Source organism: Isoptericola sp. GX10416, from assembly GCF_056590155.1.
Genome location: NZ_JBWPVO010000003.1, coordinates 115344 through 171756, shown reverse-complemented (window position 1 = coordinate 171756; position 56413 = coordinate 115344). Strand labels below are relative to the sequence as shown.

Annotated in this window: 52 protein-coding genes and 1 riboswitch (2 of these 53 only partly in view); of the genes, 30 read left to right on the top strand and 22 right to left on the bottom strand. The window is 73.6% G+C overall.

The window, feature by feature from the left end:
- Positions 1-1020, bottom strand: the 5' portion of a protein-coding gene (locus ACWAT2_RS06530; protein WP_402372379.1) for a class I SAM-dependent methyltransferase. 255 nt of this gene lie to the left of the window's left edge; the window shows 1020 of its 1275 coding nt (coding positions 1-1020); its start codon is at positions 1018-1020; its stop codon lies off the left edge, out of view.
- 194 nt (positions 1021-1214) lie between these two features.
- On the opposite strand from ACWAT2_RS06530, the gene groES reads away from it, so the two are divergent.
- Positions 1215-1511, top strand: coding sequence for a co-chaperone GroES (gene groES, locus ACWAT2_RS06525; protein ID WP_106267193.1), 297 nt, complete (start codon positions 1215-1217; stop codon positions 1509-1511).
- A gap of 86 nt (positions 1512-1597) precedes the next feature.
- Here groES and ACWAT2_RS06520 read toward each other — a convergent pair whose 3' ends face one another.
- Entirely contained in the window at positions 1598-1888 is a 291-nt protein-coding gene (locus ACWAT2_RS06520) for a WhiB family transcriptional regulator (RefSeq protein ID WP_402372377.1), read from the bottom strand.
- Positions 1889-2089: 201 nt separating this feature from the next.
- On the opposite strand from ACWAT2_RS06520, the gene ACWAT2_RS06515 reads away from it, so the two are divergent.
- Together ACWAT2_RS06515 and guaB are read left to right on the top strand one after the other, a co-directional pair.
- On the top strand, positions 2090-3202 hold the full coding sequence (locus ACWAT2_RS06515; protein WP_402372375.1) for a MerR family transcriptional regulator: 1113 nt from the start codon (positions 2090-2092) through the stop codon (positions 3200-3202).
- 83 nt (positions 3203-3285) lie between these two features.
- Entirely contained in the window at positions 3286-4806 is a 1521-nt protein-coding gene (gene guaB, locus ACWAT2_RS06510) for an IMP dehydrogenase (RefSeq protein ID WP_402372373.1), read from the top strand.
- A 6-nt stretch (positions 4807-4812) separates the two neighbouring features.
- Here the strand turns inward: guaB and ACWAT2_RS06505 are convergent, their stop codons facing one another.
- A complete protein-coding gene (locus ACWAT2_RS06505) occupies positions 4813-5535 on the bottom strand; it encodes an exonuclease domain-containing protein (protein WP_402372371.1) in 723 nt (240 codons plus the stop codon).
- 105 nt (positions 5536-5640) lie between these two features.
- Here ACWAT2_RS06505 and ACWAT2_RS06500 point away from each other — a divergent pair, with 105 nt between their 5' ends.
- The 3 genes from ACWAT2_RS06500 (at position 5641) to ACWAT2_RS06490 (ending at position 8900) form a co-directional block, all read left to right on the top strand.
- Positions 5641-6765 carry a GuaB3 family IMP dehydrogenase-related protein gene (locus ACWAT2_RS06500; protein ID WP_402372369.1) on the top strand — a complete coding sequence of 375 codons (1125 nt, stop codon included), beginning with the start codon at positions 5641-5643 and terminating at the stop codon, positions 6763-6765.
- Positions 6762-7208, top strand: a complete 447-nt coding sequence (locus ACWAT2_RS06495; RefSeq protein WP_402372366.1) for a GNAT family acetyltransferase — start codon at positions 6762-6764, stop codon at positions 7206-7208. Before ACWAT2_RS06500 ends, ACWAT2_RS06495 begins: the two co-directional genes overlap by 4 nt.
- Positions 7209-7277: 69 nt before the next feature.
- Entirely contained in the window at positions 7278-8900 is a 1623-nt protein-coding gene (locus ACWAT2_RS06490; protein WP_402372363.1) for a succinic semialdehyde dehydrogenase, read from the top strand.
- On the opposite strand, the gene ACWAT2_RS06485 is transcribed toward ACWAT2_RS06490, so the two are convergent.
- Positions 8901-9842, bottom strand: coding sequence for a DUF4031 domain-containing protein (locus ACWAT2_RS06485; RefSeq protein ID WP_402372361.1), 942 nt, complete (start codon positions 9840-9842; stop codon positions 8901-8903).
- On the bottom strand, positions 9839-10549 hold the full coding sequence (locus tag ACWAT2_RS06480) for a FadR/GntR family transcriptional regulator (protein WP_402372359.1): 711 nt from the start codon (positions 10547-10549) through the stop codon (positions 9839-9841). The genes ACWAT2_RS06485 and ACWAT2_RS06480 overlap by 4 nt, the downstream gene beginning before the upstream one ends.
- Before the next feature lie 115 nt (positions 10550-10664).
- On the opposite strand from ACWAT2_RS06480, the gene ACWAT2_RS06475 reads away from it, so the two are divergent.
- Complete coding sequence (locus tag ACWAT2_RS06475; protein WP_402372357.1) at positions 10665-11255, top strand: gluconokinase; 591 nt, start codon at positions 10665-10667, stop codon at positions 11253-11255.
- A complete protein-coding gene (locus ACWAT2_RS06470; protein ID WP_402372355.1) occupies positions 11252-12634 on the top strand; it encodes a GntP family permease in 1383 nt (460 codons plus the stop codon). The genes ACWAT2_RS06475 and ACWAT2_RS06470 overlap by 4 nt, the downstream gene beginning before the upstream one ends.
- Positions 12635-12699: 65 nt before the next feature.
- Here the strand turns inward: ACWAT2_RS06470 and ACWAT2_RS06465 are convergent, their stop codons facing one another.
- The 3 genes from ACWAT2_RS06465 to ACWAT2_RS06455 form a co-directional block, all read right to left on the bottom strand.
- Complete coding sequence (locus tag ACWAT2_RS06465) at positions 12700-13980, bottom strand: acetate/propionate family kinase (protein WP_402372353.1); 1281 nt, start codon at positions 13978-13980, stop codon at positions 12700-12702.
- The gene (gene pta, locus ACWAT2_RS06460; protein WP_402372350.1) at positions 13977-16103 is read right to left on the bottom strand and encodes a phosphate acetyltransferase; all 2127 of its coding nucleotides are present in this window, start codon (positions 16101-16103) and stop codon (positions 13977-13979) included. Before pta ends, ACWAT2_RS06465 begins: the two co-directional genes overlap by 4 nt.
- Before the next feature lie 103 nt (positions 16104-16206).
- Positions 16207-18702 carry a phosphoketolase family protein gene (locus ACWAT2_RS06455; RefSeq protein ID WP_402372348.1) on the bottom strand — a complete coding sequence of 832 codons (2496 nt, stop codon included), beginning with the start codon at positions 18700-18702 and terminating at the stop codon, positions 16207-16209.
- Between the two features lie 157 nt (positions 18703-18859).
- Here ACWAT2_RS06455 and ACWAT2_RS06450 point away from each other — a divergent pair, with 157 nt between their 5' ends.
- Complete coding sequence (locus ACWAT2_RS06450) at positions 18860-19768, top strand: SURF1 family protein (RefSeq protein ID WP_402372347.1); 909 nt, start codon at positions 18860-18862, stop codon at positions 19766-19768.
- Between the two features lie 60 nt (positions 19769-19828).
- Here ACWAT2_RS06450 and thiE read toward each other — a convergent pair whose 3' ends face one another.
- Positions 19829-20515: a thiamine phosphate synthase gene (thiE, locus tag ACWAT2_RS06445; RefSeq protein WP_402372345.1), complete on the bottom strand. Its 687-nt coding sequence runs from the start codon at positions 20513-20515 to the stop codon at positions 19829-19831.
- 30 nt (positions 20516-20545) lie between these two features.
- Positions 20546-20649: riboswitch (TPP riboswitch) on the top strand.
- On the opposite strand from thiE, the gene thiO reads away from it, so the two are divergent.
- The 3 genes from thiO to ACWAT2_RS06430 all read left to right on the top strand — a co-directional run bounded on the left by thiO (position 20638) and on the right by ACWAT2_RS06430 (position 22845).
- Positions 20638-21813: a glycine oxidase ThiO gene (gene thiO, locus ACWAT2_RS06440; RefSeq protein ID WP_402372343.1), complete on the top strand. Its 1176-nt coding sequence runs from the start codon at positions 20638-20640 to the stop codon at positions 21811-21813. It overlaps the preceding riboswitch by 12 nt.
- Before the next feature lies 1 nt (position 21814).
- Positions 21815-22054 (top strand): sulfur carrier protein ThiS, encoded by a 240-nt coding sequence (thiS, locus tag ACWAT2_RS06435; RefSeq protein WP_402372341.1) that lies wholly within the window; start codon positions 21815-21817, stop codon positions 22052-22054.
- Positions 22051-22845 carry a thiazole synthase gene (locus ACWAT2_RS06430; RefSeq protein ID WP_402372339.1) on the top strand — a complete coding sequence of 265 codons (795 nt, stop codon included), beginning with the start codon at positions 22051-22053 and terminating at the stop codon, positions 22843-22845. Before thiS ends, ACWAT2_RS06430 begins: the two co-directional genes overlap by 4 nt.
- Positions 22846-22924: 79 nt before the next feature.
- Here ACWAT2_RS06430 and ACWAT2_RS06425 read toward each other — a convergent pair whose 3' ends face one another.
- Genes ACWAT2_RS06425 through ACWAT2_RS06415 form a run of 3 tightly spaced genes read right to left on the bottom strand, consistent with a single transcriptional unit; the run spans position 22925 to position 27750 of the window.
- Positions 22925-24163 carry a ThiF family adenylyltransferase gene (locus ACWAT2_RS06425; protein ID WP_402372337.1) on the bottom strand — a complete coding sequence of 413 codons (1239 nt, stop codon included), beginning with the start codon at positions 24161-24163 and terminating at the stop codon, positions 22925-22927.
- 9 nt (positions 24164-24172) lie between these two features.
- A complete protein-coding gene (locus ACWAT2_RS06420; protein ID WP_402372335.1) occupies positions 24173-25957 on the bottom strand; it encodes an ABC transporter ATP-binding protein in 1785 nt (594 codons plus the stop codon).
- Positions 25954-27750, bottom strand: coding sequence for an ABC transporter ATP-binding protein (locus ACWAT2_RS06415; RefSeq protein WP_402372333.1), 1797 nt, complete (start codon positions 27748-27750; stop codon positions 25954-25956). The genes ACWAT2_RS06420 and ACWAT2_RS06415 overlap by 4 nt, the downstream gene beginning before the upstream one ends.
- A gap of 64 nt (positions 27751-27814) precedes the next feature.
- Here ACWAT2_RS06415 and ACWAT2_RS06410 point away from each other — a divergent pair, with 64 nt between their 5' ends.
- From ACWAT2_RS06410 to ACWAT2_RS06390, 5 genes are all read left to right on the top strand, one after another.
- Positions 27815-28231, top strand: coding sequence for a DUF3817 domain-containing protein (locus ACWAT2_RS06410; protein WP_402372332.1), 417 nt, complete (start codon positions 27815-27817; stop codon positions 28229-28231).
- Between the two features lie 45 nt (positions 28232-28276).
- A complete protein-coding gene (locus ACWAT2_RS06405) occupies positions 28277-28957 on the top strand; it encodes a hypothetical protein (RefSeq protein WP_402372330.1) in 681 nt (226 codons plus the stop codon).
- 23 nt (positions 28958-28980) lie between these two features.
- Positions 28981-29607, top strand: coding sequence for an OmpA family protein (locus ACWAT2_RS06400; RefSeq protein ID WP_402372328.1), 627 nt, complete (start codon positions 28981-28983; stop codon positions 29605-29607).
- Between the two features lie 49 nt (positions 29608-29656).
- Positions 29657-31246 carry a glutamine-hydrolyzing GMP synthase gene (gene guaA, locus ACWAT2_RS06395; protein ID WP_402372327.1) on the top strand — a complete coding sequence of 530 codons (1590 nt, stop codon included), beginning with the start codon at positions 29657-29659 and terminating at the stop codon, positions 31244-31246.
- 114 nt (positions 31247-31360) lie between these two features.
- Positions 31361-31957: an aromatic ring-opening dioxygenase LigA gene (locus tag ACWAT2_RS06390; RefSeq protein ID WP_402372326.1), complete on the top strand. Its 597-nt coding sequence runs from the start codon at positions 31361-31363 to the stop codon at positions 31955-31957.
- 91 nt (positions 31958-32048) lie between these two features.
- Here ACWAT2_RS06390 and ACWAT2_RS06385 read toward each other — a convergent pair whose 3' ends face one another.
- Both ACWAT2_RS06385 and ACWAT2_RS06380 read right to left on the bottom strand, forming a co-directional pair.
- Entirely contained in the window at positions 32049-32534 is a 486-nt protein-coding gene (locus tag ACWAT2_RS06385) for a hypothetical protein (protein ID WP_402372325.1), read from the bottom strand.
- On the bottom strand, positions 32531-34030 hold the full coding sequence (locus ACWAT2_RS06380; RefSeq protein ID WP_402372324.1) for a PspC domain-containing protein: 1500 nt from the start codon (positions 34028-34030) through the stop codon (positions 32531-32533). The genes ACWAT2_RS06385 and ACWAT2_RS06380 overlap by 4 nt, the downstream gene beginning before the upstream one ends.
- Positions 34031-34169: 139 nt before the next feature.
- Between ACWAT2_RS06380 and ACWAT2_RS06375 the strand changes: the two genes are divergently transcribed.
- The gene (locus ACWAT2_RS06375) at positions 34170-35486 is read left to right on the top strand and encodes an ATP-binding protein (protein ID WP_402372927.1); all 1317 of its coding nucleotides are present in this window, start codon (positions 34170-34172) and stop codon (positions 35484-35486) included.
- Positions 35483-36142, top strand: coding sequence for a LuxR C-terminal-related transcriptional regulator (locus tag ACWAT2_RS06370; protein ID WP_402372323.1), 660 nt, complete (start codon positions 35483-35485; stop codon positions 36140-36142). The genes ACWAT2_RS06375 and ACWAT2_RS06370 overlap by 4 nt, the downstream gene beginning before the upstream one ends.
- A gap of 24 nt (positions 36143-36166) precedes the next feature.
- Here the strand turns inward: ACWAT2_RS06370 and ACWAT2_RS06365 are convergent, their stop codons facing one another.
- Genes ACWAT2_RS06365 through ACWAT2_RS06350 form a run of 4 tightly spaced genes read right to left on the bottom strand, consistent with a single transcriptional unit; the run spans position 36167 to position 40812 of the window.
- A complete protein-coding gene (locus tag ACWAT2_RS06365) occupies positions 36167-36871 on the bottom strand; it encodes a sirohydrochlorin chelatase (protein WP_402372322.1) in 705 nt (234 codons plus the stop codon).
- Between the two features lie 56 nt (positions 36872-36927).
- On the bottom strand, positions 36928-38193 hold the full coding sequence (gene cobA / locus ACWAT2_RS06360) for a uroporphyrinogen-III C-methyltransferase (RefSeq protein WP_402372924.1): 1266 nt from the start codon (positions 38191-38193) through the stop codon (positions 36928-36930).
- A gap of 13 nt (positions 38194-38206) precedes the next feature.
- Positions 38207-39091: a phosphoadenylyl-sulfate reductase gene (locus ACWAT2_RS06355; protein ID WP_402372321.1), complete on the bottom strand. Its 885-nt coding sequence runs from the start codon at positions 39089-39091 to the stop codon at positions 38207-38209.
- Complete coding sequence (locus ACWAT2_RS06350; protein ID WP_402372320.1) at positions 39088-40812, bottom strand: nitrite/sulfite reductase; 1725 nt, start codon at positions 40810-40812, stop codon at positions 39088-39090. The genes ACWAT2_RS06355 and ACWAT2_RS06350 overlap by 4 nt, the downstream gene beginning before the upstream one ends.
- Positions 40813-41163: 351 nt before the next feature.
- On the opposite strand from ACWAT2_RS06350, the gene ACWAT2_RS06345 reads away from it, so the two are divergent.
- The 3 genes from ACWAT2_RS06345 to ACWAT2_RS06335 are packed head-to-tail and all read left to right on the top strand — an operon-like array spanning position 41164 to position 42549.
- Positions 41164-41535, top strand: a complete 372-nt coding sequence (locus ACWAT2_RS06345) for a hypothetical protein (protein WP_402372318.1) — start codon at positions 41164-41166, stop codon at positions 41533-41535.
- 49 nt (positions 41536-41584) lie between these two features.
- The gene (locus tag ACWAT2_RS06340; protein WP_402372921.1) at positions 41585-42061 is read left to right on the top strand and encodes a DUF456 domain-containing protein; all 477 of its coding nucleotides are present in this window, start codon (positions 41585-41587) and stop codon (positions 42059-42061) included.
- Positions 42058-42549: a GNAT family N-acetyltransferase gene (locus tag ACWAT2_RS06335; protein ID WP_480048651.1), complete on the top strand. Its 492-nt coding sequence runs from the start codon at positions 42058-42060 to the stop codon at positions 42547-42549. Before ACWAT2_RS06340 ends, ACWAT2_RS06335 begins: the two co-directional genes overlap by 4 nt.
- A gap of 16 nt (positions 42550-42565) precedes the next feature.
- On the opposite strand, the gene ACWAT2_RS06330 is transcribed toward ACWAT2_RS06335, so the two are convergent.
- Positions 42566-44170 (bottom strand): DUF389 domain-containing protein, encoded by a 1605-nt coding sequence (locus ACWAT2_RS06330; protein WP_402372314.1) that lies wholly within the window; start codon positions 44168-44170, stop codon positions 42566-42568.
- An 81-nt stretch (positions 44171-44251) separates the two neighbouring features.
- On the opposite strand from ACWAT2_RS06330, the gene pcrA reads away from it, so the two are divergent.
- From pcrA to purN, 5 genes are all read left to right on the top strand, one after another.
- Entirely contained in the window at positions 44252-46861 is a 2610-nt protein-coding gene (gene pcrA, locus ACWAT2_RS06325; RefSeq protein WP_402372312.1) for a DNA helicase PcrA, read from the top strand.
- A 186-nt stretch (positions 46862-47047) separates the two neighbouring features.
- Positions 47048-48220, top strand: coding sequence for an ADP-forming succinate--CoA ligase subunit beta (sucC, locus tag ACWAT2_RS06320; RefSeq protein ID WP_402372311.1), 1173 nt, complete (start codon positions 47048-47050; stop codon positions 48218-48220).
- A gap of 40 nt (positions 48221-48260) precedes the next feature.
- Positions 48261-49157: a succinate--CoA ligase subunit alpha gene (gene sucD, locus ACWAT2_RS06315; RefSeq protein WP_402372309.1), complete on the top strand. Its 897-nt coding sequence runs from the start codon at positions 48261-48263 to the stop codon at positions 49155-49157.
- A 102-nt stretch (positions 49158-49259) separates the two neighbouring features.
- Positions 49260-50507 (top strand): cell division protein PerM, encoded by a 1248-nt coding sequence (locus tag ACWAT2_RS06310; RefSeq protein WP_402372307.1) that lies wholly within the window; start codon positions 49260-49262, stop codon positions 50505-50507.
- A gap of 10 nt (positions 50508-50517) precedes the next feature.
- Entirely contained in the window at positions 50518-51162 is a 645-nt protein-coding gene (gene purN / locus ACWAT2_RS06305; RefSeq protein ID WP_402372306.1) for a phosphoribosylglycinamide formyltransferase, read from the top strand.
- Positions 51163-51170: 8 nt separating this feature from the next.
- Here the strand turns inward: purN and ACWAT2_RS06300 are convergent, their stop codons facing one another.
- Positions 51171-51296 (bottom strand): hypothetical protein, encoded by a 126-nt coding sequence (locus ACWAT2_RS06300; protein ID WP_402372304.1) that lies wholly within the window; start codon positions 51294-51296, stop codon positions 51171-51173.
- A gap of 1 nt (position 51297) precedes the next feature.
- On the bottom strand, positions 51298-51873 hold the full coding sequence (locus tag ACWAT2_RS06295) for an ArsR/SmtB family transcription factor (protein WP_402372302.1): 576 nt from the start codon (positions 51871-51873) through the stop codon (positions 51298-51300).
- Between the two features lie 73 nt (positions 51874-51946).
- On the opposite strand from ACWAT2_RS06295, the gene ACWAT2_RS06290 reads away from it, so the two are divergent.
- On the top strand, positions 51947-53221 hold the full coding sequence (locus tag ACWAT2_RS06290; protein ID WP_402372300.1) for an MFS transporter: 1275 nt from the start codon (positions 51947-51949) through the stop codon (positions 53219-53221).
- A gap of 85 nt (positions 53222-53306) precedes the next feature.
- Here ACWAT2_RS06290 and ACWAT2_RS06285 read toward each other — a convergent pair whose 3' ends face one another.
- Positions 53307-54377: an SDR family NAD(P)-dependent oxidoreductase gene (locus ACWAT2_RS06285; protein ID WP_402372299.1), complete on the bottom strand. Its 1071-nt coding sequence runs from the start codon at positions 54375-54377 to the stop codon at positions 53307-53309.
- A 65-nt stretch (positions 54378-54442) separates the two neighbouring features.
- Between ACWAT2_RS06285 and ACWAT2_RS06280 the strand changes: the two genes are divergently transcribed.
- Together ACWAT2_RS06280 and purH are read left to right on the top strand one after the other, a co-directional pair.
- The gene (locus ACWAT2_RS06280) at positions 54443-55030 is read left to right on the top strand and encodes a TetR family transcriptional regulator (protein ID WP_402372297.1); all 588 of its coding nucleotides are present in this window, start codon (positions 54443-54445) and stop codon (positions 55028-55030) included.
- 146 nt (positions 55031-55176) lie between these two features.
- A protein-coding gene (gene purH, locus ACWAT2_RS06275; protein ID WP_402372296.1) for a bifunctional phosphoribosylaminoimidazolecarboxamide formyltransferase/IMP cyclohydrolase crosses the window boundary here: on the top strand, positions 55177-56413 show its 5' portion. The gene runs 407 nt beyond the window's last position; the window shows 1237 of its 1644 coding nt (coding positions 1-1237); its start codon is at positions 55177-55179; its stop codon lies off the right edge, out of view.

Sequence of the window (56413 nt, the reverse complement as noted above, 5' to 3'; positions counted from 1 at the left end):
CGGCGGCGCGGGGCCGAGGGCATCGGTGGTGACGTACGCGATGGTGCGGTCGACGAGCCGGCCGCCGAGCTCGGCCGCCGCGTGCGCGACGAGCCCGGCGCGGACGACGGCGCCGTCCGGCTCGTACAGGTAGGCACCGACCGCCCCGACGTCGGGCACCAGGTCGGCGTCCTGCGGTCCGGTGCGCAGGGTGCGTTCCACCGTGCCCGAACCGTCGGTCGCGCCGGGTGTGCCGCCGTCGGCCGCTGCTGCGGTGCCGGTGCGCAGGACGTGCGCCGAGCGGCCGGGACCGTCGGGTGCGAGGGGGCCGAACCAGAGCCCGGCCTCGACGACGTCGCCGTCGACGGAGACCCACTGGGTCTCGGCGTCGTCCGGGAGGCCGTGGTGCGGGATGCCGGGGCCGACCTTGATGCCGAGCGCCGGCACCTGGGCGCGCAGGGCCCACACGGCATCGAGCGGCGGTGCGTAGGCGGCGGGGTCGAAGATGCGCCGCCCGCCCCGGGTGCGGCGGGCGGGGTCGGCGTACACGCCGTCGACACCCTCGCCGGCGAGGTCGAGACCGAGCCCGTCGGCGTGCCGGACCGTCGCCTCGGGGAAGGCGCGCAGGTTGACCGTGGCCAGGGCGGCGGTGACCTCGTCCACGTCGGTGGCCAGGACGTCGAGGCCCACGCCGGCGAAGGCGAGGGCGTCCGCGCCGATGCCGCAGGTGAGGTCGGCGACCTTGGTGACACCCGCGGCGAGGTAGCGGCGGGCGTGCTGCGCAGCGACGAGGAGGCGGGTGGCCTGCTCGAGGCCGGCGGAGGTGAGGAGCATGCCGTCCGCGAAGGACCCGAGCTTGCCGCGGGCGCGGGCGCGGAGCCGCGACTGGGTGAGGGCCGCAGCGGCGAGGTCGGGGTCGACACCCTCGGAGCGCAGCCGGGTGGCCAGCACCATCGCCTGGTGCTCGTCGTACGGTGGCAGGGCGTTGAGCAGCGCCCAGCCCTCGGGGCTGAGCAGCTTGGTGAGGGAGGCCGCGTCCATGGGGTCATCGTCTCAGGAGCGGGGGCGGCGGTGCGCCGGTGCGCCGTGGGAGGAATCTTGGCACTCGACTTGTCAGAGTGCTAACGGCTGCCTAGATTTGGTCCCAGCGCTCACGCTGAGCCGGCACCCGCGACGACGGCCAGCGACAGGGTGCGTCCCAGTCCAGCTAGTCATCGCGAACAAGGAGGTCCGACGTGTCGGTCCCCATCAAGCCGCTCGAGGACCGGATCGTCGTCAAGGCCGTCGAGGCCGAGACCACGACCGCTTCCGGCCTGGTCATCCCGGACACCGCCAAGGAGAAGCCCCAGGAGGGCGAGGTCCTGGCGGTCGGCGACGGCCGTTTCGACGACCAGGGCAACCGCGTCCCGGTCGACGTGAAGGTCGGCGACAAGGTCATCTACAGCAAGTACGGCGGCACCGAGGTCAAGTACGCGGGCGAGGAGTACCTGGTGCTCTCCGCGCGCGACATCCTCGCCGTCGTCGTGAGCTGATCCCCAGCTCTCGACGCTGACGTACGAGGCCCCGCATCATCCGTGATGCGGGGCCTCGTCGTGTTCGTGGGGGGGGGGGGGGAGTCTCAGCCGGCCTTGCGGTCGCGGCCGGCCAGCGCGGCGGTGCGCTCGTCCTCGCTGAGCCCGCCCCAGACGCCGTACGGCTCGCGGACCCGCAGCGACTGCTCGCGGCACTGCATCATCACCGGGCACGAGTGGCAGATGGCCTTCGCGGCCTCCGCACGTCGCCGCCGGGTCGACCCGCGCTCACCCTCGGGGTGGAAGAACAGGGTGTCGTCCGCGTCGCGGCACGCGCCCTGGTACTGCCACTCCCACAACTCCATGACTGGCCCAGGCAGTCTCGAGATCTCCGTCATGGCGAACAACCTACAAGTTGTGCAGAAGTTGTTCAAGGGGCTGGAGCAAGTTGGGCACGCTGGGTGTTCGATGTGGGGCTGACCAGGTCGTGAACCGGTTTCGTGAAACGAGTGACTCGTTTCGGTCGGGGATCCTCGCCGGGATCGTGACGCGCCGCAGGCCGCGGTGGCGGTCACGCGCAGCACTGGCAGAATCGAGGCATGACCACCTCGCGACCGGCCCAGGACTCGGGCGGGTCACGCCCGTCAGGCCCCGGGTTGGCTGTCGCAGCCGTCGCACGCCGTCTCGGCGTGGCCCCGGCGACGCTGCGGACCTGGGACAGACGGTACGGGCTCGGCCCCTCCGACCGTACGGCCGGCTCGCACCGGCGGTACACCCCCGACGACGTCGCCCGGCTGCTCGTCATGCGCCGCCTCACGCTCGAGGGCGTCGCGCCCGTCGACGCTGCCCAGGCGGCGCTCGAGGCCGACGTCGAGGAGCTCGACGAGGCGCAGAGGTCCGGCCCGCCGGTGCCCCCGGAGAGCAGCTCCGAACCGGAGGCGCCCCCCGTGCGCGAGGACGGCGAGAGCGCCGGACGAACCGGCCGGGCGCACCTGCGCGCGCTCCCCGGCGGGGGGCAGGGCGCGCACGCCGCGCCGGGCCATGGCGCGGGTCAGAACGCGTCGGGCAAGGTGTCCGCCGTCGTCGACGCGGCGCTCGCCTACGACCAGGGCCGCTGCGACGACCTGCTGCGGATCCCCGCCCAGGGCGATCCCGCCGTCTGGTGGGCGAACCTCCTCGAGCCGGCCTGGAGCCGGGTCGCCGAGCGGACCGTGCTCGCCGGTCCGGGGGCCGTGCCGGAGGTCGTGCTCGCCACCGCCGCCCTGCACGCCCTGCGGTCCTTCACCGAGGCCTTCGAGCAGGCGGTGGTGCAGAACGGCGGGCCGCCGGCCAACCACCCGAGCCGGATGCGCAACATCGTCCTCATCTTCGCGGCGCCCGACGAGGCCGTGCCGCTCTCCGCGCACGCGCTGGCAGCCGCCCTGACCGCCAAGGGGAAGACGGCACGGATCGTCACCGGCCCCGCGAGCACCCGGCGCTCCCTCGAGCTGGTGACGATGGTGCGCCCCGCCGCCCTGGTCCTGGCGACGACCCAGCGGCGGCCGGACATCGACGTCGTCCACGCGGTGCACGAGGGGTTCCCCGACCTGCCGATCTTCGTCGGGCTCCGCCGCGACGACGTCGCGACCGAGATCCCCCTCGCCGCGCAGGTGCAGCGCGTGCGGTCCTTCACGGGCCTGCTGCACGAGGTGCTCGCCGTGGTCTCCACCTGAGCGCGGACACCCGGAGCCGGCGGCCCGTCCTGCGTGACGGACCGCACCTCCGCGGGCCTCGGGGTGCGCCGTAGACTCGTGACATGACGGAGACGACGACCTCGCCAGCGCACGACCCGTTCGGATTCCTCGGCCTCACCTACGACGACGTCCTGCTGCTGCCGGGGTACTCGGACCTCGCTCCCACGGACATCGACACGACGTCCCGCCTGACGCGGGAGATCTCGCTGAAGGTCCCGCTCGTCTCGGCCGCGATGGACACCGTCACCGAGTCGCGCATGGCGATCGCGATGGCGCGTCAGGGCGGCCTCGGCGTCCTGCACCGGAACCTGTCGATCGCCGACCAGGCGTACCAGGTGGACCTGGTCAAGCGCACCCAGACGGGCATCATCTCCAACCCCGTGACCATCGGGCCCGACGCCACGCTCGAGCAGCTCGACGAGCGGGCGGGGCAGTACCGCGTCTCCGGTTTCCCGGTGCTGGACGGCGCCGGCCGGCTCGTCGGGATCGTGACCAACCGCGACCTGCGCTTCACCCCCGTGGCCGAGTGGGCCACCACCACGGTCTCCGAGGTGATGACGCCGCAGCCGCTGATCACCGGCCGTGCCGGGATCTCCCGGGACGACGCCACGGCGCTGCTGCGCAAGCACAAGCTCGAGCGGCTGCCGCTCGTCGACGACGACGGTCGCCTCGCCGGGCTGATCACCGTCAAGGACTTCGTGAAGTCGGAGCAGTTCCCGGACGCGTCCAAGGACGGGCAGGGCCGGCTCATGGTCGGCGCGGCCATCGGCTACTTCGGTGACGCCTGGGAGCGTGCGACCACCCTCATCGACGCCGGGGTCGACGTGCTCGTCGCGGACACCGCCCACGGCAACGTGCGGATGCTGATCGACATGGTCCGTCGCCTCAAGACCGACCCCGCCACCAAGGACGTCCAGGTCATCGGCGGCAACGTCGCGACCAAGGAGGGCGCGCAGTCGTTCGTCGACGCGGGCGCGGACGCCATCAAGGTCGGCGTGGGCCCGGGCTCCATCTGCACCACCCGCGTCGTGACCGGCGTCGGCGTCCCGCAGATCACCGCCGTGCACGAGGCGTCGCTGGCGGCGCGCGCGGCCGGCGTCCCGGTCATCGCCGACGGCGGCATGCGCCACTCCGGCGAGATCGGCAAGGCCATCGTCGCCGGGGCGGAGGCCGTGATGCTCGGGTCTATGCTCGCGGGCACCGAGGAGGCGCCGGGCGACCAGATCCTCGTCAACGGCAAGCAGTTCAAGGCCTACCGCGGGATGGGTTCGATGGGGGCCATGTCCTCGCGCGGGAAGAAGTCCTACTCCAAGGACCGGTACTTCCAGGCCGAGATCGCCAGCGACGACATGATCGTCCCCGAGGGCGTCGAGGGCCAGGTGCCCTACAAGGGGACGCTCGCCACGGTGGCGCACCAGCTCGTGGGCGGCCTGCACCAGACGATGTTCTACGTCGGTGCCCGCACCGTGCCGGAGCTGCAGGCCAACGGGCGGTTCGTGCGGATCACGTCGGCCTCCCTCAAGGAGTCCCACCCGCACGACATCGTGATGACCGTCGAGGCACCCAACTACAAGGTCTCCTGACCTGTCTCAGCCGGCCGCGGGAGGCTCGACCGGCCACGCCGTCGAGGCTCCCGGGCCGTCGAGACCCTTCGTGCGTCGCCACTCGTTGAAGCTCGTCGCCCACCGGCGGTGGGCGTCCTGCTGGGCCGAGTGCAGGGCGTCCAGGGCGACCGCCCGGAGCTCCGGGTAGCGGTGCAGCTGGGCGTCGAGCACGTCGAGGGTCGCCAGGACGTCGACGTCCGCGCTGTGCAGCTCGCCCTCCCCGGTGATGCCGTACAGCTCGACCAGGTCGCCGAGGCGCCGCTTGCCGCGGCGGTAGCGGTCCTGCCACCGGTCGATGACCAACGGGTCCAGGACGGGGGACACGGGCCGGCCGAGCAGCTCGGGGAGCGTGGTGAGCCCGTGGCGCGCCAGCTCGGCGTCCAGGAGCGTCAGGTCGAACGCCGCGTTGTACGCCACGACGGGTACCCCGGCGCGGGTGTGCTCGGCGAGGACCGCTGCGATCTCGGCGAGGGCCTGGCGGGGCGGCACCCCGTGGGCGCGGGCGTGCTCCGTGGTCACGCCGTGGATGGCCGCGGCCTCGGCGGGGATCTCGACCCCGGGGTCGATCATCCAGGTGCGCACGTCCGTCGTGGTCGCCGTGCGCAGCACGACCGCAGCGGTGACGATGCGGTCGGTGTGCACGTCCACCCCGGTGGTCTCGGTGTCGAAACCGAGCAGCGGGCCACCGGTCCAGGCGGTGTCGTCCATTCCGGACTCCTTCCCTCGTGTCCTCGCCGCTGACGATGCCACCAGCCACCGACAGCCACCGGCAACCGTCCGGAGCCCGCCCGCGGTGCCCGGTACGCTTGCGGGGTGAGCAACGAGATCGAGATCGGACGTGGCAAGCGCGGTCGCCGTGCGTACTCCTTCGACGACGTCGCGGTGGTGCCCTCGCGCCGGACGCGCGACCCGAAGGACGTCTCCACGGAGTGGCAGATCGACGCCTACCATTTCGACCTGCCGATCATGGCCGCGCCGATGGACTCGGTGATGAGCCCGGACACCGCGGTCGCGCTGGGCCGCTTCGGTGGGCTCGGCGTCCTCGACCTCGAGGGTCTGTGGACGCGGTACGAGTCGCCGGAGACGCTCCTCGCCGAGATCTGCGAGCTGCCCGCCGATCAGGCGACGCGCCGCATGCAGGAGATCTACGCCGAGCCGATCAAGCCGGAGCTCATCACGCAGCGCCTCAAGGAGGTCCGCGCGGCGGGTGTGACGGTCGCCGGCGCGCTGTCCCCCCAGCGCACCCAGGAGCACTACCAGACGGTCGTGGACGCCGGGGTCGACCTGTTCGTCATCCGCGGCACCACCGTCTCCGCGGAGCACGTCTCCGGCAACGCCGAGCCCTTGAACCTCAAGCGGTTCATCTACGAGCTCGACGTGCCCGTCGTCGTCGGCGGTGCCTCGACCTACACCGCGGCGCTGCACCTGATGCGCACCGGTGCTGCGGGCGTGCTCGTCGGCTTCGGCGGCGGGGCGGCCCACACCACCCGCGTCAGCCTGGGCATCCACGCGCCGATGGCGACCGCGGTGTCCGACGTCGCGGCCGCACGACGCGACTACCTCGACGAGTCCGGCGGCCGGTACGTGCACGTCATCGCCGACGGCGGGGTGGGCCACTCGGGCGACATCGTCAAGGCCGTGGCGTGCGGCGCCGACGCGGTCATGCTCGGCGCGGCGCTCGCGAGGGCGTCCGAGGCGCCCGGCCGGGGCTGGCACTGGGGCCCCGAGGCGCACCACTCGCAGCTCCCGCGCGGCGAGCGGGTCTCGGTGGGCTCGGGCGGCACCCTCGAGGAGATCCTCTTCGGCCCGGGCCGCCAGGCGGACGGCACCACGAACCTGGTCGGTGCCCTGCGCCGGGCGATGGCCACGACCGGGTACTCGGACCTCAAGGAGTTCCAGCGGGTCGAGGTCGTCATGTCGCCCTACCAGCCGCGGTGAGCGATCCCGTCGGGGCGGGGACGCGCCTGCGGGAGATCAGGGACGACGACGTCGAGCAGGTGGTCGCACTGTGGCGCGACTGCGACCTGACGCGACCGTGGAACGACCCTCACCGCGACATCGCCGACGCGCGGCGCAACCCCACGTCCACGGTGCTCGTCGCGCTCGACGCGACCTCCGCCGTCGTCGGCTCGGTGCTGGCCGGGTACGAGGGGCACCGCGGATGGCTCTACTACGTGGCCGTGCGTCCCGAGCTCCAGGGCACGGGTCTGGGCCGACGGCTCGTCACGGCCGCGGAGGAGTGGCTGCGGGACGCCGGTGCGAGCAGGGTGCGCCTGATGGTGCGCACCTCGAACGCCGCCGTCCAGGGGTTCTACGCGACGCTCGGCTATGCGGACGTCGAGTGCACCGTGCTCGGGCGCACGCTCGACGTCTCCCGCTGAGAGCGAACGACACGGACATCTGACGCATCGTTCACGGGGCCGTCACCTGCGCCGCATAGAGTGTCGGCCATGGCAACCGCGCACGAGAGCGACGGCGCTCTGGGCGATCTCATCGATCCAGAGCTGCCCTCGTCCACCTACGTCCTCGAACCCGAGGTCGTGTCCCCGCTGGTCAAGAGGATCGTCACCTCCCACGACGCCGGCACCCACCGCAGCACGTTGCCGTACACCGGCGCCCCGCTCGCTGCGGTCCCGCTCTCCGGTCCCGACGACGTCGCCCGCGCCGTCGAGCGGGCACGGGCCGCCCAGCACGACTGGGCCGCGCGGCCGCTCGCCGAGCGCGCCCGGGTGCTCGACCGGCTCGGCACGCTGGTGCTCGACCGGCAGTCGGAGATCCTCGACCTGATCCAGATGGAGTCCGGCAAGTCGCGGCGCAACGCCTTCGAGGAGGTCGCCGACGTCGCGCAGACCTGCCGCCACTACGTGGTGCGGGGGGCGCGCTACCTCGCCGACCGTCGTGTGCCGGGTGCGCTGCCCGTGCTGACGGGCGCGCGGGTGCACCGGCGTCCCGTCGGCGTCGTGGGTGTCATCGCCCCCTGGAACTATCCCCTCACGCTGGCGCTCTCCGAGGCGATCCCCGCGCTGCTGGCGGGCAACGCCGTCGTGCTCAAGCCGGACCCGCAGACGACGCTCTCCGCGCTGTGGGCCGCCGAGCTCTTCGCCGAGGCGGGCCTCCCGGACGACCTGCTGGAGGTCGTGGCCGGTGGGGGCGAGGTCGGGTCCGCGCTCGTGGACCACGTCGACCACATCGCGTTCACCGGCTCCACCGCGACGGGGCGCAAGGTCGCCGCGCGGGCGGGGGAGCGGCTCATCGGCGCGACGCTCGAGCTGGGCGGCAAGAACCCGCTCTACGTCGCGGCGGACGCCGACCTCGACGCCGCCGTGCCGGGCGTGGTGCGGGCCTGCTTCTCCAACGCCGGTCAGCTCTGCATGTCGATCGAGCGGCTCGTGCTGCACGAGCGCATCGCCGACGAGTTCCTCGAGCGGTTCGTCCCGGCGGTGCGCGAGCTCGCCCTCGGTGCCGGCCTCGACTACACGGCCGACGTCGGCTCGCTGGTCTCCGGCGCACAGCTCGACAAGGTCGTCGCGCACGTCGACGACGCCCTGGCCAAGGGAGCGCGTGCCCTGGCCGGCGGGGTGCACCGCGCCGACGTCGGCCCGTACTTCTACGCTCCGACCGTGCTCGACGACGTCCCTCACGACGCCGTCTGCCTGCACGAGGAGACGTTCGGCCCGGTCGTGGCGGTCTCGCGCGTCGCCAGCGACGACGAGGCCATCCGGGTCATGAACGACACCGAGTTCGGCCTCAACGCCTCCCTCTGGTCGCGGGACGTCGCCCGGGCGCGGCGCATCGCCGCGCGGGTCGAGGCGGGCACCGTCGTCATCAACGACGGCTACCTGCAGGCCTGGGGGGCGGCGGGCGCGCCGATGGGCGGGATGAAGGCCTCCGGCCTCGGACGACGGCACGGCCGGGAGGCCATCGAGGCGGTCACCGAGGTGCAGAGCGTCGTGGCGCAGCGCGGCCTGAGCGCGGGGCTGTCGATGGACACCCTGTACGCGCTCGGCGGGGACGTGCCCAGCAAGGTCCTCACCGAGGCGATACGGGTGATGCGACGGTTGCGCCGGCCCTGATCAGCGCAGCCGGGCGAGCTCGGCGCGCAGGTTCCGTTCGGCGGCGTCGGCCCAACGGTGCCGTGCGGCGGGGGTCCGGTACAGCCCCGGCCCCGTGTGCAGGGTGAGCAGCTGTTCGAGCACCGCGCCGCGGCCGGCGCGGAAGTCCGCGTCGCCGACGTCGCCGTACTCGGCGCGTACCTGGGCCACGTAGCGTGCGTAGCGGCCGGGGTCGCCCCCGAGGACCGCGAGGTCGACGTCGCTGACCAGGCGGCCTGCGGGGTCGTCGGCGTCCGGGTCGTGCCCGGCGGTCATCCGCACGAGCCGCCCGACCTCGGCGACGTCCCGGTCCGGCAGCACGCCGTGCTGCGCGAGCGGTCCCAGGTGGCTGCCGGCGAGCGCGGCGGAGCGCTCCTCGTCGTCCGGGGTGGCGCCGTCGTGCACCGCGTCGTGGAACCAGAGCGCGACGGCGGCGAGCCACGCCTCCCGGCCGGGGGCACCGGACTGGCTGGCCAAGAGGTCGAGGGCGTCGAGGACGTCGGCCAGGTGGAGGCGGCCGTGGTAGACCCGGTGCGGCTCACGCCACCGGTCCACGAGGTCCTCACCGACGACGGCGATACCGGCGGCGGGCGCCGACCGGTCACCGACGTCGGGCCAGAGCGCCTCCCACCGGGCTCGCAGCGCCGGCCGCCTGGCCCGCCGTCGTTCGTGGCCGGGGACCCGCAGGTGCGAGGCGGCGAGGCGTCGGGCCAGCTCGCCGCCGTCCACCGGGGTCGCGCCGGCGGCGACGAGGTCGTCGTGGCGATCCTCCGGCACGTCGTAGTGGTCGAGGTCGAAGGCGCGGTCGGGGATGCCGGCTGCCCGCGCGAACGTCCGCAGCTCGTGCAGCGACTCGTCGGAGACGAGGTGCGACCAGAGGCGGCCGTGCGCGGGCCAGGCCGGCGGGTCGAGCAGGACGGTCACGGCGTCTCCTCGCCGGTCGGCGCCGTGTCGAGAGCGCGGCGGACCTCCCCGACGAGCGCGGCCATCGCGGCCTCGGCGGCCGGTGCGTCACCGTCGGCGACCGCGTGCGCGACGGCCTGGTGCTGGTCGAGCGCCTCCGGCACGGGTGCGGCGGGCATCAGGCCGAGGTGGGTGCGGCCGGCGAGCACCTCGGCGACGACGGCGGCCAGCGCGCCGAACATCTCGTTGCCGCTCGCGCGCAGGAGCAGCTCGTGCATCCGGACGTCGAGCGCGAGGAACTCGGTGAGGTCGCCCCGGGCGCCGAGCACCCGCATCCGGGCGGCGAGGTCCACAAGCTCGGCGCGCTCGGCCGGGGACGCGTGCCGCGCCGCACCCGAGGCGGCCAGGGGCTCGACGGCGTGGCGCAGCTCGGTGAGCGTGCGGAGCTGCTCGTCGCGGCCAGGTCCGGCCAGGCGCCAGCGGATCACCCGCGGGTCGAGCACGTTCCACTCCGCGATGGGGAGCACGACGAGCCCGACCCGTCGGCGGGAGCGCACGAGCCCCAGCCCTTCGAGCATCCGCATGACTTCCCTGGCCACGGTGCGAGAGACCTGGTGCTGTGTTCCGATCGACTCGAGGGTGAGCGGGGCCCCGGGGGCGATGTCGCCGCTGGTGATGGCCCGGCCGACGGCGTCGAGGACGGCGCTGTGCAGGGCGGGGGGCGGCATGGGGTGAGCCTACCGAGGTCGATGCCGGGCGCAATTGGTAGCACCAATCGCTTGCAATGGTGCTACCAATCGTGCATCCTCGTGGAACTGACCCGCCGACACGGAAGTCGAACCGATGGACACCGACGTCACACCCGCCGCACAGAGTCCCGAGCAGCACCCCCGCGACGCGGCGGCCGACGCCGTCACGCACGTCGTCGTCATGGGGGTCTCCGGCTCGGGCAAGACCACGATCGCCCAGCTGCTGGCCGACCGGATCGGCGTCGAGTACGCCGAGGCCGACCAGTTCCACTCCGAGGCGAACATCGCCAAGATGAGTGCGGGCACCCCGCTCACCGATGCCGACCGGGCGCCCTGGCTGGCCGCGATCCGCGACTGGCTCAGCGACGAGGCCGATGCCGGACGGACCGCCGTCGTCACGTGCTCCGCCCTCAAGCGCTCCTACCGCGACGTGCTGCGCGCCGCCCGCGGCCGCGTGTGGTTCCTGCACCTGCACGGGTCGCCCGAGCTGCTCGCCGAACGGATGTCCGGGCGGTCGGGCCACTTCATGCCGACCTCGCTGCTCCCGTCGCAGCTCGCCACGCTCGAACCCCTCGACGACGACGAGGACGGGCTGACCGCCGACGTCGCCGCACCGCCCGAGGAGATCGTGGACGACGTCGTCGCACGATGCTCCGGCCCGACCACCCGGAAGGACCACCCATGACGCCTGACGACTGGACCCAGACCCTCACGGCCGGGCCGCTGCTCGCCATCGCGGCGGTCGCCGTCGCGCTCCTGCTCCTCCTCATCATCAAGGTCCACCTGCACGCGTTCGTCGCCCTGATCCTCGTCAGTCTCCTGACCGCCGTCGCCGCGGGTCTGCCGAGCGGCGGCATCGTCGACGTGCTGCTCGACGGGTTCGGCTCGACGCTGGCCGCGGTCGCGCTGCTCGTCGGGCTCGGGGCGATGCTCGGCCGGCTCGTCGAGACCAGCGGGGGCGCCAAGGTCCTCACCGACGTGCTCGTCTCCCGGTTCGGGGAGCGCCGCGCACCGCTCGCGCTCGGTATCGCCTCGCTGCTGTTCGGGTTCCCGATCTTCTTCGACGCCGGCCTCGTCGTCATGCTCCCCATCGTGTTCGCGGTCGCTCGGCGGCTCGGCGGGTCCGTGCTGCTGTACGGGCTGCCGGTCGCCGGTGCGTTCTCCGTGATGCACATCTACGTGCCCCCGCACCCCGGACCGGTGGCCGCGTCCGAGTTCCTCGGGGCGGACGTCGCGATGGTGCTGCTCGTCGGCCTCGTGGCCGCGCTGCCGACCTGGTACGTCACCGCCTACCTGTTCGGCCGGTGGTCCGGACGACGCTTCGAGCTGCCCGTGCCCGAGATCCTCGGCCGCGCCGATGACGCCCAGATCGCGAACCCACCGCGCTTCGGCGCCGTCGTCGGCATCCTGCTGCTGCCCCTGGTGCTCATCTTCGCCAACACCGGGCTGGAGACCGCGGTGTCGGCCGGCTGGGTCGCCGAGGGCTCGACGGCCGTGGCGGTCGCCGGCCTGGTCGGCGCCACCCCGGTCGCGCTGCTCGTCACGGTCCTGGTGGCCGCGTGGGTGCTCGGCCGCCGCCGGGGGGTCGAGGGCACCGCCCTGGAGAAGACGCTGGACTCCGCGCTCGGGCCGGTCGCTTCCGTCATCCTCATCACCGGGGCCGGTGGCATGTTCGGCGGCGTGCTGCGCGCCTCCGGCATCGGCGACGCCCTGGCCGAGGTGCTGGGCGACATGGGCCTGCCGGTCATCGTCGCCGGATTCGTCATCGCCGCGGTGCTGCGCGTGGCCCAGGGCTCCGCGACCGTCGCGCTGACCACCGCTGCGGGACTCATCGCGCCCGCCGTGGCCGCGGGCGGTTACGGCTCCGTCGAGCTGGCCGCGATCGTGGTCGCCGTGGCCGCGGGGTCCGTCGTGCTCAGCCACGTCAACGACTCGGGCTTCTGGCTGGTCGGCCGGTTCTTCGACATGGACGTGCGCACCACGCTGCGCACCTGGACCGTCATGGAGACGGGCATCGGCGTGATGGGCTTCGCGATCGCCGGGGTGATCTTCGCCGTCGCCTGAGCGCAGGTGGCGCACGTCCGGCTCCGGTCGAAGCACCGTGCGGTCGACCGCCGGGCGTGAGCGGCTCAGCCGGAGGTGACCGCCGCTGTCGGCTCGCGGCCGTCGACCGCCTCGACGCACTGACGGGCGATCGCCAGCTCCTCCATGGTCGGGATCACCATGACCAGCGTGGACGTCCAGTCCGGCGAGACGATGCGCTCGCCACCGCGCGCGGCGTTGCGGTCCGCGTCGACGGCGATCCCAAAGCCTTCGAGGCCCTCGCAGACGGCGGCCCGCACCACCGGGTCGTTCTCCCCGACGCCCGCGGTGAACGCGATGACGTCCACACGGCCCAGCAGGGCCGCGTAGGCGCCCACGTACTTGCGCAGGCGGTGGACGTAGACGTCGAAGGCGAGCGCCGCGTCCTCGTCGCCGTCGTCGATGAGCCGACGCAGCTCGCGGAAGTCGTTGACGCCGGCGAGCCCGAGCATGCCGGAGCGCTTGTTGAGCAGCGTGTCGAGCTCGTCGACGTCCATCCCGGCGTTGCGCGCGAGGTGGAACACGACGGCCGGGTCAATGTCGCCCGACCGCGTCCCCATGACGAGACCCTCGAGCGGCGTCAGCCCCATGGACGTGTCGACGGGGACGCCACCCCGCACGGCCGACGCCGAGGCCCCGTTGCCGAGGTGCAGCACGATCGTGTTGAGGTCCTGCACGCGCCGGCCCAGCACGCGGGCCACCTTGCCGGTGACGTACTGGTGGCTGGTGCCGTGGAACCCGTAGCGGCGCACGTCGTACGCCGCGGCGACGTCGCGGTCGATGGCGTAGGTGTAGGCCTCGGCGGGCAGCGCCTGGAAGAACGCCGTGTCGAACACGGCGACGTGCGGCACGTCGCCGAGCAGCTCGCGTGCCACCCGGATGCCCTGGACGTTGGCGGGGTTGTGCAGCGGGGCGAGCGGCACGAGCGCCTCGATGCGGTCCACCACCTCGTCGTCCACGACGGCCGGTCCGGAGAACTCCGCCCCGCCGTGCACCACGCGGTGCCCGACGGCGTAGATGCCGGCGTCGGCGAGCCGTGGCCCGATCTCGTCGAACAGGTCGAGGGCCAACCGCAGCGCCTCGCCGTGGTCGGGCACCTCGAGCTCGCGGCGGGTGCGGTTGCCCGCGAACGTGTGCGTCACGATGCCCGTCGCGCCACCGGCCTCGCCGATGCGCTCGACCGTGCCCGCGGCGATCGCCTCGCCGCCGACCGGGTTGACGAGCTGGTACTTCAGCGACGACGAGCCGGAGTTCAGCACGAGCACCGAGCCGTGCGCACCGTACGCGCTGAACGGGTTGGGTCGGTCCGGCTCGGGGATGATGCTCATGCTCGGGCTCCGTTCGAGGGGGTGCCGACGGACTGCGCCTGGATCGCGGTGATCGCCACGGTGTTGACGATGTCCGGGACCAGGGCGCCACGGGAGAGGTCGTTGACCGGTTTGTTCAGTCCTTGCAGGACGGGGCCGACGGCGACCGCCCCGGCCGAGCGCTGCACCGCCTTGTACGTGTTGTTGCCCGTGTTGAGGTCCGGGAAGATGAAGACGCTCGCCCGCCCGGCCACCGACGACTCGGGCAGCTTGGAGGCCGCGACCGAGACGTCCACCGCGGCGTCGTACTGGATCGGGCCCTCGACGCTCAGCTCGGGGTGGCGCTCGCGCACCAGGTCGGTGGCGGACCGCACCTTGTCGACGTCAGCGCCGGTGCCGGAGGTGCCGGTCGAGTAGGACAGCATGGCGACCTGCGGCTGCACGCCGAACTGCTCGGCCGTGGCCGCCGACGACGCCGCGATGTCGGCGAGCTGCTCCGCCGTCGGGTCCGGGTTGACCGCGCAGTCGCCGTAGACGAGCACCCGGTCGGGCAGGCACATGAGGAACACCGAGGACACCACGGACACGCCCGGCTTCGTCTTGATGATCTCGAACGACGGACGGATCGTGTGCGCGGTGGTGTGCGCGGCCCCGGAGACCATGCCGTCGGCCAGCCCGAGGTGGACCATCATCGTGCCGAAGTAGGAGACGTCGGTGACGATCTCCCGCGCACGCTCGACGGTCATGCCCTTGTGCGCTCGCAGCCGGGTGTACTCGGCGGCGAACCGCTCCACGTGCTCGGCGTCGGTGGGGGAGAGCACCTCGGCGGCGTCGATGTCGAGGCCCAGCTCGGTGGCCCTGGCGCGGATCGTCGTCTCGTCGCCGAGGATCACCAGGTCGGCGATGCCGCGGGCGAGCACCGTGGAGGCGGCACGCAGGATGCGGTCGTCGCCGCCCTCGGGCAGCACCACGCGCCGGCGGTCGCCGCGGGCCCGTTCGACCAGCTCGTGCTCGAACATGAGCGGGGTGACCACGGGGGTGCGCTCGACGGCGAGGCGGGCCAGCAGCTCGGCGCCGTCAACCCGCTGCTCGAACATGGCCCGGGCGACGTCGTGCTTGCGCTGCGCCGTCGCCGTCATCGCGCCGCGGGTCCGCGCCGCGACGCCGGCCACCTCGTAGGTGTCCATCGTGGTGGCGATGATCGGCACGTGCGGCTCCAGGGCGGCCGCGAGCTGCCCGGACCGGCCCGACGGGCGGTACCCGCCGGTGAGGATCAGCCCCGCGAGCGACGGGAAGCGCTGCGCCGCCTGCACCGACAGCAGCCCGAGCAGCACGTCCGTGCGGTCCCCGGGCGTGATGACCACGGTGCCGTCCGCGAGGTGGCCGAGCATGTGCTCGAACGTCATGGCGCCCACGATCACGTCGAGGGCCTCGCGGGCCAGGAGGTCACGGTCGCCGAGCAGCAGCGTGCCGTCGACGGCGTCGGCGAGCTGGGCCACGGTCGGCGCGCCGAGGAACGGCTCCTCCGGGATGACCCAGGTCGGCAGGTCCTCGCCGCTGATCCCTTCGCGCACCGCGGTGGGCGCGTCCGTCACGGCGTCCTCGGCCCGGTTGACGACCACGGCGATCGGCTGGGCGTGGCTCGCCCGCAGCTCCGCCACGCTGAGCCGGGTCAGGGTCGCGACGTCGTCGATCCCGCGCGAGCGGCCGGAGACGACGAGCAGCACGGGGGCGTCCAGGTTGGCGGCCACCCGCGCGTTGAACGCCAGCTCGGTCGCTCCCGAGACGTCCGTGTAGTCGGTGCCGAGCACCACGACGGCGTCGCACCGGTCGGCGACGGCGTGGTACCGCGCCACGATCCTGGCCAGGGACCCGTCCGGGTCGGCGTGGACGTCGTCGTAGGTGACCCCGACGGCGTCCGCGTAGTCCAGGTCGATGCCGTCATGGGCGAGCATCATCTCCAGGACGTGGTCACGTACGCCCGTGCCGCCGTCGGCCGCCGGCCGCTCCGGGACCCGGGAGACCGCCCGGAAGACGCCCACGCGCTGGACCTGGCGGACCAGGAGGTCGAGCACCCCGAGCGCGACCGTCGACTTGCCGGTGTCCCCCTCGGGGGACGCGATGTAGATGCTGCGTGTGCTCACTGCCTGCCTGTTCGCTCGCGTCGGACGTCACGCCCATTCCATCGCATGCACGACGACGGCGCACCGGTTGCGGGGCGTCGGCTTGGTCACTCCCGGACGTGCTTCACTCGTTGTCACCGCCGGTGGCCGTGCCGGCGTCGTACATCGGACCGCCCTCCTCCGTGGCCGTCTGCCCGGCGTCGGGCCACACCCAGTCGCGCACCTCGGGGATGTCCTCGCCGTGCTCGCGGGTGTGCTGCCGGGCGGCGAGGCGCGCGTCGACCATCCGCTGACGCAGGCCGGCGACCGTGGAGCCCAGCCCGGGGACCCGGTCGATGACGTCGAGCACCAGGTGGTACCGGTCGATGTCGTTGAGCATCGCCATGTCGAACGGCGTGGTGGTGGTGCCCTCCTCCTTGTAACCGCGCACGTGGATGTTGCCGTGGTTGTTGCGGCGGTAGGTCAGGCGGTGGATGAGCCACGGATAGCCGTGATAGTTGAAGATCACGGGCCGGTCGGGCGTGAACAGCCCGTCGAAGTCCTTGTCCGCCAGACCGTGCGGGTGCTCCCGCTCGTCCTGCAGCCGCATGAGGTCCACGACGTTGACGACGCGGACCTTGAGGTCCGGCAGCTCGCGGCGCAGGATGTCGGCGGCCGCCAGGACCTCGAGCGTGGGGATGTCGCCCGCGCAGCCGAGCACCACGTCCGGGTCCTCGCCCGGGACCTCCGTGCCGGCCCACTCCCAGATGCCCAGCCCGCGCGTGCAGTGGGCGATCGCGGCGTCCATGGACAGGAACTGGGGTCCGGGCTGCTTGCCGGCGACCACCACGTTGACGTACTGGCGGCTGCGCAGGCAGTGGTCGTAGGTGCTCAGCAGGGTGTTCGCGTCCGGCGGCAGGTAGACCCGCACGATCTCGGCCTTCTTGTTGACCACGTGGTCGATGAAGCCCGGGTCCTGGTGGGAGAAGCCGTTGTGGTCCTGGCGCCACGTGTGGCTGGACAGCAGGTAGTTGAGCGACGCGATCGGCCGGCGCCACGGGATGTGGTTGGTGACCTTGAGCCACTTGGCGTGCTGGTTGAACATCGAGTCGACGATGTGTATGAACGCCTCGTAGCTGGTGAACAGGCCGTGCCGGCCCGTCAGGAGGTAGCCCTCCAGCCATCCCTGGCACTGGTGCTCGCTCAGCATCTCCATGACGCGGCCGACGCGCGCGAGGTGCTGGTCGACGTCGGGCCCGTGGTACTCCGCGTTCCACTGCTTGTCGGTGACGTCGTAGACGGCCTGGAGACGGTTCGAGGCCACCTCGTCCGGTCCGAAGATGCGGAAGTTCTCCGGGTTGCGGCGGATCACCTCGGTGAGCCAGCTGCCGAGCACCCGGGTCGACTCAGCCAGGGCGGCCCCCGGCTCGGGGACGTCGACGGCGAAGTCGCGGAAGTCGGGCAGCCGCAGGTCCTTGAGCAGCAGCCCGCCGTTCGCGTGCGGGTTGGCGCCCATGCGCAGCTCGCCCTGCGGAGCCTCCGCCGCGATCTCGGGCCGCAGCGCGCCGTCGTCGTCGAAGAGCTCGTGCGGCCGGTAGGACTCCAGCCAGTCGCGGAGCACCTCGAGGTGCTCCGGCGTGTCGCGGGCGCTCGCGAGCGGCACCTGGTGCGCACGCCAGGAGCCCTCGGTCTTGTTCCCGTCGATCTCGGGCGGGCAGGTCCAGCCCTTCGGTGTGCGGAAGACGATCATCGGCCACGCGGGGCGCTGCTCCTCGCCCGGCGACGCGTCCCGGGCGTCCGCCTTGATCCGCGCGATGTGGTCCATCACCTCGTCGAGGAGCTGGGCGAACCGGCGGTGCACCGCCGCGTGGTCCTCGCCGTCGAACCCGCCCGTGAAGAAGTACGGCGTGTGCCCGTAGCCGACCATGAGGGCGTGCAGCTCGTCGTCGCTGATGCGGTCCAGCACCGTCGGGTTGGCGATCTTGTAGCCGTTGAGGTGCAGGATCGGCAGCACGACGCCGTCCTGCGCCGGGTTGACGAACTTGTTGGAGTGCCAGCTGGTGGCCAGCGGGCCGGTCTCCGCCTCGCCGTCGCCCACGACCGCCGCCACCAGCAGGTCCGGGTTGTCGAACGCGGCGCCGTAGGCGTGCGACAGCGCGTACCCGAGCTCGCCGCCCTCGTGGATCGAGCCGGGCGTCTCGGGCGCCACGTGCGAGGGGATCCCCCCGGGGAACGAGAACTGCTTGAACAGCCGGCGCATCCCCTCGTCGTCCTGGGTCACGTCGGTGTAGATCTCCGAGTAGGTGCCCTCGAGGTAGGTGTTCGCGACGAGCCCGGGACCGCCGTGACCGGGGCCGGCGACGTAGACCGTGGACTGCTGACGCTCGCGGATGACGCGGTTGAGGTGGGCGTAGAGGAAGTTGAGGCCCGGAGTCGTGCCCCAGTGCCCGAGGAGCCGCGGCTTGACGTGGTCGCGGTCCAGGGGCCGGCGCATCAGGGGGTTGTCGAGCAGGTAGATCTGGCCGATCGACAGGTAGTTGGCGGCACGCCACCACTGGTCGAGACGTTCGACGTCCGTGTCCGAGAGCTCCGCGACTCCGGTGGCGGGCCAGGTGGTGGGATCGGCGGTCGAGGTGCTCATCTGACGCTCCTACGGGCAGAGGGACGATCATGTTCGTGCTCATTCCATCGCACGGCGGTCCCCGGCGCAGCGTGAGACACGAGCGGCCCGCCGCGCGGCACGGTGACCTTCGCCACGCGATTCCAGGAGAGGCCGCGGGCACCGATACCGTGGCCCCGTGCCGAACCCGCCTGTGCGCCGATCCTTCTGGGCGGTCGCCCGCCAGCCGCGGATGATCGTGATCCTGCTGATCTTCCTCGCCGCTGCGGCCGTGTGCGGCCGGCTGGGCGTCTGGCAGATCGACCGCGCGTACGAGCGGGCCAACCTCGCCGCCGCGCAGGAGGCGGCAGAGGCGGCCGCGGCGGCACCCGTCGACCTCGGCGAGGTGCTCGTACCGCAGTCCTCGTTCCCCGGCGAGCTGGTCGGGCGCGAGGTCGAGGTCACCGGGACGTACGAGCCGGCGGGCCAGATGCTCGTCACCGGGCGGTCCCTGGACGGCGTCGACGGCTATCTGGTCCTCACCCCGCTGCGCGTGTCGGACGACGGCACGGGCGGCGCGTCGTGGGCGGCCCTGTCCGGGGAGCCCGTGCTCCCCGTGGTGCGCGGCTGGGTCGACTCCCCGACGCCCGGGGACGCGGCCCTCGAGGTCCCGGCGGGGGAGGTGTCGCTGCACGGCTGGCTGCAGGCCTCCGAGTCGACGGTGCGTACCGGCACCGTCCCCGAGAACCCCGGTGGCCCGCCGCTGACCCAGGACATCGCCTCCAGCGCGCTGGCGAACACGTGGGACGGACCGATCTACACCGCCTACGTGGTGCACACCGGCTCGTCCCCGGAGCAGGTGCCCGCCGACGCCGGGGGTCCCGCGCCGCTGCCGCGCCCCGTGCTCGAGGGTGGCACCGACGTGAACCTGCAGAACTTCTTCTACGCCCTGCAGTGGTGGGTGTTCGGGCTGTTCGCGGTCGCGCTGTGGGTGCGGTTGGTGCGCGACGAGATGGCGGGCGGCACGCGTGGCTCGCGACGTCGGCCGCGTGGTGACGGCGAGGACGACCCCGTGGGTACCGGGATCGCGGGCCTGCCGGCCGGGTAGCCGACGTCGGATCCGATCGGCGGACGGTGACCTGGTCGGCAGTCCGAGCTGCCGATCAGGTCACTTCGTGCCGTCTTGATCCTGCAGCCGCTCGACGAGCCGCGCACGCAGCTCCCGCGCGGCCCGTTCCGGGTCGGCCGCCGCCGTGATCGCGCGCACGACCACGACCCTCCGCGCACCGGCGTCCAGCACGGCGTCCAGCCGTTCGCGGTCGATGCCGCCGATCGCGAACCAGGGGGTGGCCGGGTCCGACGCCGCGACCTCGCGCAGCAGGTCGAGCCCGACAGCCTCCCGTCCCGGCTTGGTGGGCGTGGCCCACAGCGGCCCCACGCAGAAGTAGTCGACGCCGGGGTCCGCGTCGGCGGCCGCGGCCTGCCGCGCGGAGTGGGTGGAGCGTCCGAGCACGGGGCCGGTCCCGAGCAGGCTGCGCACCGCCGACGTCGGCAGGTCGCCCTGGCCCATGTGCACCACGGGCGCCCCGGCCAGCGAGGCGACGTCGGCCCGGTCGTTGACAGCCCACAGCGCACCGTGGGCGGTGGCGACGCCCGCCACGAGCTCCTGCAGCTCGAGCTCGCGCGCGGCGTCCAGAGACTTGTCGCGGAGCTGGACCACGTCGACACCGCCGCGCAGGGCCGCGTGCAGGAAGTCCTCCAGGTCGGCGGTCGAGGACCGGGCGTCGGTGCACAGGTACAGGCGGGCGTCGGCGAGCCGGGTGCGGGCGTCGGCGGACGGCGTGGAGGGGGACACGGCCGCCAGCGTAACCACGCGGCAGTACAGTGGCCGCAGCACGGGAGCCCCGTCGGGGCTGAGAGGGCGAGGTCCGCCGACCGTCGAACCTGATCTGGGTCATGCCAGCGAAGGGAGCACGCATGAGAACGCCTGGGACGCTGCCGGACGTCGTGGTCGTCGGCGGTGGCATCGTCGGTACGGCGGTCGCCTGGCGCGCCGTCGAGGCCGGTCTGACGGTCGTCCTGCTCGACCCGAGCCCGGGGGACGGCGCCACGCACGCCGCCGCCGGGATGCTCGCACCGGTCAGCGAGTCGTGGTTCGGCGAGTCCGCCCTCGCCCGTCTGGGCCTGGCCGGCCTCGCCGCATGGCCCCGCTTCGCGGCTGACCTCCTGCGCGCGACGGGCCTCGGCTCGGGGCTGCGCGAGACGGGCACGCTGGTGGCGGCCTACGACGCCGACGACGTCGCGCACCTGCGGCGCTGGCTCGCCCTGCACGCCGAGCTCGGCGTGCAGCCGGACGAGCTCACCGGTGCCCAGGCACGGCGCCGCGAACCGCTCCTCGGGCACCACGTCGCCGGAGCCGCCTGGGTGCCGGGCGACCACGTCGCCGACCCGCGCGCGACCAGGGCCGCGCTCGACGTCGCCCTGCACGCCCACCCCCGTGCCGCCGTCGTCCAGCGTGCCGCCGTGCGCCTCGAACGCGACCGGGGCGCCGTCGTCGGTGTCCTCGACGAGGCGGGCACGCTGCACCGGGCCGGGGCGGTGGTCCTGGCCGCCGGGTGGCGGTCCGGCGAGCTGGTCGACGTGCCCGTCCGGCCGGTGCGGGGCCAGACGCTCCGGCTCGACGCTCCGCCCGGGTCCGCTCCCGGGCACGTCGTGCGCGGCCGGGTGCAGGGCCGCCCGGTCTACGTGGTGCCGCGGGAGCCCGGGACGGGATCAGGTCCGGGGACGACGGCGGAGCACCGGGAGGTCGTCGTCGGCGCCACCAGCGAGGAGGGCCCGGACGACCACCGCCCGTCGGCCGGGGGAGTGTTCGCGCTGCTGCGGGACGCCCGGGCGCTGGTGCCGGCCCTCGACGAGGCCGCCTTCGTCGAGGCGACGCTGCGGGCGCGACCCGCCACCCCCGACAACCTGCCGCTCGTGGGGCCGACGGCCACGCCGGGCCTGCACCTGGCGACGGGCCACCATCGTGGCGGGGTGCTCCTCGCACCGCTGACGGCCGAGGCCGTCGTCGCCGGTCTGACCGGTGCCGCCCTGCCGGACGCCCTGCGCGTCGCCGACCCCGACCGTTTCGCCCCCGTCCTCGAAGGAGCCTGAGATGGCCGAGACCCTGCCAGCCCCGCACGCTGTCGTGAACGGCGAGCCCTACCCGCTGGACGCGCCGGTGCCCGTGACCGACCTCGTCGCACGCCTGGTGCCGGGCTCCGTCGTCGACGGCGTGCCGCAGGGCGTCGCCGTCGCGCTCGACGACGCCGTCGTGCCGCGTGGCGCGTGGGAGTCCACCACCGTGGGTCCCGGGGCGCGCGTCGAGGTCGTCACCGCGGTGCAGGGCGGGTGAGCGGCGTGCTGACGATCGCCGGCGTCGAGCTCGGCTCCCGCCTCGTGATGGGCACGGGCGGCGCACCGAGCCTGCTGGCGCTGGAGGACGCGCTGGTCGCGTCCGGGACCGAGCTCACCACGGTCGCGATGCGGAGGGTGGCACGGCCGACGCCGGGCGCGGCAGCCGGTGACACCTCGATGTGGGGGCTGCTGGACCGGCTGGGGATCCGCGCGCTGCCGAACACCGCCGGCTGCTTCTCGGTGCGGGAGGCCGTGCTGACCGCGCAGCTCGCCCGCGAGGCGTGCGGCACCGACTGGGTCAAGCTGGAGGTGATCGCGGACGACGTCACGCTCCTGCCCGAGCCCCTTGGTCTCGTGGAGGCCGCCGAGGAGCTGGTGCGCGACGGCTTCACCGTGCTGCCCTACTGCGGGGACGACCCGATCGTGGCGCGGCGCCTGGAGGACGTCGGGTGCGCCGCCGTCATGCCGCTGGGGGCGCCCATCGGGTCGGGTCTCGGCATCCTCAACCCGCGCAACATCGAGGCGATCGCGGCGGCCGCCTCCGTGCCGGTGATCCTCGACGCGGGGATCGGGACGGCATCGGACGCCGCGCTCGCGATGGAGCTCGGCTGCGACGGGGTGCTGCTCGCCACCGCCGTCACGCGGGCCGTGGATCCGGTGCAGATGGCCCGGGCCATGCGGCTGGCCGTCGAGGCGGGGCACCTGGCGGTCGGTGCCGGTCGGATCCCGCGGCGCGAGCGCGCGCTGGCGTCGTCGTCGCCGGAGGGGCGGCTCGACCTGGCCCTCTGACGTCGCCCTGTTCGGCAGTTCCTGCCTTGTTCGGCACCTTGAACTGCCGAACAGGGCTGGAACTGCCGAACGCGGCCGGTCAGTACACGGGGACGGACGGGTCCACGTCGCGGGACCACGCGAGGATGCCGCCGGCAATCACGCGCGCCGGCAGCCCTGCGTCGCGGAGCACCGCAGCGGCCCGCGAGGCGCGACCGCCCACCTTGCACAGCACGTGCACCGGGCGTCCCTGGGCACGGGCGGCCACGTGGACGACGGCGTCGTCCCGGGCCGGGCCGAGCAGCTCGCCCAGGTTGACGTGGTCCGCCCCGGCGACGGACGCGATCTCCACCTCCCACGGTTCACGCACGTCCACGATGTACGGATCGGCGCCGTCGCCGGCTGCCGCGGCCGCCCGCAGGGCAGCCACCGCTGCGGGGGTGACGGGATCCTGGTCGGGGACCTCGGCCGGGGTCAGCCCGCAGAACGTGGCGTACGCGGCGTCGTCGGGCAGGGTGGTCACCGGTTCCCGCGACGGGTCCGGGCGGACGTCCAGGTGGCGCCAGGTGAGGTCGAACGAGTCGTAGACCGCGAGCCGCCCGAGCAGCGTGCGGCCGGCGCCGGTGATCAGCTTGATCGCCTCGGTCGCCATGACCGACCCGATCGTGCCGCACATCGCACCGAGCACCCCGCCGGTGGCGCAGTCAGGGGCCAGCGCGGCCGGCGGCGGCTCGGGGAAGACGTCGCGGTACGTCACGCCCTCCGGCGCGCCGCCGTCCCCGGGCGGCGCCGCCCAGAACGTCGCGACCTGGCCCTGGTAGCGGTAGATGCCGCCCCAGACGACGGGGACGCCCGCGATCTCCGCCGCGTCCGACACCAGGTAGCGCGTCGCGAAGTTGTCCGCCCCGTCCAGCACGAGGTCGTAGCCCCGCAGCAGGTCGACCGCGTTGGCGGAGGTCAGGCGCTCGCGGTGCTCGATGACGGTGACGTGCGGGGCGACGTCGGCCACGGCCTCGCGGGCGGAAGCCGTCTTGGACCGCCCCACGTCGCCGGTGCCGTGCAGGACCTGGCGCTGCAGGTTCGAGGTCTCCACGACGTCGTCGTCCACCACGCCCAGCGTGCCGACGCCTCCCGCCGCGAGGTAGAGCAGCGCGGGGCTGCCGAGGCCACCGGCACCGATCACCAGCACCCGAGCCGCCGCGAGCCGCCGTTGGCCCTCGACACCGATCCCGGGCAGGGACAGGTGCCGGGCGAACCGGCTGATCTGCTCGGCGGTCAGCTCGCGGCCGGGCGCGACGAGCGGCGGGAGGGACGGGGCGGTCGGGTCGGTGCTGCTCACGCCTCGACCCTACGAGGTCGTTCCGTCGTGCTGCCACGAGTGCCAGAGCCGTGCGTAGTCGCCATCGGCCGCCACCAGCTCGTCGTGCGGCCCGATCTCGGCGATCCGGCCCGCGTCGACGACGGCGACGCGGTCGGCGTCGTGCGCGGTGTGCAGCCGGTGCGCGATCGCCACGACGGTCCGGCCGGTCAGCACGGCGTTGAGCGAGCGCTCCAGGTGCCGGGCCGCGCGCGGGTCGAGCAGCGACGTGGCCTCGTCGAGCACCAGCGTGTGCGGGTCGAGCAGCACGAGCCGGGCCAGCGCGACCTGCTGCGCCTGCGCCGGGCTCAGCGGGTGCCCGCCGGAGCCGATCTCGGTGTCGAGCCCGGCGGGCAGGGCGTCGGCCCAGGCCTGCGCGTCGACGGCCTCGAGAGCACGCCGCAACGCGTCATCGGGGGCGGTGGTGTCCGCCAGCCGGAGGTTCTCCGCGAGGGTCCCGACGAACACGTGGTGCTCCTGGGTCACCAGCGCGACGTGGCCGCGCAGGTCCTCCAGCGGCAGGTCGACCAGCGGGACGCCGCCGACCGTCACCGAGCCGCCGGTGGGTGGGTGGACGCCGGACAGCATGCGTCCGAGCGTCGACTTGCCCGCGCCGGACGGCCCGACGACGGCGAGCCGTTCGCCCGGCCGCAGGTCCACCGAGATCCCGTGCAGCACGTCGTGCCCCTCGCGGTAGGCGTACCGCACGTCGTGGGCGTGCACCTTCTCGGAGGCCGGGACCTCGCCCGAGGCGACGCGGTCCGGCCCGACCAGGCCGACGCCGACGACGCGGGCGAGCGCGACGGCGGCGACCTGCAGCTCGTCGAGCCAGAACACGAGGTCGAAGACGGGCCCGCCCATCTGGTAGGCGTACAGCGCGACGGTCGCGACGGTGCCGACGCTCGCGAGGTCCTGCGAGGCGAGCCAGGCGCCCCAGAGGACGACGGAGATCGGCGCGACCGCCACGGCGGCGTCGAGCGAGGGGATGAGCCGCAGCCGCAGGCCGAGCGTGTAGCTCTCGGCGGCGAACGCCTCCGACAGGTCGCGGCGCAGCCGGCGGCGCACCCGGGACCCGAGCCACAGGACGTCCGTGGTGCGGGCGCCCTCGACGGCCTCGGTGATGGTGCCGTTGAGGGTGGCGTAGGCCGCGGACTCGCGCAGGTAGCCCGGCGTGGCCCGGCGCAGGTACCACCGGGTGGCGACCCAGATGACCGGCACGCCGACGAGGATCCCGAGCGCCACGACGGGGTCGGTGAGGAACGACGCGACCAGGGTGAGACCGATGGTCACGACGCACACCAGCACCCGTGGCACGCCGAAGCGGACCGCGTGCTGCAGCTTGTTGACGTCGTTGGTGGTGCGGGCCACGAGGTCGCCCGTCCCGGCCTTCTCCACGGTGGACAGGGGCAGCCGGGTGACGGTGTCCATGAACTCCTCGCGGAGCTCGGCGAAGACCCGTTCGCCGAAGATCATCGACAGCCGCTGCGCGAACCGGGTCACCACGGCCTGGACGAGCACGGCAGCCACGAGGATCAGGGCGAGGGTGTCGACGCGGGCCAGCGTGGTCCCGCCCGCGACCTCGTCGATGAACCGGCCCAGCAGGAACGGGCCGGCGAGCCCGGCGACCGCCGCCACGGTGTGCAGCACGGCGACACCGCCCAGCTCACCCCGGTGGCGGCGGAACAGACGTCCGACGGTGCGCTTGACCTCGCCGCCGTCGGCCACGGGCAGGCGGCGGGGGTCGGCCGCGGACGGCGGCACACGGGTGGCGCTCATCGCGCGGCTCCTTCCAGGGTGGGGTCACGGCCGTCGGGTGCGGCGGTCGTCGCGGTCTCCTCGTCCATGCTGCGGCCGACGACGGAGCGGTAGGCGGCGCCGTCGTCGTCCGCCCGGGCGAGCAGCTCGCCGTGGGCGCCGGAGGTGACGACGGACCCGCAGGTCGAGAGCAGCACGACCTCGTCGACGTGGTCGAGCACGAGCGGGCTCGCCGTGACGACGAGGGTGGTGCGTCCGCGCCGCGCCTCGGCGACCCGGGCGGCGATCCGCGCCTCGGTGTGCGCGTCCACGGCGCTGGTGGGTTCGACCAGCACCAGGATCTCCGGATCGGTCAGCAGGGCACGGGCGAGGGCCACGCGCTGGCGCTGCCCGCCGGACAAGGACCGGCCCTTCTCGGGCAGCTCGCCGGCCAGGCCTGCGGGCACGGAGTCGAGCACGTCGTGGGCGTCCGCGACCAGGACGGCGGCCATGAGCTCGGCCTCCGTCGCACGTCCGCGCGCGTCGAGCTCCTCGCCGAGGATTCCCGAGAACAGGTGCCCGGTTGCCTCCGCCACGACCACGCGGTGCCGCAGCGTCTCCTTGTCCAGCGCGGTGAGCCGCACCCCGCCGAGGGTCACGGGCGTGCCGGCCTCGACGGCGTCGTCGACCCGGCCGAGCCGTGTCGCGAGCCGCGCCGAGACGTCCGGGTCGGCGCAGACGAGGCCGACCACCCGGCCGGGGCGCAGGACGAGCCCGCTCGTGGTGTCCACGAGCTCGCTGCCCGACGGCGGCGCGGGCGCCGGGGTCGACGGCTGCGGCGTCGCCTCGGTCACCCGCAGGACGTCGAGGATCTTGCGGCCCGAGACCAGGGCGTTCGTGGTCATCTGCAGCATCTGGGTGGCCATCTGCACCGGCCAGGCGAGGAACGCCGCGTAGCCGTAGAACGTGACGAGCTGGCCGCTCGTGAGGTCGCCGCGCACCACGGCGCGGGCGCCGAGCCACAGCACGAGCGCCATCAGCAGCCCGGGCAGGAGGACCTGCAGGCCGTCGAGGACGGACTGCACGGCGGCGACGCGCACGCCACGCCGGCGGACCTCCTGCGACTGCCGGGCGTACCGACCCGCGAAGACCTCCTCGCCACCGATGCCCCGCAGGATCCGGAGGCCGGAGACGGTGTCGGCACCGAGCGCGGTCAGGCGTCCGGTGGACTCGCGGTGCACGCGCTGGCGCGCCTGCAGCGGGCGGACCAGCAGCGCGAGGACCGCCGCGACGACGGGAACGCCGAGCGCCAGGACCAGCCCGAGGGTGAGGTCCTGGGAGAGCATGTAGGCCGCGACCACCGCGTACGTGACCACGCCGCCCGTGAAGCGTCCGGCCATGGCGAACATGTCGCCCACCCGCAGCGCGTCGTTGGCGACCGCGGCGACGACCTCGCCGGTGGGCAGCCGCTGGGTGATCGCCTGGCCGGCTCGGGTGGCCTTCTCCCCGACGAGGCCGGAGAACGAGAACGCGGCCCGCAGCCAGTTCTCGACGTCCCACGTGTGGCTGAAGACGCCGGAGACGACGATGGTCGCGGCGGCGACCAGCATCCACCCGCACCAGAGGAGCAGCTCGCTGCCGAACCCTGAGGCCAGGCCGGAGTCGACGGCCTGGCCGAGGAGCAGGGGTGAGCTGCCTGCGGCCAGCATGGAGACGGTGCCCACGGCCATCGACCGGAGCAGGACGTCACGCTGACGCCACGCCTGCCAGGTGAGCAGCCGTGACGCGGACGTCAGGGGAGGGTTGCCCGGGTCGGGCAGGGGGAGGGGTCGCACAGTTGTTGAGAGTAGGACGCCCTGCTGACATCGAGCACCGCATTTTCCCGCCTACCATCGTGGGGTGACCTCCGCCCCCGAGCCCACCGCCCCGACGTCCACCTCCGAGCAGGCCGCCACCGCGATCCGCAAGGCGCGCGGGTCGCTGGCGCGCTACCGCTGGCTGGCGCTGGTGACCGGCACCATGCTGCTCGTGCTCTGCGTGGAGCTGACCATCAAGTATGTGGTCGGGCACTTCGTGGACGTCGACGGCGTCATGGCGTACCTGGGCTGGGTGCCGTTCGCGCACGGCTGGGTGTACGTGGTCTACCTCGTTACCGTGCTGGACCTCTGGGCGAAGATGCGCTGGGGGTACGGACGGCTCGTGACGATGGTGATCGCCGGCGTGGTGCCCGTCATGTCCTTCGTCCTGGAGAAGAAGGTGCACGCCGAGGCGGAGGCGAAGCTGACCGCGCTCGAGCAGCGGTACGGCGCCCGCTGAGGGTCGTGGCAGGATCACGTCCGACCTCTCAGACCAAGGAGCACCATGAGACCTCGTCCCCTCCTCGCCGCTACGCTGATCGCCGCCGTCGTCGGACTCACGGCGTGCACCACGGACGACCCGGCATCCGGCGACGCGGCCGGGGCGGCCCAGGAGGAGACCGCGGACACCTCGGGCGCCGCGCCGGCCGACGCCCCGGCGGACCCGGGCACCGCGTCGGTCGCGGACCAGGTCATGGGCGAGCAGACCATCTCCACCCCCCATGGCGCGGGGACCGCTCGGGGCGGCGACGTGACGGTCACCCTGCGAGCCGTGGAGGTGGGCAGCGAGAACATGACCGTGCGGTGGGCGCTGCGCTGGGACGACGACGACGCGCCGGACGACGCCGGGGCGAGCTACTACGACCTGGGTGTGGTCCCGGCGACGACCGTCACCGACGGCGACGCGCTCAAGGCCTACAAGCCGTACTGCACCGAGGGTGCCTGGCAGGCGGACACGGCGGACGTCGCCGACGAGAACCTGGAGCGGCTGAAGTGTTCGAAGTCGATGCTCGTCTCGCCGCTGGAGAACATCAGCTTCAAGTTCCCGAACCACGGCACGATCGAGGCCTGGGCGGTCCTGCCCGCCCCGGAGGGCGAGCCCGCGACGGTCGACGTCGCCCCGGGCGAGGGTCTGCCGCTGTTCACCGACGCCACGGTCACCTACGTCGACGGGGCCCAGGAGTGACGGGACGTCGGAGCACGGCCGTCGTGGCCGCCGCCGCCCTCCTCGTCGCCGGGGCCGCCGGCACCGCCGGGGCGGCGACGCCCGACCCGGCGCTCGTCGAGGACGCGGCCGAGGAGCTCGCCGCCGACCGGGCGCGCCTCGAGCAGGCCGAGATCACGGACGCCATGCGTGCCGCCGCCGTCGTCGACCTCGCCGCCGACGACGCGACGCACGACCTGCGCGCCGACGACTCGACGTTCCCGCTGCGGCCGGACGACGCGACCACCACCCTGGAGTCGACCCTCGAGGAGGAGGGCGACACCGTGACCACCCTGACGTCGGACCTCCTCTTCGAGTTCGGGTCTGCCGAGCTGACCGGCCCCGCCCGGGCGGCGGTCGCCGAGCTCGCGGGGGAGATCCCCGACGGCGCCGAGGTCGGCGTGGACGGGCACACCGACTCGATCGGCTCGAGCAAGGACAACGACAAGCTGTCCGAGCAGCGCGCGAAGGCCGTCGCCGCGGTCCTGCGGGACGAGCGGGACGACCTCTCGCTCACGGTGCGCGGCCACGGCGAGGACGACCCGGTCGCGAAGAACGAGGTCGGCGGCGACGACAACCCGGCGGGCCGGGCGCTGAACCGCCGGGTCGAGGTGACCTACGCGACGTCCTGACGGGCGGACGGGCGCCCTCGGCCTCGCGGCCGGCCACTATCCTGGTGCGGTGACGTCACCCGCCGCCATTCCCGAGTCCACGCCCCGGCCGGTCCTCGTGGTCGACTTCGGCGCCCAGTACGCGCAGCTCATCGCGCGGCGCGTGCGCGAGGCCAAGGTCTACTCCGAGATCGTGCCGCACACGTTCACCACCGAGCAGATGCTCGCCAAGGACCCGGCCGCGATCATCCTGTCCGGCGGGCCGTCGTCGGTGTACGCCACCGGCGCACCGTTCGTGGACCCGGAGCTGTTCGAGGCGGGCGTGCCGGTGCTCGGCATCTGCTACGGGTTCCAGGCGATGGCGCAGGCGCTCGGCGGGAAGGTCGCGCAGACCGGCACGCGCGAGTACGGCGGCACCGAGGTCGAGGTGTGCTCGGCCGGCGTGCTGCTGGCGGGCACCCCGGAGCACCAGACCACCTGGATGAGCCACGGCGACGCCGTGCACGCCGCGCCGGAGGGCTTCGACGTCCTCGCGACGTCGTCCGGGTCGCCTGTCGCCGCCTTCGAGGACGCCGGCCGCCGGCTCTACGGCGTGCAGTGGCACCCGGAGGTCAAGCACTCGGCGCACGGGCAGGCCGTGCTGGAGCACTTCCTCTACTCCGGCGCCGGGCTCGCGCCCGACTGGACGCCGGGGAACGTCATCGCCGACCAGGTCGCCGCGATCCGTGCGCAGGTGGGCGACGCGCGCGTCATCTGCGGGCTGTCCGGCGGCGTCGACTCCTCGGTCGCCGCGGCCCTGGTGCAGCAGGCGGTCGGTGACCAGCTCACCTGCGTGTTCGTGGACCACGGTCTGCTGCGCGAGGGCGAGGTGGAGCAGGTCGAGCGGGACTTCGTGGCCGCCACCGGCGTCAACCTCGTGGTGCGTGACGAGCGGCAGCGCTTCCTGGCCGCGCTCGCCGGCCACAGCGACCCGGAGACGAAGCGCAAGATCATCGGCCGCGAGTTCATCCGCGTGTTCGAGGACGCCGCGCGCGACATCGTCGCGGACGCCGGTGAGCACGGCGAGCAGGTGAAGTTCCTGGTGCAGGGCACCCTCTACCCCGACGTCGTGGAGTCCGGCGGCGGTGAGGGCGCGGCGAACATCAAGAGCCACCACAACGTGGGCGGCCTGCCCGACGACCTGCAGTTCGACCTGGTGGAGCCACTGCGCACGCTCTTCAAGGACGAGGTGCGTGCGGTCGGGCGCGAGCTCGGCGTGCCGGAGGAGATCGTCGCTCGCCAGCCGTTCCCCGGCCCCGGCCTCGGCATCCGCATCGTCGGCGAGATCACCGCGGACCGCCTCGAGACCCTGCGGAAGGCGGACGCGATCGCTCGCGCCGAGCTGACCAGGGCGGGCCTGGACGACGACATCTGGCAGTGCCCTGTCGTGCTCCTCGCCGACGTCCGATCGGTGGGCGTGCAGGGCGACGGCCGCACCTACGGCCACCCGGTCGTGCTCCGGCCGGTCTCGTCCGAGGACGCGATGACGGCCGACTGGACGCGCCTGCCCTACGACGTCCTCTCGGTGATCTCGACCCGCATCACCAACGAGGTGAGCGAGGTCAACCGGGTGGTCCTCGACGTGACGAGCAAGCCGCCGGGAACCATCGAGTGGGAGTGAGCCCGAAGGGTCCCTCGGCCGCTGTGACCTGAGGTTCCACTGTGCTTCCCGGTGTGCGGCGCGCTAGGTTGGCGGAGACCTGACCTCGAGCGTTGCCCCACGGAAGGCGTACCCATGTCGAGCACCCTCACCGTCAGTCCCGCCCGAGGATCCCGCGGGATCGGGCTGATCGCGATCATCGCCGGCATCCTCCTCGTCCTCGCGGGCGTGGTGGTCTGGATCGTCGTCGCGATGACGCTCGCGGACGAGCAGATCACCGTGGCCGACGATGCGAGCATGTTCGCCGGTCAGCAGGTCGCCGGTCCGCTGACGGCCTACGCGCAGGCGGACGTGATCGACCGGCACGCGCTGGAGGCCTCGGGCGGAGCGACCTACGCCGAGCTGGACCAGGACGATCCGGTGCGCGCGACGGTCATGAACGCGTCGTTCCTGCGCGCGTCGCTGTTCACGTCCGTCGTGGCGTTCGGCGTGTGCGCGCTGGTGATCGGGCTGGGGCTGTTGTTCATCCTGATCGGTGCCGCCCTGCGGCGTCTCGCCGGGGGACCGATGGTCGCGGTCGAGACGCCGGGCAACACGTCCCAGGGCGATGTGTCCGCCCCGCCGCGGCACGGCGCCGACCTGCCGGCGGGTGACGCCACGCCGCCGACCCGGCACTCGACCCGTCCCACGGACGCGCCGCCGCCGGACCGGACCGAGCCGCCGCGCGCCTGACCGGCTCGTGGACCGCACGAGGCGCGGGGCCCCACCGTCTGGTGGAGGCCCGCGCCTCGTGCTTCGCGTCCCGTCCTCGTGCTGACGGGCCTCAGGCCGTGGTCTGCCGACGGCGTCGCACGCCACCGGCCACGGAGCCGACGACGAGCAGCAGACCGGCCGCACCGAGCACCAGGATCGCGGCGAGCTCGACGTCGATGGTCGCGCCGGCGCTGAGGGAGAGCAGGCCGACACCGATCGCGACGACGATGAGTCCCCACACGATGGTGGTGGTGCGCGGCCCGGTCCGCACGAGGGGCGCCGCGGCCGCCGTCGCACCGGCATCGGAACCCGCTCCGGCGTCGTGACCTGAGTCGTCGGCGCTGGTGCTCGACCCGGCCTTCACCGGCGCAGGCTCGGGGGAGCGGACCGGCTCGTCGAAGACGGCGAGCGGGTCGTCCGACGACGGTGCCGCGGGCAGGGCCGACGTCGCGGGCACCTCGTCGGACGGGAGCTGCTGGGTGGGCGGCACCGCGCTGTCGGCGGTGCGCTCGTCCCGCTCCGGACCGTCGGGGCGTGCCTGGGGGTCGTTGTTCATCGTTCCTCCTGGATGACGATCTCGCCCGCACGGGCGTCGATGTCGAGCTGCAGCACGGGGCCGTCGAGCTCGGCGACCTCGTCGGTCTCGTAGTGGGCGGGGCCGCCGGTGAATCCGGACGTGACCGTCCGCTCGTCCTCGAGCTCGATCACGAGGCTGCCCGCGTTGACGTCGGCGGAGATGGCGACGGCCGTGTCGGCCGGGACCTCCACGACCGTGCGGCCCGCGGTCATGTCGATCGGGACCTCCACAGGTTCGCCCGGGGTCACGTCGGACAGGTCGAGCCGGGTGAGGTCGATGTCCGCCTCCCCGAAGTGGACCCGGATGCCGTCCTCGGCCGCCGCGACGGACCGGGGGGTGACGGTTCCTTCGCTGATCGCCGTCCCGGACATCGTGGAGATCTGGGTGTCCTCCCAGGGCAACGGGCCGTCGTCGGCGGCGTTCGGCCACACGGTCGCGGCCGTGAGGATGCCGAACCAGGCGAGCACGGTCAGCCAGCCGCCGCGCAGGCCGCGCAGGCCACCGATGACGATGCCCGCACCGATGACGACGACGGCGCTGCCCACCCAGGTGGGCCACAGCGGCACGGAGATCCCCAGCACCCGGTCTGCCACGAGCAGCGCGGCACCGGCCAGGAGCACGAGCCCGACGACCGCGCTGACGGTCCCTCCGCCGACGGTACGGCGTGGCCGCGGTGCCGCCGGTGCCGCCGGGACGGGCGGGACGGACGGGGGCGCCGCGTACTGCGGAGCGCCCGTCTGCTGGTAGGGAGCGGGCGGTGCCGGCGGCATGGGGGCGGCCGCACCGGTGCCGCCGGCCGGAGGCGCGGCAGGGGCGACGTACGGGGCCTGCGGCGCGGGGCTGAACGGCTCCGAAGGGCTCATGCCGGTCTCCTGTCGGTAAGGGGCCGACGGCGGCACGTCGGTCGGGTAGGTGCCCGGGGCAGCGACGCCGCCCGACGGCGGGCCGGAGGCGCTGCTGCGAGAACGCACCAGCTTGACGATCAGCCACACCACGACGACCCAGAACGCGATCCACAGCAGCACGGCGACCCATTCGGCGGGTCCACCCCACCACGGCCAGAACCCGCTGCCCCAGATCATGCCCAGCAGCACGGTCACCCCTGCCCCGACCATGGCGACGTCGAAGGTGCCGCGGATCGCCTCCTGCAGGTGGATCCTGCCGTCCGAGCGCTCGGGGAGCAGCGCCCACGCGATGCCGTAGAGGACGAGGCCGGCACCCGCGACGAAGAAGCTGAGGATCAGCAGGCCGCGCACGAGGAGCGGGTCGAGCCGGAACCGGTCGGCGATGCCGGCGGCGACGCCTCCGACCCAGCGGTCGTCGGAGCGGGTGATGCCGATGCGGCGCACGGAGTCGAAGAACCCGTCGCCCGCAGGTCGCGGCGACGGAGGGGGTGGCGGCGCCGTGGCGCCGTCCGTGCCGCCTTCGGCGGCACCACCCGGAGCGTCCGGGTCTGGGGTGTCGTTCGTGGTCATGTCTCCATCGTGGCCCTCCGCGGCGGGCCGGACCATGGGGTGGAGCCCTGAACCGACCCTGAGACCGGTGCCGAGAACCCCGGATCTCGCACCGGAGGCGTCCCTGACGTGCCACGATCAGGGAGTGACGACCATCCAGATGCCCGCGCGGCTGCCGCTGCGCCGTCCCCGGCGGGGGCGGTGGCTCGGTGGCGTGTGCGCCGGTCTGGCGGCACACCTGAACGTCCCGGTCCGGCTGGTCCGCCTCGCGATGGTCGTGCTCGTGCTCCTGGGCGGTATGGGTCTGGCGCTCTACGTGTTCTGGTGGCTCACGGTGCCGGCGGGCGACCCGCACGACGTGGCGCACGAGGCCCGGCCGGCTGCCCTGGCACGCCTCGCGCCGCGGCTGCGGCGCAGCGGGCCCGTCGCCGGGCTCTCCCGGCGGGACGTCGGGATCGGTGTGGCGCTGCTGGTCGTGGCGGCGCTGCTGGTCGCCCTGCGCTCGGGCTGGGACCTACCCACCATGTGGCTGCCGCTCCTCGTCGTCGCCGGTGGCGCCGGTCTGGCCTGGAGCCAGCTCGACGCCGTGCAGCGCTCGCGGGAGACGGGTGCCCCGCCGTCGCGCTCCAGCACGCTGCTACGGCTGGTCGGCGGGCTGGTCCTCGTGACGGCGGGCGTGCTGCTGCTGTTCGTCCAGGGCACCCCGCCCGCGGAGCTGCTCACCGTCACCCTGGCGTCGCTCGCCGTGCTCGTCGGGGTGGCGCTGGTGCTGGCGCCCTGGTGGCTGCGCCTCGTCCGTGAGCTCGGCGACGAGCGTGCAGCCCGCGAGCGGGAGGCCGAGCGGGCGGACATCGCCGCCCACCTGCACGACTCCGTGCTGCAGACCCTGGCGCTCATCCGTGCGCGTGCGCACGACGCCGACGAGGTCGCCCGGATGGCGCGTGCGCAGGAGCGCGAGCTGCGCGAGTGGCTCTACGACGACCGGCAGGCCCCGGGCACCTCCCTGGCCACCGAGCTGCGCGACCTGGTGGCCGAGGTGGAGGACGGCCGCGCCGTCGAGATCGAGCTGGTGGCCGTCGGGGACTGCCCGCCCACCGCGACGACCCACGCGCTGCTGCAGGCCACGCGCGAGGCGCTCGTCAACGCCGTCGTGCACGGTGCTCCGCCGGTGACCGTCTACCTCGAGGTGACGGACGCCGCGGCGGAGATGTTCGTGCGCGACCGTGGGGACGGGTTCGACCTCGACGACATCGCGCCCGACCGGTTCGGCGTGCGCGAGTCCATCTGCGGGCGGGTGCGCCGCCGCGGGGGGACGGCCGAGGTGGTCAGCCGGCCCGGCTGGGGGACCGAGGTACGCCTGTCCGTGCCCCGGGACGCGGGCGAGGAGCACAGCGCGGGGACGCCGCCGGACGCGCCGGAACCGTCCGGTGCGAGCGACCCGCACGACACGACAGCCGACGAAGGAGCCCACCCGTGAGCGAGAACCCCGTCCCCGTCGTCCTCGTGGACGACCACCACATGTTCCGCACGGGCGTGCGGGCGAGTCTCGACGGCCGGGTACGGGTGGTCGGGGAGGCCGCGGACGTCGACGAGGCGGTCGCCGTCGTCCACGCCGAGCAGCCGCCCGTCGTCCTGCTCGACGTGCACCTGCCCGGCGGCAACGGCGGCGGCGGTGCCGAGGTGGTGCGACGATGCGCGGACCTGCTGGCCGGGACGCGGTTCCTCGCGCTGTCCGTGTCCGACGCCGCCGAGGATGTCGTCTCGGTGATCCGCGCCGGGGCGCGGGGCTACGTCACCAAGAACATCTCGGCGACGGACCTGTCCGGGGCCGTCCTGCGGGTGGCCGCGGGCGACGCCGTCTTCTCGCCGCGCCTCGCGGGCTTCGTCCTGGACGCGTTCGGCACCGCGGCGGGGGACGTCGCGGTGGCCGACGACGAGCTCGACCGGCTCTCGAAGCGGGAGCAGGAGGTCATGCGGCTCATCGCCCGCGGGTACACCTACCGGGAGGTCGGGGGGGACCTGTTCATCTCGGTCAAGACCGTCGAGACCCACGTCTCGGCGGTGCTGCGCAAGCTCCAGCTCTCCAACCGCAACGAGCTGACGCGGTGGGCGGCGGCGCGCCGCCTGCTCTGAGTGCTCACCAGGCGAGCGTGCGGCTCACACGGTGACGCGGTAGCGCTCGATCACGATGTCGACGAGCTCGCGCGGCGCCTCGGCGTCGGCGAGCAGCAGCGGACCGGTGGTCACGTCGGCGCCCGCGCGCTCGGCCAGCGTCTGGAAGTAGCCCGGCGCGAGGAGATAGCTCGCGATCACCACGCGTGCGCCCGGGTGCTCGGTACGCGCCGCGGCGACCACGTCGGGCACCCGCGGCGTGGCGTTGGCGATGAAGCCGACGCTGACCGGGTGCCCGGTGCGCTCGGCGAGCAGCGCGCCGGTGCGCTCGCAGTCGGCGACGGCGCGGGCGTCGGACGACCCGGCGGCGGCGAGGACGACGACGTCGCCGGTGGCCAGGCCCGCCCCCGCCAGCCGCCGCGCGAGCAGGTCGACGAGCCGGCCGTCGGGACCGAGCGCCCCGGCGAGCGCCACGTCGGCACCGGAGCCGACGGCGTCGTCGATCTCGCGGCGCAGGTCGACGTGCACGTGGAAGCCCGCCGACAGCAGCAGCGGCACGATCACCGTGCGTCCCCGCAGACCGTCGAGGCAGGTCGGCACGTCGGGTTCCTGGACGTCGACGAACCCGGCACGCACGGGGACCTCGTCCTCGAGACGTGCGGCGACGGCGTCGACCAGGGTGGCCACGGCGGTGGCGCCGACGGGCGACGAGGTGCCGTGCGAGATCGCGAGCAGGGTCGGTGCGGCCATGCGCGCTACGCTACGCGCCCGATCGAACGTCGGGGTGACGCCCGCGTGACCGGGTGTCACGGCCTGCTCACCGCCTGGCCGTCGGCGCTGTGAGACGCCCAGCCCGCGGCGAGGCGCACGACGTCGCCCACCACGGTGACGGCCGGCGGCTGCACCCCCGCGGCTGCGGCCCGCCCGGCGATGTCGCCCAGCGTGCCGAACGTGGCGCGCTGACGCGGGCCGTAGCCGTCCTCGACGACCGCCACCGGGGTGGACGCCGGCCTGCCGGCCGTGACGAGAACCTCCGCGGTCCGCGCCAGCCGGGTCACGCCCATGAGGAGCACCAGGGTGTGGTCGGCGCCGCCAGGTACGTGGGCCACCGCCTCGTGGGCGGTCAGCACGCTGAACCCTGCGGCCACCCCGCGGTGCGTCACCGGGATGCCGACGGCGGCGGGCACCGACACGGCCGATGTCACACCGGGCACCACCTCGACGTCGATCCCGGCGGCGCGGCACGCGGCCAGCTCCTCGCCGCCCCGCCCGAACACGTACGGGTCGCCGCCCTTGAGCCGCACCACGTCGCGGCCGGCCAGCGCGTGCTCCACCAACAGCTCGTTGATGCGCTCCTGCGGCACCGGGTGGTTGCCGGAGGTCTTGCCGACGTCGACCACCTCGACGTCGTCCGCCAGCGTCGTCAGCAGCGAGCGCGGTCCGAGCCGGTCCACGACGACGACGTCGGCACGCGCCAGGAGCCGACGCCCCCGGCCGGTGACCAACCCCGGGGCACCGGGCCCGCCGCCCACGAGGGCGACTCGACCGGGCGATGGGCCACCGTCGTCCCGCGAGCCGTCGGCCGGGCGGAACCGGCGCAGCGGCAGCTCACCGGCCTCCAGCGCGGCGGCGACCCCGTCGCGGAGCCGTACCGCGCGGCGCGGGTCGCGGCCGGCGTGCACCGCGACCGTGACCTGCTCCTCGGGCAGCTCGGTGACTGCGGGCACCCAGGCCGTGGCGGCCGCGGCGTCGGAGGCGACCACGCAGAAGGTGCGGGCCGCGTCGGCGGCGTCCGCCACCGCGGCGTCGACGGCCGGGACGCCGGTCGCCGTGTGGACGAGCCAGGCGCCGTCGAGGTCGCCGGGGGCGTACTCCCGCGCCCGGTGCTCGACGGCCCCGTCCGCGACGAGCGCGGCGAGGTGGTCGGTGAGGCCGGGCGCCACGACGCGCACCTGGGCGCCGGCGTCGAGCAGGCCGCGGACCCGGCGCCCGGCGACCGGCCCGCCGCCGACCACGACGACGAGCCGGCCGCGCACGCGCAGCCCGAGGGGGTAGAGGTCGCTCACGTCGATGATCCTCGCCGGCTCAGATGTGCAGACCGCACTCGGACTTGTCGACGCCGGACCAGCGGCCGGCCCGCGCGTCCTCGCCCGCGGCCACGCGACGGGTGCAGGGCTCGCAGCCGATCGACGGGTACCCGTCGTTCAGCAGCGGGTTCACGGTGAGCCCGTTGGCCAGCGCGTATCCGACCAGCTCGTCGTCCGACCATGCCGCGATCGGGTTGATCTTGACCAGGTTGTTCGACGCGTCCCAGGAGACCAGCTCGGCGGAGGCGCGCGAGCCCGAGTCCGCCCGCCGCACGCCCGTGGCCCAGGCCTCGTACCCGGCGAGCATGTCGCGCATGGGCTCGACCTTGCGGATGCGGCAGCAGGCCTCCGGGTCGCGGGCGAAGAGGTCGGGACCGTAGGCCTCGGCCTGCTCCGCGACGCTGAGGCGCGGGCGCACGTCGACGATCGTCACGTCGAGCGAGTGCTCCACGGCGTCCCGCGTGCCGAGTGTCTCGGCGAAGTGGTAGCCGGTGTCGCCGAACAGGACGTCGACCCACGGCAGCTGCTCGCTGACCAGCGCGGCGAGGACGGAGTCCGTCATCGAGGACGCGACGGCGAGGGAGTCACCGAACTGCTCGACGGCCCAGGCGATGACCTCGTGCGCCGACGCCTCGTCGGGCGACCCGATCCCGGACCCGCCGAGCTCGCGGCGGCCGCGCGCGGCGATCTGGCTCAGCTCCGCGTCGGAGCGACGCCGACGCTCCCGGCCGTCGACGCGGGCGCGGTGCCGGGCACGGGAGCGGTCGCGTTCCGCGGCACGACGCCGGGCCGCTGCGGCCGCACCGGCCAGCGAGGACGCGGGACCCGAGGGTGCACCGGACGCGTTGGGGCCGACCCCGAGGGCGACGGAGACGGTGGTCACTGCAACGCCTCCTCGTCGGCCCGGTGGGCCCACTGGGCGAACGTCTCGGCGACCTCGCGCTCGGACTCGTACCGGCGCACGACCCGCTCGACGTAGTCGGCGACGTCCGCGGCCGGCACCTTCAGCCCGCGCAGGGTGCGGCCGAGCTCGCCGGCCTCGCGTGCGTCGTCGACCAGCCCGCCGCCCAGGTGCACCTGGAAGCCGGGCATCTGCTCGCCGTCGACGGTGATGATCTGGCCCTTCAGCCCGACGTCGGCCGTCTGGATCCGGGCGCACGAGTTGGGGCAGCCGTTGACGTTGAGCTCGATCGGCCGGCCGAGGCGACCCTCGATGTCGCCGAGCCGTTCCTCGAGCTCGCTGATCACGCGCGCCGCGGTGTCCTTGGTGTCGACGATCGCGAGCTTGCAGTACTCGATGCCGGTGCAGGCCATGGTCGAGCGCCGGAACAGGCTGGGCCGGGCGGTGAGGCCGAGCGGCTCGAGCCCAGCGACCAGCTCGTCCACCCGGTCGGCCGGGACGCCGAGGATGACGACCTTCTGGTGCGCGGTCAGCCGGGCCGACTCCGCACCGACCGACTCGATGAGGTCCGCGAGGCCGGTGAGCGTCCCGCCGCCGACCCGCCCGACGACGGGCGCGGCCCCCACGTAGAAGCGGCCGTCCTTCTGCTCGTGGACCCCGACGTGGTCGCCCGGCCGCGTGGCCGGTGCCGGCGGGGGACCGTCGGGGAGCTGGTAGCCGAGGTACTCGTCCTCCAGGATCTTCCGGAACTTTTCGACGCCCCAGTCCTTGAGCAGGAACTTCAGGCGGGCCTTGTTCCGCAGGCGGCGGTACCCGTAGTCACGGAAGATCCGGATCACGCCGTGCCAGACGTCGGGCGCCTGCTCGGCGGTGACGAACACGCCGAGGCGCTCGCCGAGGCGGGGCATGGTCGACAGCGCGCCGCCGACCCACAGGTCGTAGCCGGCGCCGAGCTCGGGGTGGCGCACGCCCACGAGCGAGACGTCGTTGATCTCGTGGACCACGTCGAGGCTGGGGTGCCCCGTGATCGCGGTCTTGAACTTGCGCGGCAGGTTGGCGAGGTCCGGGTCGCCGATGTACCGGCGCTTGATCTCGCGGATCACCGGCGTCGGGTCGATGATCTCGTCGGCGGCGACGCCCGCGACCGGGCTGCCGAGGAACCCGCGGGGGGAATCTCCGCACGCCGTCGTCGTCTCGAGGCCCACGGTGTCGAGGCGACGCCAGATCTCCGGCACGTTCTCGACCTCGATCCAGTGGTACTGGATGTTCTGCCGGTCGGTGATGTCGGCGCTGCCCCGGCCGTAGTCGGTCGAGATGTCGCCGAGCACCCGCAGCGCGGTCGGGTCGAGGGCCTGGCCGTCGGTGCGCACGCGGAGCATGAAGTAGCGGTCCTCGAGCTCGTGCGGCTCGAGCGTGGCCGTGCGCCCGCCGTCGATCCCGGGCTTGCGCTGGGTGTACAGCCCCCACCAGCGGAAACGGCCGTGCAGGTCGTCGTCGGTGATGGAGTCGAAGCCCTCGTGGGCGTAGACGTTCTCGATCCGTTCGCGCACGGCGAGCGAGTCGGACTCCTGCTTGAACTCCTCGTTGTGGTTCAGCGGGGCCGTGCCGTCGATCTTCCACTGGCCGTTCGGCCGGGCGGCACGTGCCGGGCGTGCGGGGGCGTCGGTGGGGGCCTGCGTGGCGGAGGTGGTCTGCGTCGTCATCCTGGGGGGTTCCTCGGGTCCTCGGGGGCGGGACGCGCGACGATGATGGCTCAGCAGAGATGGGCCGAGACCGACGGCGCGCGCCGGTGCTCAGAATCCGCAGTGGCGGTGGGGGCTGAGGTGGGGCGCGATCAGCGACAGCAGCACTGACAGCTGCACATGCGCATGCGCAGGCTGGGGCGCGCGGACATCTCACGACGGGTGGTCGTGAGGAAGTGGGGCGCAGCCGTGGTCATGTCGAGGAATCTAACCCGGTACGACCATCTCGCGAAACCCCAGGTCCGCATGCTGGGACGAGTGTCACGGATTGAGACGCCATCCGCGGCGGCGTGGCGCGGATAGGCTGTCGGCATGGAGTTCCTCTACAACCTCTTCACGGTGCTGCACTTCGTCGGGTGGGCCATCGTCCTCGGTGGCTACCTCGCGTCGCTGCGCAGCCCAGGCCTGTACCGCGGGGTGTTCCACGGGGCGGCGACCGCGCTGGTCGCGGGCGTCCTCATGGTCGGGACCGCGGAGATGGGCGACGTGTGGGGCGACGACGGCCCGTCCATGGCCAAGATCGGCGTCAAGCTCACCGTCGCGCTGGTCATCACGGTCCTCGCCCTCGTCGCCAAGCGGCAGGGGAACAAGGCGGACAACGGCACGGGCGCCGTCAGCCCCGGGCTGAAGCACGCGATCGGTGCGCTGACGCTGGCCAACATCCTCGTGGCCGTCTTCTGGTGATCCCCGGGACGACGACGGCGCTCGCCACGGACGGTCGCGCCCGGTGAGCATGCTCGGAGAGGTCCTCGTCGGCCTCGCGATCGCCGTGGGCCTGGTCGGTATCGTCGTCCAGATCCTGCCCGGGAACGTCCTCGTGCTCGGCTCGGTGCTCGTGTGGGCCTGGGTGACGGGCGGGACCGCGGCGTGGGTGTGCTTCGTTGTCGCGGCGCTGGTGATCGTCCTCGCGGAGATCGGTCAGTGGCTGCTGGCGGGTCGGCACATGCGCCGCGCCGAGGTGCCCTGGTCGACCCTCGCCGTCGGCGGGCTCGCCGGCATCGTCGGGTTCTTCGTCGTCCCCGTGGTGGGGCTGTTCCTGTTCTTCACCCTGGCGGTGCTGGTGATGGAGTACCTGCGCCGGCGTGACGCGCGGGCGGCCTGGCGCGCGACGGTCGCCGCGCTGCAGGCGACCGCCATCACCATCGGCATCCAGCTCCTCGGCGGGCTCGCCGCGACCGGGGTGTGGATCGTCGGGCTCTTCGTCACGTGACCGCCGTGCACACCCTCACCCGGTCCTTCGACGCACTCGACCCCCGCACCGCCTACGGGATCTGGCGGCTGCGCCAGGACGTGTTCGTCGTCGAGCAGGACTGCCCCTACCCGGACCTCGACGGTCGGGACCTCGAGCCGGGCACCCGGCATGTCGTGCTCCTGGACGGCGACCGGGTCGTGGGCACCGCCCGGGTCCTCGACGACGGCGACGTCCAGCGGATCGGTCGCGTCGTGTGCCACCCGGACGTGCGGGGGACCGGCGCGTCGGGCGAACTGATGCGCGCGGCGCTCGTCGCGGCGTCGGCGGCTGCTCCCGAGGCGGACGTGGTCCTGGGGGCGCAGTCTCCGCTGGCCGGCTGGTACGGGACGTTCGGGTTCGTCGTCGACGGGCCCGAGTACCTCGAGGACGGCATCCCGCACGTGCCCATGCGCCGCTCGGCGAGGGCCGGCGTCGCGGAAGATCAGGCTTCAGCCGTCGATCCGTGAACCAGGACGGCGGCCCTCACCCGGAGGCCGGCAGCCGCTGCGTCACCACGGGCGTCACGGCGACCTCGACGGCGTAGCTGCCGTCCAGCGCGTCCTCGAGCGCCGCGCGCAGGTCCTCCAGGGCCGGGAGGTCGTCGGACGGTCCGGCCAGCTCGACGGTCACGACGGCGTCGCCGACGGTTACCTCCGTCGGGCTGAGGGACGGGTCCTCACCGAGCCAGTCCCGCACGGCCGTCTGCGCCGCCCGCCTGTCCGCCGACGTGCTGAGCAGGCCGTCCGTGGTGAGCAGCAGCGGGACAAGGATCAGCAGCGCCGCCGTGACGAACGGTGCCAGGGTGAGCAGCACCGTGCGACCCTCGCGCCGTAGTCGCCGGGGGTCCGCGAGACCCGCCAGGACGAAGACCACCGAGGCCGACAGGACGATCGACACGAAGTTCGTGGCGAACAGCAGCATCGCTCCCGCCGCGTCGCCCGGGCGAGCCGCGGCGAGCGCCACCCCGACGACGGACAGCGGGGGCACCAGGGCAACGGCGATCGCGACCCCGGCGATCGACGGTGCGACGCGGCGGTCGACGGTGGCGAACGCCCCGGCCGCCCCGGCGGCCACCGCCACGAGCATGTCGAGCAGCGTGGGGTCCACCCGCGAGCCGATCTGGCTGTTGGTGTCGAAGGGGACGACGGCGGGCACCCACGAGGCGATGACGTACGCGACGAGGACCGCGGCGGCGGCGCCTCCGACGATCAGCACGAGCGAACCGGCCGCACGCCGCGGCCACCCGCTCACCACCGCGGCGGCGAGCCCGAGGATCGGCGTCATGAGCGGGGCCACCAGCATCGCGCCGATGACCACCGCGGTGGAGTCCTGCAGCACGGCGAGGGTGGCGATGCAGACGCTCAGCACCAGCATGGTCCACCACGCCACCTGCTTGGCCGCCCGCTCGGGGCGTTCCAGGTAGAGCTGCTCGGCCAGCTCGGCGCGGCGCCGGGTGCCGACGTCGACGCGCTCCACCCACGTCCACAGGATCTCCGTGAGCGAGGGACGCATGCCCTCGGGCGGCGCCACGAGCCCGGCCGCGACGCGATAGCCGTAGGCCAGGAGGACGGCGCCCCCACCGAGCGCGGTCAGCCCGAGCGTGACGATGAACCAGTTCTCCACGACCTCTGGTGCGGCCACCACGAGCAGGCCGAGCAGGAGCCCTACCGCGCCGCCGGCGTACCGGGGGGCGCGGCGGGTCCGGTCGTGGCTGAACAGGGCCAGCACGAGCGTGACGACGCTGCGGAACAGCAGGTACGTCCCACCGAGCAGGAGCGTGGCGGTCAGGGCGTCGCGACCGGAGAGCAGGAAGACCCCCGCGAGCACCAGGGAGGCCGACCCGCGCAGCACGGCGGCGGCGCGTGCGGTGGGCCGCGCCCGGCGGCGCCGCACGACGTCCCACAGGTCGTTCGTCCCCGAGACGAGCAGGCCGAGGGCGATCACCGTCTCGGTCAGACCGAGCGAGACCGCCGGGACGAGCACCAGCACGAGGCCGACGCCGACGGCGACCGCACCGCCGACCGTGGCAGGGTTGACCAGGCGTGACGGGGTCCGCAGCAGGTCAGGGCCGTGGGCCACGGGATCCATGGCGCGACAGTATCCGAGCGGCACCCGCACGGCGCGCTGAGGTCCCGTCGTGTCGGCTCCGGCGCCTACCCTTGATCCACGATGACCTCTCTCTTCGACAGCCTCTCGCTGCCCGGCTTCGACGCCCCGCCGTCGGGCGACACCGCGCGCCTTCCCCGCACCGCACCGCGATGGGACGACGACGGCGCCCCGGACTGGGCGTGGCCGCCCGCGTCGGAGCAGGGAGACCGGCGCGAGCCCGAGCAGAACGCCGCCGCCGACGCGCTGCTGGAAGGGCTGAACCCGAACCAGCGTGCCGCCGTCGTGCACTCGGGGTCGCCGCTGCTCATCGTGGCCGGGGCGGGCTCGGGCAAGACGCGGGTGCTGACGCACCGGATCGCGCACCTGCTCGCGACGCGCCGCGCCCACCCGGGCCAGATCCTGGCGATCACGTTCACCAACAAGGCCGCCGCGGAGATGCGCGAGCGCGTCGCCCAGCTCGTGGGGCCCGCGGCGAGCCGCATGTGGGTGTCGACGTTCCACTCCGCGTGCGTGCGGATCCTGCGCCGCGAGGCCAAGACGCTGGGCCTGCGCTCCAGCTTCTCGATCTATGACGCCGCCGACTCCCAGCGACTCATCACGCTGGTGTGCCGCGAGCTCGACCTGGACACGAAGAAGTATCCGGCGCGCTCCCTCGCGCACCGGATCAGCGACCTGAAGAACGAGCTGATCGACCCCGACACCTACGCCCAGCAGGCGGGCAGCGACGCCACGGCCGACGGCTGGCGGGAGCGGGCACTCGCGGGCGGGGGCCTCGCCGACGCGGGGGCCGTCCAGTTCGACGCGGTGCTCGCCGACGTCTACCGCCGTTACCAGGCGCGGCTCGCGCAGGCGAACGCCCTGGACTTCGACGACATCATCGCCACGACTGTCCACCTCCTCCAGGCGTTCCCGGCGGTGGCGGAGCACTACCGTCGCCGGTTCCGGCACGTCCTCGTCGACGAGTACCAGGACACGAACCACGCGCAGTACGTGCTGGTGCGCGAGATCGCCGGAGCCTCGAAGGATGCGGTCGAGCAAGGTCTCGACCCGGCGGAGCTGACCGTCGTCGGCGACGCCGACCAGTCGATCTACGCGTTCCGCGGCGCCACGATCCGCAACATCGTGGAGTTCGAGGAGGACTACCCGGACGCCACGACGATCCTGCTCGAGCAGAACTACCGCTCGACGCAGAACATCCTGTCCGCGGCCAACGAGGTCATCTCGCGCAACCCGGGCCGCAAGCCGAAGCGGCTCTGGACGGACGCCGGCGCCGGCGCCAAGATCGTCGGCTACGTCGCCGATGACGAGCACCACGAGGCGCGGTTCATCGCCCAGGAGATCGACCGCCTCGGCGACAGCCACGGTGTGCGCCCGGGCGACGTCGCGATCTTCTACCGCACCAACGCCCAGTCCCGGGCGCTGGAGGAGGTGCTGATCCGCGTCGGCCTCCCCTACAAGGTGGTCGGCGGGACCCGCTTCTACGAGCGCAAGGAGGTCAAGGACGCCGTCGCGTACCTCCGTGCGCTCGCCAACCCGGACGACGACGTCAGCCTGCGTCGGGTGCTCAACGTGCCGAAGCGTGGCCTGGGCGACCGTGCCGAGTCGCTCGTGGCCGGGTTCGCGGACGCCGAGCGGATCTCGTTCGGCGCGGCCCTCGACCGGGTGGACGAGATCCCCGGCATGACGACGCGGTCGCTCAAGCCGCTGCGGGTCTTCGCCGCGATGATGAGCGAGCTGCGTGCGCTCGTGGACGACGGCGCCACCCCGGCCGAGATCCTCGGCGCGGTCCTGGACCGCACGGGCTACCTGGCCGAGCTGCGGGCGAGCGACGACCCGCAGGACGGGACGCGGGTCGAGAACCTGGCCGAGCTGCACGCCGTGGCCGCCGAGTTCACCGAGCTGGACCCGGAGGGTGACCTGGCGGACTTCCTCGAGCGGGTGTCCCTGGTGGCCGACGCGGACCAGATCCCCGACGAGGACGTCGCGGACGGTGGTGCCGAGCACCAGCACGAGACCGAGCCCCAGGAGGACCCGGGCGTCATCACGCTGATGACCCTGCACACCGCGAAGGGCCTCGAGTTCCCGGTGGTGTTCCTCACCGGCATGGAGGACGGCACGTTCCCGCACATGCGGTCCCTGCACGACGACGCCGAGCTGGCCGAGGAGCGGCGCCTCGCCTATGTGGGGATCACCCGCGCCCGGGAGCGCCTGTACATCTCGCGGGCGGGCACCCGGTCGGCGTGGGGCATGGCCAACGAGTTCCCGCCGAGCCGGTTCCTCGACGAGATCCCGGACGAGCTGTGGGACTGGCGGCGGGCCGAGTCCGCCACGCAGTCGTTGCGTCGTGGTGCGTCTGCCTGGGGCGGCGGGTACGGGGGCCCGCGGGCCGGTCGGACCACGCCGTCGGGGGAGCGCCGCTCGTCCGCGACGGGTGTCGCCCGGAAGAGCGCGCCGTCGTCGGGCAGCGCCAGCTTCGGGTCCGCGACGCCCCGCGACGACGCGGACATCCCGTCGTTGGACGTGGGGGACAAGGTCACCCACGACGCGTACGGGCTCGGCACGGTCGTGTCCCTCGAGGGCGCCGGTCGAAACGCGGTGGCGAAGATCGACTTCGGTGCCGACGGGACGAAGCGCCTGCTGCTGCGCTTCACCCCGGTCACCAAACTCTGAAGGGCTCCCCCGACCCGGGGGGCGACGGGCGTGTGGAATCGGTCACGGTGTCGTCAGGAATTCTGCCGGGGCGTACCGCCGTCGAGCGTGAGAGGGCTACTCTGGACAAGATGTCTTGACGTCGAGACATCGCTCAGGCCGGCCTCTGCCGACCCAGGGGCTCAACCGATGGAAGGACGCAGCAGGGTGGACCTGTTCGAATACCAGGCTCGCGACATCTTCGAGAAGCACGGCGTGCCCGTGCTCGGGGGAGTCGTCGCGACGACCCCCGAAGAGGCTCGTGCAGGTGCGGAGAAGCTCGGCGGCGGGACCGTCGTCGTCAAGGCCCAGGTCAAGACCGGCGGCCGTGGCAAGGCCGGCGGTGTGAAGCTGGCGCACTCGCCCGACGAGGCCGCGCAGAAGGCCGAGGAGATCCTCGGCATGGACATCAAGGGCCACACCGTCCACCGCGTGATGGTGGCGGCGGGCGCGAAGATCGCCGAGGAGTTCTACTTCTCGGTGCTGCTGGACCGCTCGAACCGCAACTACCTGGCGATGTGCTCCGTCGAGGGCGGCATGGAGATCGAGCAGCTCGCCGTCGAGCGTCCCGAGGCCCTCGCGAAGGTCGCGGTCGACCCGATCGTCGGCATCGACGAGGCCAAGGCCGCCGAGATCGTGGACGCCGCGGGCTTCGCCGACGACCTCAAGGCTCCCGTCGCCGACGCGATCCGCAAGCTCTGGGCCGTGTTCACGGCCGAGGACGCCACCCTGGTCGAGGTGAACCCGCTGGTCCGCACCGAGGACGGCGAGATCATCGCGCTCGACGGGAAGGTCACCCTCGACGAGAACGCCTCCGAGGTGCGGCACCCGGACCACGCCGAGCTCGAGGACAAGGCGGCGGCCGACCCGCTGGAGGCCAAGGCCAAGGCGAACGGCCTCAACTACGTCAAGCTCGACGGTGAGGTCGGCATCATCGGCAACGGCGCGGGGCTCGTCATGAGCACGCTCGACGTCGTGGCCTACGCCGGCGAGGAGCACGGTGGGGTCAAGCCGGCCAACTTCCTCGACATCGGTGGCGGCGCGAACTCCGAGGTGATGGCCAACGGGCTCGACGTCATCCTGCACGACCCGCAGGTCAAGTCGGTGTTCGTCAACGTGTTCGGCGGCATCACCGCCTGCGACGAGGTCGCGAGGGGCATCGTCGGCGCGCTGGAGATCCTCGGCGACGAGGCGACCAAGCCGCTCGTCGTCCGGCTGGACGGCAACAACGTCGCGCTCGGCCGCCAGATCCTGGCCGACGCCGCGCACCCGCTGGTCACCCTGGCCGAGACCATGGACGGTGGCGCGGACGCTGCCGCCGCCAAGGCCGCAGCGGCCTGATCGCCCCCGAGACGACGTCGAAAGCAGAGACACAAGAGCCATGTCGATCTACCTCAACTCCGACTCGAAGATCATCGTCCAGGGCATCACCGGCGGGATGGGTGCCAAGCACACCGCCCTGATGCTCGACTCGGGCGCGCAGATCGTGGGCGGCGTCAACGCCCGCAAGGCCGGGACCACGGTCGAGCACAAGGACCACGACGGCAACGACGTCACCCTGCCCGTGTTCGGCACGGTCAAGGAGGCGATGGCCGAGACCGGCGCGAACGTCTCCGTGCTGTTCGTGCCGCCGGCCTTCACCAAGGACGCGGCCATCGAGGCCGTCGACGCCGAGATGCCGCTCATCGTGGTCATCACCGAGGGCGTCCCGGTGCAGGACACGGCCGAGATCTGGGCCTACCTGCAGGGCAAGAGCACGCGCATGATCGGCCCGAACTGCCCTGGCATCATCACGCCGGGTGAGTCCCTGGCCGGGATCACTCCGCACACGATCACCGGCAAGGGCCCGATCGGTCTCGTGTCGAAGTCGGGCACGCTGACCTACCAGATGATGTACGAGCTGAAGGACCTCGGGTTCTCCACGGCCATCGGCATCGGTGGCGACCCGATCGTCGGCACCACGCACATCGACGCGCTCGAGGCCTTCGAGAACGACCCGGAGACCAAGGCGATCGTCATGATCGGCGAGATCGGCGGCGACGCCGAGGAGCGTGCCGCGGCCTACATCGCGGAGCACGTCACCAAGCCGGTCGTCGGCTACGTCGCGGGCTTCACCGCCCCCGAGGGCAAGACGATGGGCCACGCCGGCGCCATCGTCTCCGGCTCTGCCGGCACCGCGCAGGCGAAGAAGGAGGCCCTCGAGGCCGTCGGCGTCAAGGTCGGCAAGACGCCGTCCGAGACGGCCGCGCTCATGCGGGAGATCCTGCAGGGCGCCTGAGCCACGAGCGACGCCCGCCCTGCCGGCCTCCCGGACGGGCGGGCGTCGTCGTCCCCGGCGTGGGACGACGACGCCGCACCGGGCGCGAGGGACGATGAGGCCGTGAGCGCAGCGCCCCGGTCCGGAACCGCCCCTGTCGTCGAGCAGCTCGCGCAGGGACGCCTGCGGGAGCGGTTTGCGCTCGGGTCGAGCGGGGTGTGGGCCGCGGTGCAGTCGATCGGCCTGTCGTACGCCGTCGTGGCCCTGCTCGCCGTGGTCGCCGTCCTGGACGCACCTTCGGCGTCCGGGGCCGACGGCGGGCTCGGCGCGGGCGTCGCCGTCGCCACGGGCCTGTGGCTGCTCGGCCACGGGGTGCCGTTGTCGGCGGCCGGGGCGACGCTGACGGTGGTGCCGCTCGGCATCACGGCGCTGGCCCTGTTCACCCTGCACGTGGCGGCGAAGCGGTCGGCGGTGCCGACCCTCGCGGCGTGGGTCGCCGGCACGGTGACCTACGCCGCGGCGACCGCCACGCTCGCGATCGTCCTGGACGTGGTCGGGGCGACCGCGGCGACCAGCGGTGCGACGGACGTCGTCGTCCAGGTGGGTGCCGCCGTCGTCGGCGGGCTGGTCGTCGGGGGCGGCGGGATCGCGCTGGGCATGTTCTCGGCGCCCGACGGTCCGTTGCTGGCCGGGCTCGCGCCACGGATGGACCCCTACCTGCCCGACACCCTCCGGCTGGGGATGCGTGCCGCCGTCGTCGGCGTCGCGCTGCTCGTCGGGCTCGGCGGGCTGCTCGTCGGCGTGTGGGTGGTGCTGGGACGCGAGACCGCGTCGCTGGTCGCCGGCGGTCTCGGTGCGAGCGGTCTCGGTGTGGTGCTCCTGCTGCTCGGCCAGGCGGTGCTGGTGCCCAACCTGGTGGTGTGGGCGACGTCGTGGATCGCCGGGCCGGGGTTCGTCGTCGGTGAGGGCGGAACCTTCTCCGCGGCCACCACGGAGGCTGCCGCCCTGCCGGCTGTCCCGCTGCTGGGCGTCCTGCCGGGCGAGTCCTGGTCGACGCCGTACGCTGCCTGGGCGCCCGTGCTGGTCGTCGCGTGCGGGGCCGTCGGCGGCTGGTTCGCGTGGCAGCGCCTCGAGCCGAGCCAGGTCGCGTGGCGGGACCTCGTCTGGATCGTGACGGGGACGACGCTCGCGGCGGGTGCGCTCACGGTCGTCCTGCAGTGGGTGGCCGGCGGGTCCGCGGGCGCGGGCGCGCTCGCCGTCGTGGGCGCCGACGTGTGGTTGACCGGCGGGCTGGTCGCGGCGGAGGTCGGCGGCGGCGCCGCGATCGTCCTGCTCGCCCACCACCTGGTCGGGCGGGTGCGGCACCCGTAGGCTGAGGGCCGTGCAGACCCCCTCCGGACATCCTGTCGAACCCGCGCCCGGTGCTCGTCTCGTGGTCCTCGCCTCCGGGGGAGGGTCGAACCTGGCGGCGCTGCTCGCCGCCCACGACGATCCCTCCTACGGTGCGCGCGTCGTCGGTGTCGTCTCCGACAAGCCGGGGGCGGGGGCGCTCGAGCTGGCCCGCCAGGCCGGCGTGCCGTCCGTCGTGGTGGCTCCGGGGGACTTCGAGGACCGGGCGGCGTGGAACCTCGGGCTCACCGACGCCGTCGCGGTGTTCCAGCCGGCCTACGTGGTGCTCGCCGGGTTCATGCGCCTCCTCGCCCCGACGTTCCTCGAGCAGTTCCCCGGCAGGGTCGTGAACACCCACCCGGCGCTGCTGCCCTCGTTCCCCGGGGCGCACGGCGTCCGGGACGCCCTCGCCTACGGGGTCCGGGTCACCGGCTGCACCGTCCACGTGGTCGACGACGGGGTCGACACCGGCCCGATCATCGCGCAGACCGCGGTGCCCGTGCTGGACGGGGACGACGAGGAGAGCCTCCACGAGCGGATCAAGGTCGCCGAGCGGGCGCTGCTCGTCGAGACGGTGGGCCGCGTCGTGCGCGAGGGGCTGCGGGTCGAGGGGCGGCAGGGCGTCCTCGGCGCCTGACCCCGCCGTCACTCCGTCGTCGGGTCCGGGTAGGCCTGGGAGTCGCTCTGCGTGCCGAGGTCGACGACCACCCAGACCTCGTAGTCGTCCGGGAGCTCGGTGCCCGACGCCGGCAGGACGACATCGCAGGTCAACCTACCGGTCCGCGTCGCCGGCCTCCTCGTGGCGCGGCCCCAGTGCCATCAGCAGCTGGTAGATCTCGCGCGGTGTGGAGGGGTCGGACCGCGCCGATTCGAAGGTCTGCTCGACCCAGCGTTCCTGGAAGGCGACGAGCTCCTCGCCGAACTGCTCGGCCTCCGCAGCGGTGAGGGGGAGGTTGTTGACGAGCAGGAGGCGGTGCCGCCCGTCGTCGTCCGGCTGCCGACCCTCCGACGCCCGGGCGACGAGGTGCTGCAGCCAGGCGGTCGCGGGACGCATCGCCTCGTCCGCCGCACCGGGGGTGCTCGGGTCCACCCGGTACGACTTCGCGACGTTGCGCCACACGCGGTCCCGCTTGTCCCGCGCGTGCTCGGGTGCCTCGACCACCATGCCGGCCTTGGCCAGCGTGCGCAGGTGGAAGCTGATGGAGTTGGCGGGCTCGCCGATAGCGCGCGCGAGGTCCGCCGCGCGGGCGTGCTCCATCACCATGAGCTGCATGAGGATGCGTTGCCGCACCGGGTGCGCGATCGCCTTCAGGGCCTCCGGGCTCTGTACCAGGAACGTCTCCTCCACGGACCGGATGCTAGCAAGAGCACTTGCGCAAGGAGTATTGCGCACTAGTGCATGCGCAATTACTGTTGCGCGTATGACGACACGAACGGGCCCGACGCCCGCGGTGGACCAGCCGCCCAGCCTGCTGCGCAACCGCTCCTACCTGCTGGTCATGTCGGGGTTGACCACGGAGGCGCTCGGTGCGGGGATCGCCGCGTTCGCGATCCCCCTGCTCGCCCTCGCTCTCACCGGGTCGGTCTGGCAGGCCGGCGTGATCACCGCCGTCGGGCACGCCGGTGGGCTGCTCGCCGCGCTGCCGGCCGGCGTCGTGGCCGACCGGACCGACCGACGTCGACTCATCGTCGTGACCGCCGGGGTCGCCGCCCTGGCCTGGGCGAGCGCGGCCGTCGCCGGGCTGTCGGGCGAGCTGACCGCCGTGCACCTGACCGCCGTCCTGCTCACGTCCTCGGTCGCCGGGGCGTTCGTCGAGCCGTCGGTCGCCGGCGCCTTCCGTTCCGTGGTCCCGCAGCAGCAGCTCCCGACGGCGTACGCGGCCGCCCAGGGCCGCGACGCGGCGGCGGGCCTCGTCGCCGGGCCCCTCGGCGGGGTCCTGTACGGCATCGCCCACGCCGCGCCGCTCGTCGCCGGCGCCGTGGGGCACCTGGCCACGGCGGTGTGCACGTGGCTCGTGCGCGAGCCGCTCAACGCCGACACCACCGAGGCGCGCCAGGTCCACCCGGTCACCGCGCTGCGCGAAGGGCTCCGTTACGTCTGGTCGGTGCCGCTGTTCCGGGTGTGTCTGGGGCTCTTCGTCGTCATCAACATCACCCTGACCGGGATGCTCCTGGCCATCACGCTCTCGCTCGCCGACGCGGGCACGCCCGCGGCGCAGATCGGGGTGCTGTCCGCCGTCATCGGGGTGTCGATGGTCCTCGGCGCCGTGCTCGCCCCGAAGCTGGTCGCCGGGGTGCGCGTCGGGCTGCTGGTTCCGGTCGCCCTCGCCCTCGTGGCGCTCGCGGCCGTGGTGATGGCCGTGGGCCAGACGTTCGCCGTCTACCTCGTCGCCCTGGGGCTCGGGACGGTGCTGGTGCCCGCTGCGAACTCCGGGCTGGCGGGCTATGCCGCGGCGATCACCCCGCCCCAGCTGCAGGGCCGGTTCGCCTCCGTGATGGACCTGACCGTGGTGGTCGCGCTGCCGGTCGCGCCGCTGGTGGGCAGCGGTCTGCTCGCCACCTGGGGGACCGGGCCGGCACTCGGCGTGCTCGCCGGGCTGCTGGGCGTGACCGTCGTCGCCGTGTGGTGCGCTCGCCCGGTGCGGCGCATCGGGCTGCCGCCCACCTGGCCCGACGACGTGATCGATCCCACGTGAGGTTGTGGGCGCGATTTCTGGGTCTGGAACACGTGCAAACCACGTATTTCGGGCCAGAAATCGCGCCCACAACCGTCCGGGTGGGTCAGGCGGCGGACCAGCCGCCGTCGGACGCGACGACCTGGCCGTTGATGTTGGTCGAGTCGGCCGAGAGCAGGAACGTGATCGAGGCCGCGAGCTGCTCGGGCATCGCGATGTCGGCCATGATCCCCATCGCCGACTGCACCCGTCCCATGCCGAACTCGTCGACGTCCTGCGGCTGCATGCCGGTGGCCACCCCGCCCGGGGCGACGGCGTTCACCCGCACGCCCGTGCCGGTGTACATGAACGCGGCGTTCTTGGTCAGGCCGACGACGGCGTGCTTGGACGCCGTGTAGGCGGCCCCGGATGCGGAGCCGCGCAGCCCCGCTTCGGACGCGACGTTGACGATCCGGCCCTCGGCCGCCGCGAGCATCCCGGGGACGACGGCGCGCATGAGCTTCATCGTGCCCGTCACGTTGACCGCGAAGACCTTCTCCCACGTCGCGTCGTCCACGGTGTGCACGGCGGCGAACCGGTCCATGATCCCCGCGACGTTCGCCAGGGCGTGGACCGGGCCTCCGGCGGCCGCCATGATCTCGGCGATCGCGGCGTCGTCGGTGATGTCCGCGACGACGGGGACGACGTCGGCGCCCGCCCTGGCGTCGCGGAGCTCGGCGGCCAGCTCCTCCAGCCCGCCGCGCGTCATGTCGACGGCGACGACGCGGCCGCCCTCGCGAGCCACCCGCGAGGCGGTCGCACGGCCGATGCCGGAGGCCGCGCCGGTGACGACGACGGTCTGGCCGGCGAAGCGGCCGGGCGAGACGTGCTCGACCCACTCGGCGGGCTCGACGGTCTCCGTCCTGCCGGCCGTCGTCGTCGTGGGCATGGTCGCGGAGGTCTCGGGGGCGCTGCCCGCTGCCCGGAGCTCGGCCGCGCGGGCGACGAGGGCGTCCGCCGCCTCCGCCGAGAACTTTCCGCGGGAGAGCTTGACGAGCCGGGCGAGGCTGAGCCGTCGGGCGGGTGCCAGCGAGCGGGGGCTCGCGCCTGCCTCGGTGAGCATCTCGGTCAGGGCGTGCTCGCCGACCGGGTCCGCGAGCCACTCGGCGACGGTGTTCTTCAGGGTGAGGTCCGACATCTCGGTGGGCTTCCTTCCGGCCTGCCGGACATGCCTGTCCGGTTCTCTCCGCCTAAAGTAGCACCGTGAGCACACACGTGAGCGGGGCCTCGCGGAGGGCGAACGCCGGCCCTCGGGCGGCCGCCCGCAACCGCGCGGCGCTCCTCGCCGCCGCACGCGAGATCTTCGCCGAGCGCGGAGCGCAGGCGCCCCTCAACGCCGTCGCCCGCCGCGCCGGCGTCGGTCAGGGCAGCCTCTACCGCCACTTCCCCGACCGCATCGCGCTCGTGCTCGCGCTCTTCGAGGAGCAGGTCAGCACCGTCGAGGAGATCGCCCACGACCCCGAGGTCACCCTCGCCGACCTCCTCGGAGTGGTCACCCGCCACGCCATCGACTCCGTGGTGAGCATCGACCTCGCGTCGGCGTCGCCGGAGTCGCGACCCGACCCACGGCTCGTCGACCTGCGGGAACGGACCGCCGAAGCCCTCGGCTCCCGGCTCGAGCGTGCGCTCGCCGACGGCGACGTGCGACCCGGGACCACCACGGACGACGTCCTCCTCGGCGTCGAGATGGTCGCCGCCGCCCTCACCCGTCGGCCCGCGGCCGAGCGCGAGCGCTACGCGCTGCGAGCCTGGCGGCTCCTGGGGATGAAGGTGACCGTCCCCGGCCGGTAGGATCTGCCCTGGTCGTGACTGGCGAGGGTGGACAACCACCGGGGAGCGGCCGATCCGACCGGCGACGCCGGTCCGGTCCACCGTGCGCGCCGCCCGCCTGGGTGCCAGGGTTTCCGCGAAGGCCACCACCCGAGGAGACCACCACGATGTCCGGCGCACCCGCAGTCCCCACGTCCCCCGACGTCCAGCTCGCCGACGACGACCGGCGGCCCGTCCGCCGCGCCCTGCTCAGCGTCTACGACAAGTCCGGGCTGACCGAGCTCGCCACCGCCCTGCACGCCGCGGGCGTCGAGCTCGTGTCCACCGGATCGACGGCAGCACGTATCGCCGACGGGGGCGTCCCGGTGACGCGCGTCGAGGAGCTGACGGGATTCCCCGAGTGCCTCGAGGGTCGCGTCAAGACGCTGCACCCGCGCGTGCACGCCGGGATCCTCGCGGACACCCGCAAGGCGGACCACCGGCGCCAGCTCGCCGAGCTGGAGATCGACGCGTTCGAGCTCGTCGTGGTCAACCTCTACCCGTTCGCCGAGACGGTCGCCTCGGGCGCCGAGCCCGACGCCGTCGTCGAGCAGATCGACATCGGCGGCCCGTCCATGGTCCGTGCCGCCGCGAAGAACCACCCGAGCGTCGCCGTCGTCGTCGACCCGGCGCGGTACGACGACGTCGTGGTGGCCGCGCAGGCCGGCGGGTTCACGTTCGCCCAGCGCAAGCGCCTGGCCGCGGCGGCGTTCGCCCACACCGCCTCGTACGACGTGGCGGTCTCCTCGTGGTTCGCCTCGGTGTACGCACCGGACGAGTCCGCCGCCGAGTCCGGGCTGCCGGACGTCACCGGTGCCACCTGGGAGCGCAGCGACGTGCTGCGCTACGGCGAGAACCCGCACCAGGCGGCCGCGCTCTACGGCCGCACCGACGGCGCGAGCGGCCTGGCCCAGGCCACCCAGCTGCACGGCAAGGCGATGAGCTACAACAACTACGTGGACGCCGACGCCGCCTGGCGTGCCGCCCACGACCACTCCGGGCCGGCGGTGGCGATCATCAAGCACGCCAACCCGTGCGGCATCGCCGTCGGGGCGGACGTCGCCCAGGCGCACGCCCGCGCCCACGCGACCGACCCGGTCTCCGCCTACGGCGGCGTGATCGCGGCCAACCGTGTGGTCACGAAGGCCGCGGCGGAGCAGATCGCCCCGGTCTTCACCGAGGTCGTCGTGGCCCCCGGCTTCGAGCCCGAGGCGCTCGAGGTGCTGCAGGCCAAGAAGAACATCCGGCTGCTTGAGGTCGACGGCGCACCGTCTGCGCCGGTCGAGGTGCGCCCGGTCTCGGGCGGCCTGCTGGTCCAGGAGGTCGACCGGTTCCAGGCCGACGGCGACGACCCGGCGTCCTGGA

Excerpts from the sequence above, each read along its gene's own strand:
- ACWAT2_RS06520 (WP_402372377.1), bottom strand. The coding sequence starts at position 1,888 with ATGACGGAGATCTCGAGACTGCCTGGGCCAGTCATGGAGTTGTGGGAG.
- ACWAT2_RS06515 (WP_402372375.1), top strand. The coding sequence starts at position 2,090 with ATGACCACCTCGCGACCGGCCCAGGACTCGGGCGGGTCACGCCCGTCA.
- guaB (WP_402372373.1), top strand. The coding sequence starts at position 3,286 with ATGACGGAGACGACGACCTCGCCAGCGCACGACCCGTTCGGATTCCTC.
- ACWAT2_RS06505 (WP_402372371.1), bottom strand. The coding sequence starts at position 5,535 with ATGGACGACACCGCCTGGACCGGTGGCCCGCTGCTCGGTTTCGACACC.
- ACWAT2_RS06490 (WP_402372363.1), top strand. The coding sequence starts at position 7,278 with ATGGCAACCGCGCACGAGAGCGACGGCGCTCTGGGCGATCTCATCGAT.
- ACWAT2_RS06480 (WP_402372359.1), bottom strand. The coding sequence starts at position 10,549 with ATGCCGCCCCCCGCCCTGCACAGCGCCGTCCTCGACGCCGTCGGCCGG.
- ACWAT2_RS06475 (WP_402372357.1), top strand. The coding sequence starts at position 10,665 with ATGGACACCGACGTCACACCCGCCGCACAGAGTCCCGAGCAGCACCCC.
- ACWAT2_RS06470 (WP_402372355.1), top strand. The coding sequence starts at position 11,252 with ATGACGCCTGACGACTGGACCCAGACCCTCACGGCCGGGCCGCTGCTC.
- ACWAT2_RS06465 (WP_402372353.1), bottom strand. The coding sequence starts at position 13,980 with ATGAGCATCATCCCCGAGCCGGACCGACCCAACCCGTTCAGCGCGTAC.
- ACWAT2_RS06455 (WP_402372348.1), bottom strand. The coding sequence starts at position 18,702 with ATGAGCACCTCGACCGCCGATCCCACCACCTGGCCCGCCACCGGAGTC.
- thiO (WP_402372343.1), top strand. The coding sequence starts at position 20,638 with ATGAGAACGCCTGGGACGCTGCCGGACGTCGTGGTCGTCGGCGGTGGC.
- thiS (WP_402372341.1), top strand. The coding sequence starts at position 21,815 with ATGGCCGAGACCCTGCCAGCCCCGCACGCTGTCGTGAACGGCGAGCCC.
- ACWAT2_RS06420 (WP_402372335.1), bottom strand. The coding sequence starts at position 25,957 with ATGAGCGCCACCCGTGTGCCGCCGTCCGCGGCCGACCCCCGCCGCCTG.
- ACWAT2_RS06405 (WP_402372330.1), top strand. The coding sequence starts at position 28,277 with ATGAGACCTCGTCCCCTCCTCGCCGCTACGCTGATCGCCGCCGTCGTC.
- ACWAT2_RS06390 (WP_402372326.1), top strand. The coding sequence starts at position 31,361 with ATGTCGAGCACCCTCACCGTCAGTCCCGCCCGAGGATCCCGCGGGATC.
- ACWAT2_RS06385 (WP_402372325.1), bottom strand. The coding sequence starts at position 32,534 with ATGAACAACGACCCCCAGGCACGCCCCGACGGTCCGGAGCGGGACGAG.
- ACWAT2_RS06380 (WP_402372324.1), bottom strand. The coding sequence starts at position 34,030 with ATGACCACGAACGACACCCCAGACCCGGACGCTCCGGGTGGTGCCGCC.
- ACWAT2_RS06375 (WP_402372927.1), top strand. The coding sequence starts at position 34,170 with ATGCCCGCGCGGCTGCCGCTGCGCCGTCCCCGGCGGGGGCGGTGGCTC.
- ACWAT2_RS06365 (WP_402372322.1), bottom strand. The coding sequence starts at position 36,871 with ATGGCCGCACCGACCCTGCTCGCGATCTCGCACGGCACCTCGTCGCCC.
- ACWAT2_RS06350 (WP_402372320.1), bottom strand. The coding sequence starts at position 40,812 with ATGACGACGCAGACCACCTCCGCCACGCAGGCCCCCACCGACGCCCCC.
- ACWAT2_RS06345 (WP_402372318.1), top strand. The coding sequence starts at position 41,164 with ATGGAGTTCCTCTACAACCTCTTCACGGTGCTGCACTTCGTCGGGTGG.
- ACWAT2_RS06340 (WP_402372921.1), top strand. The coding sequence starts at position 41,585 with ATGCTCGGAGAGGTCCTCGTCGGCCTCGCGATCGCCGTGGGCCTGGTC.
- ACWAT2_RS06330 (WP_402372314.1), bottom strand. The coding sequence starts at position 44,170 with ATGGATCCCGTGGCCCACGGCCCTGACCTGCTGCGGACCCCGTCACGC.
- pcrA (WP_402372312.1), top strand. The coding sequence starts at position 44,252 with ATGACCTCTCTCTTCGACAGCCTCTCGCTGCCCGGCTTCGACGCCCCG.
- sucD (WP_402372309.1), top strand. The coding sequence starts at position 48,261 with ATGTCGATCTACCTCAACTCCGACTCGAAGATCATCGTCCAGGGCATC.
- ACWAT2_RS06290 (WP_402372300.1), top strand. The coding sequence starts at position 51,947 with ATGACGACACGAACGGGCCCGACGCCCGCGGTGGACCAGCCGCCCAGC.
- ACWAT2_RS06285 (WP_402372299.1), bottom strand. The coding sequence starts at position 54,377 with ATGTCGGACCTCACCCTGAAGAACACCGTCGCCGAGTGGCTCGCGGAC.